At 68.8% G+C, this 57,208-nt stretch carries 49 protein-coding genes and 1 pseudogene (2 of these 50 only partly in view); 26 read left to right on the forward strand and 24 right to left on the reverse strand.

The window, feature by feature from the left end:
* Positions 1-152, forward strand: partial view of a hypothetical protein gene (locus KL771_RS15115; RefSeq protein ID WP_261969385.1) — the end only. 343 nt of this gene lie to the left of the window's left edge; the window shows 152 of its 495 coding nt (coding positions 344-495); its start codon lies beyond the left edge, outside the window; it ends in the stop codon at positions 150-152.
* 243 nt (positions 153-395) lie between these two features.
* On the opposite strand, the gene KL771_RS15120 is transcribed toward KL771_RS15115, so the two are convergent.
* Positions 396-1,754 carry a multidrug effflux MFS transporter gene (locus KL771_RS15120; RefSeq protein WP_261969386.1) on the reverse strand — a complete coding sequence of 453 codons (1,359 nt, stop codon included), beginning with the start codon at positions 1,752-1,754 and terminating at the stop codon, positions 396-398.
* Positions 1,751-2,281, reverse strand: a complete 531-nt coding sequence (locus tag KL771_RS15125; RefSeq protein WP_261969387.1) for a MarR family winged helix-turn-helix transcriptional regulator — start codon at positions 2,279-2,281, stop codon at positions 1,751-1,753. The genes KL771_RS15120 and KL771_RS15125 overlap by 4 nt, the downstream gene beginning before the upstream one ends.
* Positions 2,282-2,589: 308 nt before the next feature.
* Between KL771_RS15125 and typA the strand changes: the two genes are divergently transcribed.
* The gene (gene typA, locus KL771_RS15130) at positions 2,590-4,413 is read left to right on the forward strand and encodes a translational GTPase TypA (protein WP_261969388.1); all 1,824 of its coding nucleotides are present in this window, start codon (positions 2,590-2,592) and stop codon (positions 4,411-4,413) included.
* A 128-nt stretch (positions 4,414-4,541) separates the two neighbouring features.
* Here typA and KL771_RS15135 read toward each other — a convergent pair whose 3' ends face one another.
* Both KL771_RS15135 and KL771_RS15140 read right to left on the reverse strand, forming a co-directional pair.
* Positions 4,542-4,664, reverse strand: coding sequence for a hypothetical protein (locus tag KL771_RS15135; protein WP_261969389.1), 123 nt, complete (start codon positions 4,662-4,664; stop codon positions 4,542-4,544).
* A gap of 271 nt (positions 4,665-4,935) precedes the next feature.
* Positions 4,936-5,520 (reverse strand): hypothetical protein, encoded by a 585-nt coding sequence (locus tag KL771_RS15140; protein ID WP_261969390.1) that lies wholly within the window; start codon positions 5,518-5,520, stop codon positions 4,936-4,938.
* 131 nt (positions 5,521-5,651) lie between these two features.
* On the opposite strand from KL771_RS15140, the gene KL771_RS15145 reads away from it, so the two are divergent.
* Both KL771_RS15145 and ppa read left to right on the forward strand, forming a co-directional pair.
* Positions 5,652-6,164 (forward strand): GNAT family N-acetyltransferase, encoded by a 513-nt coding sequence (locus KL771_RS15145; RefSeq protein WP_054359231.1) that lies wholly within the window; start codon positions 5,652-5,654, stop codon positions 6,162-6,164.
* A 187-nt stretch (positions 6,165-6,351) separates the two neighbouring features.
* On the forward strand, positions 6,352-6,903 hold the full coding sequence (gene ppa, locus KL771_RS15150) for an inorganic diphosphatase (protein WP_054359232.1): 552 nt from the start codon (positions 6,352-6,354) through the stop codon (positions 6,901-6,903).
* Between the two features lie 123 nt (positions 6,904-7,026).
* Here ppa and KL771_RS15155 read toward each other — a convergent pair whose 3' ends face one another.
* The gene (locus KL771_RS15155; RefSeq protein WP_261969605.1) at positions 7,027-7,572 is read right to left on the reverse strand and encodes a peroxidase-related enzyme; all 546 of its coding nucleotides are present in this window, start codon (positions 7,570-7,572) and stop codon (positions 7,027-7,029) included.
* A gap of 212 nt (positions 7,573-7,784) precedes the next feature.
* Between KL771_RS15155 and KL771_RS15160 the strand changes: the two genes are divergently transcribed.
* Positions 7,785-12,596 carry an NAD-glutamate dehydrogenase gene (locus KL771_RS15160; RefSeq protein ID WP_261969391.1) on the forward strand — a complete coding sequence of 1,604 codons (4,812 nt, stop codon included), beginning with the start codon at positions 7,785-7,787 and terminating at the stop codon, positions 12,594-12,596.
* A 399-nt stretch (positions 12,597-12,995) separates the two neighbouring features.
* Positions 12,996-15,200 (forward strand): glycoside hydrolase family 3 N-terminal domain-containing protein, encoded by a 2,205-nt coding sequence (locus KL771_RS15165; protein ID WP_261969392.1) that lies wholly within the window; start codon positions 12,996-12,998, stop codon positions 15,198-15,200.
* On the opposite strand, the gene KL771_RS15170 is transcribed toward KL771_RS15165, so the two are convergent.
* Positions 15,190-15,612: a DUF6455 family protein gene (locus KL771_RS15170; protein ID WP_261969393.1), complete on the reverse strand. Its 423-nt coding sequence runs from the start codon at positions 15,610-15,612 to the stop codon at positions 15,190-15,192. The genes KL771_RS15165 and KL771_RS15170 overlap by 11 nt on opposite strands.
* Before the next feature lie 144 nt (positions 15,613-15,756).
* Positions 15,757-16,527 carry a trans-aconitate 2-methyltransferase gene (gene tam / locus KL771_RS15175; protein ID WP_261969394.1) on the reverse strand — a complete coding sequence of 257 codons (771 nt, stop codon included), beginning with the start codon at positions 16,525-16,527 and terminating at the stop codon, positions 15,757-15,759.
* Between the two features lie 231 nt (positions 16,528-16,758).
* On the opposite strand from tam, the gene KL771_RS15180 reads away from it, so the two are divergent.
* Together KL771_RS15180 and KL771_RS28295 are read left to right on the forward strand one after the other, a co-directional pair.
* Positions 16,759-17,082, forward strand: a complete 324-nt coding sequence (locus KL771_RS15180; RefSeq protein WP_261969395.1) for a type II toxin-antitoxin system HigB family toxin — start codon at positions 16,759-16,761, stop codon at positions 17,080-17,082.
* Positions 17,072-18,241, forward strand: coding sequence for an ImmA/IrrE family metallo-endopeptidase (locus KL771_RS28295; RefSeq protein ID WP_315901502.1), 1,170 nt, complete (start codon positions 17,072-17,074; stop codon positions 18,239-18,241). The genes KL771_RS15180 and KL771_RS28295 overlap by 11 nt, the downstream gene beginning before the upstream one ends.
* A 4-nt stretch (positions 18,242-18,245) precedes the next feature.
* Here KL771_RS28295 and KL771_RS15195 read toward each other — a convergent pair whose 3' ends face one another.
* Positions 18,246-20,528: a heavy metal translocating P-type ATPase gene (locus KL771_RS15195; protein ID WP_261969396.1), complete on the reverse strand. Its 2,283-nt coding sequence runs from the start codon at positions 20,526-20,528 to the stop codon at positions 18,246-18,248.
* Between the two features lie 178 nt (positions 20,529-20,706).
* Here KL771_RS15195 and KL771_RS15200 point away from each other — a divergent pair, with 178 nt between their 5' ends.
* The 4 genes from KL771_RS15200 (at position 20,707) to KL771_RS15215 (ending at position 25,203) form a co-directional block, all read left to right on the forward strand.
* On the forward strand, positions 20,707-21,804 hold the full coding sequence (locus KL771_RS15200; RefSeq protein WP_261969397.1) for an acyltransferase family protein: 1,098 nt from the start codon (positions 20,707-20,709) through the stop codon (positions 21,802-21,804).
* Positions 21,805-21,875: 71 nt separating this feature from the next.
* Positions 21,876-22,004, forward strand: a complete 129-nt coding sequence (locus tag KL771_RS15205; RefSeq protein WP_261969398.1) for a hypothetical protein — start codon at positions 21,876-21,878, stop codon at positions 22,002-22,004.
* A 115-nt stretch (positions 22,005-22,119) separates the two neighbouring features.
* Positions 22,120-23,157, forward strand: coding sequence for an aspartate-semialdehyde dehydrogenase (locus tag KL771_RS15210; RefSeq protein WP_261969399.1), 1,038 nt, complete (start codon positions 22,120-22,122; stop codon positions 23,155-23,157).
* Between the two features lie 162 nt (positions 23,158-23,319).
* Positions 23,320-25,203, forward strand: coding sequence for an ABC transporter ATP-binding protein (locus KL771_RS15215; protein WP_261969400.1), 1,884 nt, complete (start codon positions 23,320-23,322; stop codon positions 25,201-25,203).
* A gap of 153 nt (positions 25,204-25,356) precedes the next feature.
* Here the strand turns inward: KL771_RS15215 and KL771_RS15220 are convergent, their stop codons facing one another.
* Positions 25,357-27,417, reverse strand: a complete 2,061-nt coding sequence (locus tag KL771_RS15220; RefSeq protein WP_261969401.1) for a sensor histidine kinase — start codon at positions 27,415-27,417, stop codon at positions 25,357-25,359.
* A gap of 222 nt (positions 27,418-27,639) precedes the next feature.
* Positions 27,640-28,131: an Lrp/AsnC family transcriptional regulator gene (locus KL771_RS15225; protein ID WP_261969402.1), complete on the reverse strand. Its 492-nt coding sequence runs from the start codon at positions 28,129-28,131 to the stop codon at positions 27,640-27,642.
* A gap of 123 nt (positions 28,132-28,254) precedes the next feature.
* Between KL771_RS15225 and KL771_RS15230 the strand changes: the two are divergent.
* Positions 28,255-30,699, forward strand: a pseudogene (locus KL771_RS15230) (transketolase).
* Positions 30,700-30,751: 52 nt separating this feature from the next.
* Here KL771_RS15230 and KL771_RS15235 read toward each other — a convergent pair.
* From KL771_RS15235 to KL771_RS15245, 3 genes are all read right to left on the reverse strand, one after another.
* Positions 30,752-30,958, reverse strand: coding sequence for a DUF1737 domain-containing protein (locus KL771_RS15235; protein WP_261969403.1), 207 nt, complete (start codon positions 30,956-30,958; stop codon positions 30,752-30,754).
* 43 nt (positions 30,959-31,001) lie between these two features.
* Positions 31,002-31,892, reverse strand: a complete 891-nt coding sequence (locus KL771_RS15240) for an HpcH/HpaI aldolase/citrate lyase family protein (protein WP_261969404.1) — start codon at positions 31,890-31,892, stop codon at positions 31,002-31,004.
* 131 nt (positions 31,893-32,023) lie between these two features.
* Positions 32,024-33,574 carry a methyl-accepting chemotaxis protein gene (locus KL771_RS15245; protein WP_261969405.1) on the reverse strand — a complete coding sequence of 517 codons (1,551 nt, stop codon included), beginning with the start codon at positions 33,572-33,574 and terminating at the stop codon, positions 32,024-32,026.
* A gap of 339 nt (positions 33,575-33,913) precedes the next feature.
* On the opposite strand from KL771_RS15245, the gene KL771_RS15250 reads away from it, so the two are divergent.
* On the forward strand, positions 33,914-34,300 hold the full coding sequence (locus tag KL771_RS15250) for a RidA family protein (protein WP_261969607.1): 387 nt from the start codon (positions 33,914-33,916) through the stop codon (positions 34,298-34,300).
* 173 nt (positions 34,301-34,473) lie between these two features.
* On the opposite strand, the gene leuC is transcribed toward KL771_RS15250, so the two are convergent.
* Positions 34,474-35,880, reverse strand: coding sequence for a 3-isopropylmalate dehydratase large subunit (gene leuC, locus KL771_RS15255; protein ID WP_261969406.1), 1,407 nt, complete (start codon positions 35,878-35,880; stop codon positions 34,474-34,476).
* A gap of 299 nt (positions 35,881-36,179) precedes the next feature.
* On the opposite strand from leuC, the gene KL771_RS15260 reads away from it, so the two are divergent.
* Together KL771_RS15260 and KL771_RS15265 are read left to right on the forward strand one after the other, a co-directional pair.
* Positions 36,180-36,692 carry a L,D-transpeptidase gene (locus tag KL771_RS15260; RefSeq protein WP_261969407.1) on the forward strand — a complete coding sequence of 171 codons (513 nt, stop codon included), beginning with the start codon at positions 36,180-36,182 and terminating at the stop codon, positions 36,690-36,692.
* Between the two features lie 111 nt (positions 36,693-36,803).
* Positions 36,804-37,130, forward strand: a complete 327-nt coding sequence (locus tag KL771_RS15265) for a c-type cytochrome (protein WP_261969408.1) — start codon at positions 36,804-36,806, stop codon at positions 37,128-37,130.
* Here the strand turns inward: KL771_RS15265 and KL771_RS15270 are convergent.
* Together KL771_RS15270 and KL771_RS15275 are read right to left on the reverse strand one after the other, a co-directional pair.
* Positions 37,111-37,593, reverse strand: coding sequence for an HPP family protein (locus tag KL771_RS15270; RefSeq protein ID WP_261969409.1), 483 nt, complete (start codon positions 37,591-37,593; stop codon positions 37,111-37,113). The genes KL771_RS15265 and KL771_RS15270 overlap by 20 nt on opposite strands.
* Positions 37,594-37,725: 132 nt before the next feature.
* Positions 37,726-39,024 (reverse strand): ubiquinone biosynthesis hydroxylase, encoded by a 1,299-nt coding sequence (locus tag KL771_RS15275; protein ID WP_261969410.1) that lies wholly within the window; start codon positions 39,022-39,024, stop codon positions 37,726-37,728.
* Between the two features lie 85 nt (positions 39,025-39,109).
* Here KL771_RS15275 and KL771_RS15280 point away from each other — a divergent pair, with 85 nt between their 5' ends.
* The 6 genes from KL771_RS15280 to KL771_RS15305 all read left to right on the forward strand — a co-directional run bounded on the left by KL771_RS15280 (position 39,110) and on the right by KL771_RS15305 (position 45,287).
* Entirely contained in the window at positions 39,110-39,973 is an 864-nt protein-coding gene (locus KL771_RS15280) for an acyl-CoA thioesterase (RefSeq protein ID WP_261969411.1), read from the forward strand.
* 400 nt (positions 39,974-40,373) lie between these two features.
* Positions 40,374-40,712: a P-II family nitrogen regulator gene (locus KL771_RS15285; protein ID WP_054359252.1), complete on the forward strand. Its 339-nt coding sequence runs from the start codon at positions 40,374-40,376 to the stop codon at positions 40,710-40,712.
* A gap of 19 nt (positions 40,713-40,731) precedes the next feature.
* Positions 40,732-42,306: an ammonium transporter gene (locus KL771_RS15290; protein ID WP_261969412.1), complete on the forward strand. Its 1,575-nt coding sequence runs from the start codon at positions 40,732-40,734 to the stop codon at positions 42,304-42,306.
* Between the two features lie 218 nt (positions 42,307-42,524).
* Positions 42,525-43,055, forward strand: coding sequence for a dihydrofolate reductase family protein (locus KL771_RS15295; RefSeq protein WP_261969413.1), 531 nt, complete (start codon positions 42,525-42,527; stop codon positions 43,053-43,055).
* A gap of 287 nt (positions 43,056-43,342) precedes the next feature.
* Complete coding sequence (locus tag KL771_RS15300) at positions 43,343-44,338, forward strand: NAD(P)H-quinone oxidoreductase (RefSeq protein ID WP_261969414.1); 996 nt, start codon at positions 43,343-43,345, stop codon at positions 44,336-44,338.
* A 244-nt stretch (positions 44,339-44,582) separates the two neighbouring features.
* On the forward strand, positions 44,583-45,287 hold the full coding sequence (locus KL771_RS15305) for a DUF1013 domain-containing protein (RefSeq protein WP_261969415.1): 705 nt from the start codon (positions 44,583-44,585) through the stop codon (positions 45,285-45,287).
* A 394-nt stretch (positions 45,288-45,681) separates the two neighbouring features.
* Here KL771_RS15305 and KL771_RS15310 read toward each other — a convergent pair whose 3' ends face one another.
* The 5 genes from KL771_RS15310 to rsmI all read right to left on the reverse strand — a co-directional run bounded on the left by KL771_RS15310 (position 45,682) and on the right by rsmI (position 50,697).
* Positions 45,682-47,211, reverse strand: a complete 1,530-nt coding sequence (locus KL771_RS15310) for a YifB family Mg chelatase-like AAA ATPase (RefSeq protein WP_261969416.1) — start codon at positions 47,209-47,211, stop codon at positions 45,682-45,684.
* Between the two features lie 201 nt (positions 47,212-47,412).
* Positions 47,413-48,354, reverse strand: a complete 942-nt coding sequence (locus KL771_RS15315) for a substrate-binding domain-containing protein (RefSeq protein WP_261969417.1) — start codon at positions 48,352-48,354, stop codon at positions 47,413-47,415.
* Positions 48,355-48,367: 13 nt separating this feature from the next.
* On the reverse strand, positions 48,368-49,318 hold the full coding sequence (gene gshB / locus KL771_RS15320) for a glutathione synthase (RefSeq protein ID WP_261969418.1): 951 nt from the start codon (positions 49,316-49,318) through the stop codon (positions 48,368-48,370).
* Positions 49,319-49,399: 81 nt separating this feature from the next.
* Positions 49,400-49,780, reverse strand: a complete 381-nt coding sequence (locus tag KL771_RS15325; protein ID WP_261969419.1) for a YraN family protein — start codon at positions 49,778-49,780, stop codon at positions 49,400-49,402.
* Positions 49,777-50,697 (reverse strand): 16S rRNA (cytidine(1402)-2'-O)-methyltransferase, encoded by a 921-nt coding sequence (gene rsmI / locus KL771_RS15330; RefSeq protein ID WP_261969420.1) that lies wholly within the window; start codon positions 50,695-50,697, stop codon positions 49,777-49,779. The genes KL771_RS15325 and rsmI overlap by 4 nt, the downstream gene beginning before the upstream one ends.
* 164 nt (positions 50,698-50,861) lie before the next feature.
* Between rsmI and KL771_RS15335 the strand changes: the two genes are divergently transcribed.
* Positions 50,862-52,070 carry a penicillin-binding protein activator gene (locus KL771_RS15335; RefSeq protein ID WP_261969421.1) on the forward strand — a complete coding sequence of 403 codons (1,209 nt, stop codon included), beginning with the start codon at positions 50,862-50,864 and terminating at the stop codon, positions 52,068-52,070.
* Positions 52,071-52,143: 73 nt separating this feature from the next.
* On the opposite strand, the gene hemW is transcribed toward KL771_RS15335, so the two are convergent.
* The 3 genes from hemW to rph are packed head-to-tail and all read right to left on the reverse strand — an operon-like array spanning position 52,144 to position 54,656.
* A complete protein-coding gene (gene hemW, locus KL771_RS15340; protein WP_261969422.1) occupies positions 52,144-53,298 on the reverse strand; it encodes a radical SAM family heme chaperone HemW in 1,155 nt (384 codons plus the stop codon).
* 9 nt (positions 53,299-53,307) lie between these two features.
* Positions 53,308-53,946 (reverse strand): RdgB/HAM1 family non-canonical purine NTP pyrophosphatase, encoded by a 639-nt coding sequence (gene rdgB / locus KL771_RS15345; RefSeq protein ID WP_261969423.1) that lies wholly within the window; start codon positions 53,944-53,946, stop codon positions 53,308-53,310.
* A complete protein-coding gene (gene rph / locus KL771_RS15350; protein ID WP_261969424.1) occupies positions 53,943-54,656 on the reverse strand; it encodes a ribonuclease PH in 714 nt (237 codons plus the stop codon). The genes rdgB and rph overlap by 4 nt, the downstream gene beginning before the upstream one ends.
* Before the next feature lie 167 nt (positions 54,657-54,823).
* Here rph and hrcA point away from each other — a divergent pair, with 167 nt between their 5' ends.
* The 3 genes from hrcA to hslU all read left to right on the forward strand — a co-directional run.
* Entirely contained in the window at positions 54,824-55,903 is a 1,080-nt protein-coding gene (gene hrcA / locus KL771_RS15355) for a heat-inducible transcriptional repressor HrcA (RefSeq protein ID WP_261969425.1), read from the forward strand.
* Positions 55,904-56,068: 165 nt separating this feature from the next.
* A complete protein-coding gene (hslV, locus tag KL771_RS15360; RefSeq protein WP_261969426.1) occupies positions 56,069-56,632 on the forward strand; it encodes an ATP-dependent protease subunit HslV in 564 nt (187 codons plus the stop codon).
* Between the two features lie 88 nt (positions 56,633-56,720).
* On the forward strand, positions 56,721-57,208 hold the beginning of the coding sequence (gene hslU / locus KL771_RS15365) for an ATP-dependent protease ATPase subunit HslU (protein ID WP_261969427.1). Its footprint extends 829 nt past the window's final position; the window shows 488 of its 1,317 coding nt (coding positions 1-488); it begins with the start codon at positions 56,721-56,723; its stop codon lies beyond the right edge, outside the window.

Below are 57,208 nucleotides of genomic sequence, written 5' to 3' on the forward strand. Positions count from 1 at the left end.
TCTGGAATGAAGAAATAAACAAATCAAAGCCCGGACAGTATCTTACAATTGTTCTGCAATCCACCGCGCTTCTATCCTTTCTAGCGTCGCTGATTTTTGTGTTTCTCCTGATGCGAAAGCCGGTCCTGTATGTCCTTGGCTTGGCCGGTTGAATCGAGTGGATTCCTGTCCCGTCAGACGCTCGGCCAAGAAGCGCCCGATCTCTTCGCCAGCGATTTCGGCGCGCCGGACGAGCCGGTCTGCTTCTTGGTCTGAATGACGAGCGGTCATGACGGCGTCTCCGGCTTCACGGTTCCACACAAGTGAAACACGATGGCCGCCCCGCGACTACAGACCCTGCGTGCAAAAGGAATCGCCATGGTTGCAATTCCTTACCGCAGCTGCACACAATCACTCTAGCTCTGGGTCCTCTGACCCGCCTTCGGCGCCAGCAGGGCGGCGGCCAGCGCGATGGCCATCATGGCGGGCAGGATGGTGCCGATGGCGGTGACGGGATCGCCGAACAGGGCGGCCGCGAGGCTGCCGAGGAGGCCGCCGCCCATCTGCATGAAGCCGAGTAGCGCCGCGGCGGCGCCGGCCATGTGCGGGAAGGGCGCCAGCGCGCCGGTCGACGGGCCGGGCATGATCAGGGCGAGCGAGAAGGCGTAGACGCCGATCGGCAGCATCACGGTGACGAAGGTCGGCGGCACGCTGCGCATCAGCACGGCGAGCACCAGCGCGGCGGCGAGGCCGAGCAGGATGCCGGGCATGACCAGCCGGTTGGCGTCGAAGCGGATCAGGAGCTTGCGCATGATCAGGCCGCCGGCCGCGAAGGACAGCGACTGCGCCATCATGCCGAAGCCGAACTGGGTCGGCGTCAGGCCGGCGCGGTCGATCAGCACGAAGGGCAGCATGGTGCCGAGCGCGTAGAGTGCACCGATGCCGGCGCCGAGCACCGTCGACGGCACGATGAAACGCGGATCGACGATCAGCCGGCCATAGACGGCGATCAGCCGGAACGGATGGACCAGGGCGGGATCGGGCCGGCGGTTGGTCTCCGGCATGGCGAACATGACGAGGCCGATGACCACGGCGCCGTAGAGCACCATCAGGCCGAAGATGGCGTGCCAGCCGAGCAGTTCGAGCGTGATGCCGCCGATCGTCGGCGACAGGGCCGGGCCGATCGCCAGCATGATGCCGATCGTGTTCATGATGCGGGCGGCATCCTGGCCGGTGAACAGGTCGCGCACGATGGCCCGCGCGATGGCGACGCCGGCGGCAGCGCCGATCCCCTGCAAGAGGCGAGCGGCGAGCAGGATGTCGACCGTCGGCGCCCACAGGGCGAGCGCCGAGGCGACGAGATAGAGCAGCATGAAGGCGAGCGTCACCGGCCGCCGGCCATAGGCGTCCGAGAGCGGGCCGCAGACCAGCTGGGCCAGCGCGAAGCCGGTGAAATAGGCGGTCAGGGTCAGCTTGACGGTGGCGATCGTGGTGCCGAAGGCGGCGACCAGCGTCGGCATGGCCGGGGTATAGAGCGCCATCGAGATCGGGCCGAGCGCGACCAGGATGGCGCCGAGAACCGCCGTGCGGCTCGCCGACATGGCCGGAGGGGCCGCGGCGGCGTCTGCCGCGATCGGATCGAGCGAGGGCGTCAGGGCCGCGTCGGCCTCCGCCATGCCGGCCGCGGCGAGCGGCTCGGCGGAGACCGGGTCGGGCGTCGCGGGTTCGGCTTCGGGGATCGAGGCGGCGGCGGCAGGCTTGAAAGGCATGTTCATGCGGCGGAGGCTCCCCGGTCGCTTCCCAGACCGTCGAGATTGGTACGGATGCGGCGCAGGAGGTCGCGCAGCGCGTCGACCTCGCTCTCGGCGAAACCGGCGGTGACCTCGGCCTTGACGGCCGCGCCGATCTCGATCAGCCGCGCCACGGTCGGGGCGGCTTCCGGCGTGGTGCGGATCAGCTTGGCGCGGCGGTCGGCCGGATCGGGCAGGCGCCGGATCAGGCCGCGCGCCTCGAGGCGATCGAGAAAGCCGACCAGCGTCATCGGCTCGATGCGCATGGTCTCGGCCAGCGCCGCCTGTCGTGCGCCTTCGAGGCGGGCGATGCTGACCAGGGTGCGGGCCTCCGCGGCGGTGAAGTCGTAGCCGGCCGCCTTCAGGGCGCATTCGAGCCGCCGCCAGAACAGGCGCGTCACGTCGGACAGGATGACGGCGATGGATTCCTCGGCCGAGCCGGGAGCGGGAAGGCCGCATATGGGCTGCGGTGGGGCGCCGATCGAGGGATCGGCGGGCATTTCGGATATCATGACGGTTTCCAGATGATCAGGCTGCCTTAATATATGGACCCAAGACGACCTGTCGATCCCGCACCGCCGCATGGCTCGACTGCGTGCCGGTGCGGGATCCCGGGGTTCGGATCGGAAGCCGGGAGAGATCGATCGGAGCGGCCGTCATCGCCGCGTCACGCGGAGCGGGCCTCACTGTCGCGGCGGTTCGCCTTGCGGCGCAGCATGGAAAAGGTTATGCACAGCGCCAAATTCCCAGATCGACCGACGACCTCGAAGGAACGCGGTACGGGCCCGGAGCAACGGGCGTGCCGCGGCGAAGGATTTCCATGAAGCTGCGCAACATCGCCATCATCGCCCATGTCGACCACGGCAAGACCACACTGGTCGACGAACTGCTCAAGCAGTCCGGCTCCTACCGCGAGAACCAGCGGGTGGCCGAGCGCGTGATGGATTCCAACGAGCTCGAAAAGGAGCGCGGCATCACCATCCTGGCCAAGGCGACTTCGGTCGTCTGGAAGGACACCCGGATCAACATCGTCGACACCCCCGGCCACGCCGATTTCGGCGGCGAGGTGGAGCGCATCCTGAACATGGTCGACGGCGCCATCGTGCTGGTCGACGCCGCCGAAGGCCCGATGCCGCAGACCAAGTTCGTGGTCGGCAAGGCCCTCAAGGTCGGCCTGCGCCCGATCGTGGCGATCAACAAGGTCGACCGCTCGGATGCCCGCATCCAGGAGGTCGTCAACGAGGTGTTCGACCTGTTCGCCGCGCTCGACGCGACCGACGAGCAGCTCGACTTCCCGATCCTCTACGGCTCCGGCCGCAACGGCTGGATGGCGCTGAGCCCCGACGGCGATCAGGGCAACGGCATGGCGCCGCTGTTCGACCTGGTGCTGCAGCACGTTCCCGAGCCGACCGTCGAAGAGGGTCCGTTCCGGATGATCGGCACCATCCTGGAGGCCAACCCCTTCCTCGGCCGCATCATAACCGGCCGCATCTCGTCCGGCACCATCAAGCCGAACCAGTCGATCAAGGTGCTGACCCGCGACGGCCAGATGCTGGAGCAGGGCCGCATCTCGAAGATCCTGGCCTTCCGCGGCATCGAGCGCACCCCGATCGAGCTCGGCGAGGCCGGCGACATCGTCGCCATCGCGGGCCTGACCAAGGGCACCGTCGCCGACACCTTCTGCGACCTCTCGGTCGACACTCCGCTGCCGGCGCAGCCGATCGACCCGCCGACCGTGACCATGTCGTTCATCGTCAACGACAGCCCGCTCGCCGGCACCGAGGGCGACAAGGTCACCAGCCGCGTCATCCGCGACCGTCTCCTCAAGGAGGCCGAGGGCAACGTCGCGCTGAAGATCGAGGAATCCGAGGACAAGGACTCGTTCTTCGTTTCCGGCCGCGGCGAGCTGCAACTCGCCGTGCTGATCGAGACCATGCGCCGCGAGGGCTTCGAACTGGCCGTCTCCCGTCCGCGCGTGGTGATGAAGCGCGACGAGGCGACCGACGAACTGCTCGAGCCGATCGAGGAAGTGCTGATCGACGTGGACGAGGAGCATGCCGGCGTCGTCGTTCAGAAGATGAGCGAGCGCAAGGCCGACATGATCGAGATGCGGCCCTCGGGCGGCAACCGCCAGCGTCTCGTGTTCTATGCGCCGACCCGCGGCCTGATCGGCTACCAGTCGGAACTGATGACCGACACGCGCGGCACGGCGATCATGAACCGCCTGTTCCACGCCTATGCGCCGTTCAAGGGCGACCTGCCCGGCCGCCGCAACGGCGTGCTGATCTCCAACGATGCCGGCGAGGCGGTCGCCTACGCGATGTGGAACCTCGAGGATCGCGGCCCGATGATGATCGAGCCCGGCTGGAAGGTCTATCAGGGCATGATCGTCGGCGAACACACCCGCGAGAACGATCTTGAGGTCAACGTGCTCAAGGGCAAGAAGCTGACCAACATCCGCGCCGCCGGCAAGGACGAAGCCGTGCGCCTGACCCCGCCGATCCGGATGACGCTCGAGCGCTCGCTCGCCTGGATCCAGGACGACGAGCTGGTCGAGGTCACGCCGAAGTCGATCCGCCTGCGCAAGACCCATCTCGACCCGAACGACCGCAAGCGCCAGGAGCGCCTGCGCGAAGCCGGCTGAGCCTGCCAGTCATCGCCCTGCCCGGCTCCTCGGCCGGGCTTGATCGGCGCGCGAATCCTGAAAACACGAAGGCCGCGGGTCGGATCGACGCCGCGGCCTTTTCGTGTGGACTTCAGGTCCGGACCCGATCAGGTCTCGTCGGCCAGACGGCCATAACGACGGCGGGCTTCCCGGCGCATCTGCTGGGCATCGGCCAGAACGTCGTTGATTTCGGACAGGGTACGGCGGATCGACTTCCAGACGGGACGCATGACGGCCTCCATGGTGAGTGGCGAGCCCTCGGGTCCTGCAGCGCTTCCGTTCGATCTTGGTGTCGATGACGATCCCAATATAGGGTCTTCGCAAACGCATCGTTACAGGCGCGACTTGACGTCAGACCTGCGCGATACGCAGAGCTTACTTCAATCGTTTCAGTCATTTCGGAGACGAATGAAACGATTTAAGCGTTCCTGAGCATCGGCATCTTCCGCAGGACGCAAGGGGCCAGACCGGCGACGCGCGATCAGGCCCGCAGAGGGGCGGTTACCGGAAATCCTCGCCGACCTTGCCGTACCATTTCGGGGAATTGCCGTAGCAGACCCAGCGGGCAGCCTCCTCGTCGGCGACGCGCGCAGCCAAAGCGTTGGCGTCCGGATTGGCGACCGCGTCGACATAGCCGAACACGCAGGTATCGGTCGCGTCGCGGCCGAGGCGGACGATCGCCAGGACCGAGCCCTTGCGACCGTCGACACCCCAGATATACCGGAAAATGGCCGATTCCGGCACGATCGCGTTGCCGCGGCGCGGGCCGCGCCACTCGACCTTCGGGCCGGTCACCGAGAATTTCGGAAAGTAGTGGTAGTCGTCCTCGAAGCGGCGCGCGCGGCTGAAGGCCACGCCGGCCCGCAGGTCGCCTTCGGCAACGAACACGTTCCAGCTGCCGTAGCCCTTGCAGCGCCAGGCATAGGGCTCTGGCTTGCCGTTCTCGTCGCCGTCGGGCGGAGCGCTGTCGGTGACCGCGCAGCCCTTCAGATCGAGATCCGTGAAGGCGTTCTCGGCCGCTGTGACCGTGCCGGCCGCCAGGACGAGCGTGCAGGCCGCGATTGCGACGGCAAGGTGTTTCGGCATCGGATCCTCTCCTCCGGCGACAGGCGATCAATCTAGCGAAGGTCCGGCCGGCCAGCCACAATGCAGGCGCGGCCCAGGTCCCGACATGTTCCCTCTTCCGCCGCGGCGCGGACACGGATACGCTTCGTTCCATGAGACTTGGACAGATCGGTGTCCGGCGGGCGACCGCGAAAGATGCGGAAGCCATCGCCGGCATTCACGACGAGGCCTGGCGCCTCGCCTATGGCGGCATCATTCCGGGCGGCAACCTGGAACGCATGGTTGCGCGCCGCGGACCGGCCTGGTGGGCGAAGGCGGTAGAACGCCGGGCCGCCATCCTGGTGATCGAGGTCGGCGGACGCATCTGCGGCTACGCGACCATCGGGCCGAGCCGGATGCGCATGCTGCCCTTCGCCGGCGAGGTCTACGAGATCTACATGAAGCCGGAATATCAGGGCCTGGGATTCGGCCGGCCACTGTTCGAGGCCGCACGCGACGAACTGAAGCGCTACGGGTTCAAGAGCTTCGCGGTGCGGGTCCTGCGCGACAACGAGATGGCGCAAGGCTTCTACCGGCGCCTGGGCGGCGTGCAGGCAGCCGAGACGTCGGAACGGATCGGCGACCGCTCGCTGCCCGTCGTCGTGTTCGGCTGGCCGGCCCCCTGACGGGATCGGGCGCACGGATGGCCGTCCGGATGTCGCCACGACGTGACGGGTTGCCGGCCCGATCATCATGCCAAGGTCGCCTTTCGTTTCATGCTGCAATGCAGTAGGAACGGCCGACTGCGGCCGCGACGGATGCGGCCGGCGCCAAGCGAACCGGGCGGACAGCCGCCCGCGAGGAGACGACGACATGCGTATCGACGCCATCCCGGTCGGCAAGAACCCGCCGCACGACATCAACGTGATCATCGAGGTTCCGATCGGCGGCGAGCCCATCAAATACGAGATGGACAAGGCCTCCGGCACCCTGTTCGTCGATCGCTTCCTCTACACCTCGATGCGCTATCCCGGGAACTACGGCTTCGTCCCCCACACCCTGTCGGACGACGGCGACCCGATCGACGTGATCGTCTGCAACACGCGCGAGATCGTGCCCGGCGCGGTGATCAACTGCCGCCCGATCGGCGTGCTGCACATGCAGGACGAGGCCGGCGGCGACGAGAAGATCCTGGCGGTGCCCTCGTCTAAGCTGACCAAGCGCTACGACAAGGTGAAGTCCTATGCGGACCTGCCCTCGATCACGATCGAGCAGATCCAGCACTTCTTCGAGCACTACAAGGATCTGGAGCCCGGCAAGTGGGTCAAGGTCGTCTCCTGGGGTGACGAGCAGGAAGCCGGCCGCCTGATCCAGGAGGCGATCGACCGCGCGGCCGCCGCCAAGAAGACCGAAGCGGCGGAATGAGACCGGCGGGCCGACGGACGGCGTCGGACCGCGCCCTTCCTTGACGACGACCATCCGACGGATGCGACCGGCATCCGTCGGATGGCGCCCCTGCTGCCGCTCGGGCGCGGAAGTTTCAACCCGTCAACGCGCCTGGGCGTGATATTCGGCATTCGGACGCATGTCGGTGCCGATGCCGATCCGGTTCGACATGTTGAAGAAGCCGGTCACCGCGACGATGTCCCAGATGTCGCGATCGGAGAAGCCCGCCGCCGTCAGGGCGGCGCGGTCGGCGTCGACGACTGCATGGGGCATCTCGGTCAGCTTCCAGGCGAAATCGAGCATGGCGACATGGCGCGCCGGCAGCCGCGCCGCGCGATAGTTCATGACCATCAGTTCGCCAAGCACCGGATCGCCGGACAGTTGCCGCACGGCGGCGCCATGCGCGGCCAGGCAGTAGTAGCAGCGGTTCGCGCTCGACACGACCACGGCGATCATTTCCCGTTCAAGCTTGCTGAGCCCCGAGGGCGCCAGCATCAGGTCGTTATACATCGCCGCGAAGGCCTTCAGCTTGGCGAGATCGTGCGCATAGGCGGCCAGCACGTTCGGGATGAAGCCGAGCTTCTCCATGCATTTCTGGAAATAGGCGGCCGTCTCGGCATCGAGATCGGCGGCCGGCAGGTCGAGCATGACCGGGCCCTCGGGCTTGCCGTCGGCGGCGCGATCCTGCCGCGGCAGCGCTCCCGAAGCCGGCACGGTCGCCTTCTCGGGCTTCGGGACCGACTTTTTCGCAGGCTTTGACATCGAACGGTCTCCATCAGGCTGCCAGACTAGGCGCGGCGGTTCATTCGTGCACACCATGGGCGCAGAAGGAACCGACCCGAAGGTCGGGGGAGGACAGCATGCAGGATCGCGTGGCGGTGGCGAAAGACGGGCCGGCAAGGCTCGCGGTGGAGCATCTGGCGCGGGACGGCCAGGACGACCTCGCCCGCTTCGCCGATCTCCTTTTCGGCCGCGGCCCGGCCGAGGATCTCGCCCCCTACGACCCGGTCGATCTCGCCGTCTTGGCGAGCGGCAGCTGGGAGCGGCTGGGCGAACGCCGCCTCGGCCGCCCGCGCATCACCGTCGCCAATCCGGACGCGGCGTCCGGGGCCGCCTTCTCGGCGATCACGATCATCGAGATCCTGAACGACAACATGCCGTTCCTGGTCGATTCCGTGATGGGCGAGCTGACCGATTCGAGCCTCGGCATCCGCCTCGTGCTGCATCCGATCGTCACGGTCCGGCGCGACTCGACCGGCCGGCTCGAAGCCTTCAAGGGCGCCGAGGTGCCCTTCGAGGGCGAAAGCCGGGAAAGCCTGATCCATATCCATGTCGACCGGATCGCATCGGAGGCCGAGCGCGCGGCGCTCGCCGAGCGGCTCGATGCCACGCTCGCCGACGTGCGCGCCGCCGTCACCGACTGGCGCGTGATGCTGGCCCGGGTCGACGCCGCCATCGCGGCCTACCGCACCAGCCCGCCGCCGCTCCCCGTCGAGGAGACCGCCGAGGCGCTGCAGTTCCTGCAATGGCTGCGCGACGACAACTTCACCTTCCTGGGCCTGCGCGAGTATGCCAACCGGCCGGTCGACGGCACGGCCCGCATCGAGCGGCTGGAGGGCTCCGGCCTCGGCGTCCTGCGCAACGAGGCGCTGAAGGTGTTCCGCCGCGGCGAGGCGGCGCTGAACAGTTCGGTGGAACTGCGCGACTTCCTGCGCTCCACCCGCGCGCTCCTGGTCACCAAGGCCAACCTGCGCTCGCGCATCCATCGCCGCGTCCACATGGATGCGATCAGCCTCAAGCTCTATGGCGAGGACGGCGCGCTGTCGGGCGAACTGCGCCTGGTCGGCCTGTTCACCTCGACCGCCTATACGCGCTCGACCCGGACCATCCCGTATGTCCGGCGCAAGGTCGACCGGACGCTCGCCCAGGCCGGCTTCGACCCAACCGGGCATTCCGGCAAGGCTCTGACCAACGTCCTGGAATCCTATCCGCGCGACGAGCTGTTCCAGATCGACGAGCGCTCGCTCTACGACTTCGCGCTACAGATCATGGCGCTGGACGAGCACCCGCGCGTGCGCGTGCTCGCCCGACGCGACACGCTCGACCGCTTCGTGTCGGTGCTCGTCTACGTGCCGCGCGAGCGCTACTCGACCGACATCCGCGTGCGCATTGGCGAGTATCTGGAACGGGCCTTCGCCGGCCGGGTCGTCAACTGGCAGCCGGCCTTCCCGGAGGGCTCGCTCGCCCGGGTCCATTTCATCGTCGGCCGCTACGAGGGCGCCACGCCGGAGATTGGCCAGGAGGCGCTCGAACAGGCGGTCGCGGCGATCGTGCGTACCTGGGCCGACGGCCTGGCGGCGGCGCTGCACGGCCGCAACGCCGCCGAGCCGGCCGAGCGGCTGGCGCTGCGCTATCGCACCGCCTTCGGCGCCGCCTACCGGGAGGCGACCGAGCCGGCCGCGGCGGTGGACGACATCGGCATGCTGGAGCGGCTGACGCCGGAGCGCCGCGTCGCCATCGCGTTCCACCGCCGGCCTGACGACGGCACCGGGCCGATCGGCCTCAAGCTCTACAGCCTGGAGGCGCCGGTGCCGCTGTCCGACCGGGTGCCGGTCCTGGAGAATATGGGCCTGCGCGTCATCGACGAACGCACCTACCGGATCGAGCCGGCCGGCGCGGCGGCGGCCTATTTGCACGACATGACGCTGGCCCGCGCCGCCGGCGGCGGCGACGGCATCGACCCGGCCGACGAGGACCGCATCGAGGCGCTGTTCCTGGCGGTCTGGTACGGGGCGGTCGAGAATGACGGCTTCAACGCGCTCGGGCTCGCCGCCGGCCTCGGCTGGCGCGAGATCGCGGTCCTGCGGGCGCTCGCCCGCTACCTGCGCCAGATCGGCATCCCCTACCCGCTCGACTACATGTCCGGCGCGCTGGTGCGCGAACCGACCATCGCGGCCGGGCTGGCGCGCCTGATCGCCGTACGCTTCGGGCTCGAGGCCGGCGGCGACCGGGCGATCGCCGAGGCGACCGTGCAGCGCGAGATCGAGGAGCGGCTGGAGGCGGTCTCCAGCCTCGACGACGACACCATCCTGCGCCGCCTGCTCAATCTGGTGGGGGCCGTGGTGCGCACCAACCTCTACCAGCTCGGCGCCGACGGCCTGCCGCGCGACACCTTCGCGTTCAAGATCGACAGCCGCTCCGTCACCGCCATGCCGGAGCCGAAGCCGTTCCGCGAGATCTGGGTCTACGGGCCGCGCGTCGAGGGCGTCCACCTGCGCTTCGGCAAGGTGGCGCGCGGCGGCCTGCGCTGGTCGGACCGGCCGCAGGATTTCCGCACCGAGGTGCTCGGCCTGGTCAAGGCGCAGCAGGTCAAGAATGCCGTCATCGTGCCGGTCGGCGCCAAGGGCGGTTTCGTGCCCAAGGCCTTGAAGCCCGGCATGGCGCGCGACGCCTGGCTCGCCGAGGGCACCGCCGCCTACAAGACCTTCGTGGCAACGCTCCTCACCGTCACCGACAATCTGGACCCGGACGGCACCGTCGAGCCCCCCGCCATGGTGGTGCGTCACGAGGGCGATGACCCCTATCTGGTGGTCGCCGCCGACAAGGGTACGGCGACCTTCTCGGACACCGCCAACGGCATCGCCGAGGCGCACGGCTTCTGGCTCGGCGACGCCTTCGCGTCCGGCGGGTCGGCCGGCTACGACCACAAGAAGATGGGCATCACCGCGCGCGGCGCGTTCGAAGCCGTGAAGCGGCATTTCCGCGAGATGAACGTCGACATCATGACGACGCCCTTCACGGTCGCCGGCGTCGGCGACATGTCGGGCGACGTGTTCGGCAACGGCATGCTGCTCGCCCCGACCATCCGACTGGTCGCCGCCTTCGACCATCGCGACATCTTCATCGATCCCGATCCGGATCCGGCGACGAGCTTCGCCGAACGCAAGCGGTTGTTCGAAATGCCGCGGTCGAGCTGGCAGGACTACGACCATGCGCTGCTGTCGCCCGGCGGCGGCATCCATCCGCGCAACGCCAAGGCGGTCGAGCTGTCGCCGGAGGCGCGCGCCCTGCTCGGCATCACGGACCTCCGCCCGACGCCGCAGACCGTGATGCGCGCCATCCTGACCCTGCCGGTCGACCTGTTGTGGTTCGGCGGCATCGGCACGTACATCCGCGCCGCCGACGAGAGCGACGCGGCGGCCGGCGACAAGGCCAACGACGCCATCCGGGTCACGGCCGGCGAGGTCCGCGCCCGGGTGATCGGCGAGGGTGCCAATCTGGGTGTCACGCAGCGCGCCCGCATCGCCTATGCGCTGAAGGGCGGGCACTGCAATTCCGACGCGATCGACAACTCGGCCGGCGTCAATTCCTCCGACGTGGAGGTGAACATCAAGATCGCACTCGGCCAGGCCGTGCGCCGCGGCCGGCTCGACCTCGCCAGCCGGAACGCGCTGCTCGCCTCGATGACCGACGAAGTGGCCGGGCTGGTGCTCGCCAACAACTACCGGCAGACGCTCTCGATCAGCCTGTCCGAGCGGCGCGGCTTCGAGGATTTCGGCTACCAGCGCCGGCTGATGCAGTCGCTGGAGCGTGCCGGACGGCTCAACCGCGCGGTCGAGTTCCTGCCCGACGACGCCGAACTGGCGCGGCGCGAGAAGGCCGGCCAACCGCTGACGCGGGCCGAAATCGGCGTGCTGCTCGCCTATGCCAAGCTGGCGTTGAAGGAAGACCTGCTCGACAGCACCATGCCGGACGATCCGGCAGTGGCGGGCGAGCTCGCCGCCTATTTCCCGAGCCGGATGCGCGAGGCCTATGGCAGCGAGATCGCCGGGCACCGGCTGCATCGCGAGATCGTCGCGACCCGGCTCGCCAATGCGATGATCGACGGCGGCGGCGCCAGCCTGATCACCCGCATCGCCGACCAGACCGGCGCCGAGCCGGCGGCGATCGCGCGCGTCTTCGTCGCCGCACGCAGCATCTTCGGCCTGGACGCACTCGACCGCGCCATCGACGCCCTGGACGGACGGATCGCCGGGTCAGTGCAGCTCGATCTCTATGGCGCCGTGCAGGACAGCCTGATCGGCGCCATGGTCTGGCTCTTGCGCAACACCGCGCCGGGCTCCGATCCGGGCGCGTTGATCGCCCGCTTCCGGCCCGGCATCGAGGCGTTCGGCAGCGATCCGACCGCCCGCATGCCGGCGAGCCTGGCGGATTCGGCACGCCAGCGCGCGGCCGCCTTCGTGGCTGCAGGCGTGCCGGAGGGCCTCGCCGCGTCGATCGCCGCCCTGCCGCTGGTCGCCGCGGTGCCGGACGTGGTGCTGGTCGCCGAGCGGACGCGCGCCAGCCTCGACGAGGCGGCGTCCGCCTTCATCGGGGTCGCCGAACGGTTCCGCATCCTGCGGCTGTTCGAACTGTCGCGCCGCATCCCGGTCGCCGACTATTACGACGCCCTCGCGCTCGACCGCGCGCGCGGCCTGCTCGCGGATGCCCATCGCGGCATCGCCGCGGCGGCCCTGGCGGGCGACGGCGGCCTCGACGGATGGCTCGCCCGCCACGGCCAGGAGGTCGCGCGCACGCTGGGCGCGGTCGCCGAGATCACCGGCGCCGACGCCACCAGCGTCAGCCGATTCGCCGTCGCCGCCGGCCTGATCGGAGACCTCGCCGCGGCCTAGCCGCGGCCCGGATGGCATCGCAACACGCGCCGGCCGTCTCGGCCAGCCCCGAAACCGCAATCCCGGACAAGGCCCGTCAGGGCCGCCGATCCGGGACCTACTCGCGCCGCGGCAGCCTCACACTCGCCCATGGATTTGACGCGGTGCGGCACGTTGAGACGCGAGGAGGCCCCGGCACTTCGCTCCGCTGCGGCCGGGGATCCGTCGAGAGATCGATGCCGATCGCGGCAACCGGACCCGTCGCACACTGACGGCCGCCCCATGGCATTCGACGCGTTCCGACATGGCGGGGCGAACCAGCGGATCTTGGCCCCCGGTCTCAAGCCGCATCGGGCGCTTGATTTTCCGGCCGCCATGGGGTCTTCGTCCGACCGCGAGGGACGGACGGAGGATCGGTGCATGGCGGCCTGGCGGCGGATCGGAACGGCGTGTTGCGTGGCGCTCGGCATCCTGGCGGCCGGCCGGCCCGCCGTGGCGGCCGAGGTGGCGCGCCCGTTCGGGATCGATCCGGCCGTGGAGCGGCGCATCGACGATCTCCTGGCGCGGATGACGCTCGCCGAAAAGATCGGCCAGCTGCGCCAGGGCGGCTGGTCGCCGGATTTCGATCTCGGCCAGGCCAGCCGGGGCGAGATCGGCTCGCTGACCAATGCCGAGGACCCGCACGAGACCGCACGCATCCAGCAGGCGGCGCGGTCGTCACGGCTCGGCATCCCCATCCTGCTCGCCGACAACGTCATCCACGGCTTCCGCACCCTGTTCCCGGTGCCGATCGCGCTGGCCGCCAGCTTCGAGCCCGACCTCGTCGAAGAGGCCTCGGCCTGGGCCGGCCGCGAGGCCCATGCGGCGGGTCTGCACTGGACGCTCGCCCCGATGGTCGATCTCACGCGCGATCCGCGCTGGGGCCGGGTGGTCGAGGGACCGGGCGAGGACCCGGTGCTCGGCGCTGCCATGGCGGCCGCCCAGGTGCGCGGCTTCCTGAAGGGCGGCATCATGGCCTCGCTCAAGCACTATGCCGGCTATGGCGCCGCCGAAGCCGGGCGCGACTACAACACCACCGAGATCTCGCCCGGCACGATGCGCGACATCTACCTGCCGGCCTTCCGGGCCGGGGTCGAGGCCGGCAGCCAGAGCATCATGGCCGCCTTCAACGCCCTCAACGGCACGCCGGCGACCGCCAATCCCTGGACGCTGCAGACCATCCTCAAGGGCGAATGGGGCTTTGACGGCTTCGTCATCTCCGACTGGGATTCGGTCTGGGAGCTGATGAACCACGGCCATGCCGGCTCGCCCGCCGAGGCCGCCCGGCGCGCCATCCTGGCCGGTCTCGATGTCGAGATGGCCGGCGACATGTTCAAGGAGAATCTCGCCGACGAGGTCGCGGCCGGCCGGGTGCCGCAGGCGCGGATCGACGACGCGGTCCGCCGCGTGCTGCGGGTGAAGGTCCGCATGGGCCTGTTCGACCGGCCGGACCCCGACCCGGCGGCGGCCGAGGCGCAGATGCTGACGCCCGCCGCGCGCGAGGCCGCCAAGGCGGCCGCAATCGCCTCCTTCGTGCTCCTGAAGAACGACCGCGACCTGCTGCCGCTCGCCCCGCGCGGCCGGCGCATCGCGCTGATCGGCGGCATCGCCGCCTCGCCGGCCGACCATATGGGTTCCTGGGGCGCCAACGGCCGCCAGGACGATGCCGTCACGCTCGCCGCCGCCCTGAAGGCCAAGGCGGCGGCCGGTGCTTTCGAGCTCACCTATGCGGCCGGCTGCGACCCGGCCTGCCGCTCCGAGGAAGGCTTCGCGGAAGCGGTCGCGGCCGCGCGCGCGGCCGACACGGTGGTGGTTGCGCTCGGCGAGCCGTGGTGGATGACGGCGGAGGGCACGTCGCGCACGCAGCTCGGCCTGCCCAACCGGCAGCAGGCGCTGCTGGAGGCGATCGCGGCGACCGGCAAGCCGGTCGTGCTGGTGGTGTTCGGCGGCCGGCCGATGACCATCGGCTGGGCGGCGGAGCATGTGCCGGCGATCCTCTATGCCTGGTCGCCGGGCACCATGGGCGGCGCGGCGTTGGCGGAGGTGCTGCTCGGCGAGGCCGCCCCGACCGGGCGCCTGCCGATGACCATGCCGCGCGCGGTCGGCCAGATCCCCCTCTATTACAATCACCTGCCGACCGGACGGCCGCCGACCGGCGACCACTATTCGTCGAAATATATCGACGAGGAGGTCACGCCGCTGTTCCCCTTCGGCTACGGCCTGACCTACACGCGCTTCGCCTATGCGGATCTGAGGCTCGCCGAGCATGTCCTGAAGCCCGGCGATACCGTGGAGGCCTCGGTCTCGGTGACCAATACCGGGCCGCGTGCCGGCCGCGAGGTGGTGCAGCTCTATATGCGCGATCCGGTCGCCTCGAAGAGCCGGCCAGTGCGTGAACTGAAGGCCTTCCGCAAGGTCGCGATCGCGGCCGGCGCGACCGAGCGGGTCACCTTCCGGGTCCCGGTCGAGGCCTTCGGCTTCCATCAAGACGACGGCCGCCACATCGTCGAACCGGGCCGCTTCGAGATCCATGTCGGCGGATCGGCCGTCGACACGATCGGGACAGGGTTCGAAGTCAGGAATTGAGCCCCTGGACGGCCAGATTGCGGATCATGTCCGCGTTGGGGCAGAAGTCCGGGGCATGGGCGGCGGCCGTGCCGGCATCGAGTTCGTGCCGGCAGCGATCCTTCTCGCGGCATTCGGCGCAATGCAGCGCCATGCGGTCGTAGAGCTGCGGGCGCGCGGTCGCCAGATCGAGCGCCGAAATGTGATGCGAGGCGAGCATTCGCTGCATCAGGCCGCCGGCGAATTCGCCCTGCGCGGCCAGGATCTCGAGATCGCCGCGGCTCAACCCGGTTTCGGCGGCCAGCCGCAACAGTTCGACCTCGTCGGCCTCACCGAGCGCGCCGGGCCGGCCGTCCAGCCGCCGCTGGCGCCACCAGCCGATCACCGTGGCCAGGAAGGCGTTTCGTCGCACGGCATCGTTGACACTGGGCATTTCCACTCCTCCCCGCAGGACCGGCCGGATGCGAGGGCCACGTGCGACCGTTCGGAATCGGTCGCAACGACCGGCCGTTGCGCCACTGTGCCGGAGCCGCGGCGCTGAGGATTTGAGAAAGATCAACGAAGCCGTCGCGGCGCGTCAGCGCCGGGCGACCAGGAACAGGCGCGGGAAGCGGAACAGGACGCGGCCGTCGGCGCGCGGCGGGTAGGCCTCGGCGACGGCCGCCGTGTAGCGCGCGCGGTAGTCGGCGGCGAGCGGCGGCGGCAGCGCGTCGAGATAGGGCTTCAGGCCGGTCGAGGAGACCATCTCGACGATCGCGGCGGCGTCGGCGAGCGGATGGTGGTAGGTCGTCAGCCAGACCTGGACATCCGCCGCATGGGGGCAGAGCCAGTCGTAGAAGGTCTCGGCCGGCGGCAGGCCGGGGCGGCTCGCCGACGCCTTCGCCAGCCGATCGGCAAAGGCCGGTTCGGCCGCGATCCTGCGCATCAGCGCGTGGCTCGGCTCCTCCAGATTGCGCGGCATCTGCACGGCGAGCACCCCGCCCGACGCCAGGAGGCCCATCAGCCGCGGCAGCACGCGCTCGAGATCCGGCACCCATTGCAGCACCGCATTGGCGAAGATCAGGTCGACCGGCGCCTCCGGCTCCCAGACGGCGAGATCGGCTTCGACGAAGGCGACGCCGGGCAGCTTCTTCCGCGCCGCCGCCAGCATGGCCGGCGAGGTGTCGAGGCCGAGCACTTCGGCCTCCGGCCAGCGCCGCACCAGCGGCTCGGTCGAGGCGCCGGCCCCGCAACCGAGATCGACGATCCGAGCCGGCCGATCGAGCGGCACCCGCGCCAGCAGATCGAGCACCGGCTGCAGACGCTCGTCGCCATAGCGCGCATAGAGTTCCGGCTGCCAGTCCGTCATGGCCTCGTCTCCGATTGAACGTTGGGCGCCGTGACTATCCCGCCTCGGCAGCACCCGTGCCAGACGTCCGCCTGCACAGGACCGTTGCAGGATCAACCGCGCTCGCTTGAGATGACGATCGCGGAACGCGACGTGCCAGGGTGTGGTGCGCCTGGCGTTGCTCGACAGGATGCATGATTGCTCCCATATTGGGAACATTCACTTGACAGATCGATTCGGACCGACCATTTCATGCGTGTCATTGCCAAGCGCACGTTGCAGGAATTCTGGGAGCGGCCCGGCCGGTCGGATGCGGAACAGCCGCTCAAGGCATGGTTCCATGAAGCCGCAAAGGCTTCTTGGCACGGTCCGGCCGAGATCAAGCGAACATTCGCATCGGCCAGCATCGTTGCCGATAACCGCGTTGTATTCAATATCGCCGGCAACAAGTATCGCCTCGTCGTTCACGTCAATTACGGCCTGCAGATCGTTCTGGTAAAATTTGTTGGAACTCACGCAGAGTATGACGACATCGACGTTCGGACCGTAGGCGGAGGAGGCAGGAATGAACATTAGGCCGATCCGCAGCGAGATCGACTACGATACGGCGCTCGCTCGGGTCGCCGCCCTGATGGATGCAGCGCCGGAAAGCCCGGATGCCGACGAGCTCGACGTGCTGACAACCTTGATCGAGCGCTACGAGGCGGACCATCACCGCATCGATGCCCCGTCCCCCGCCGAGGCGATCCGCTTCCGGATGGAGCAGGGCGGTTTGAAACCGAAGGATCTCGAACCGATCCTCGGCGGTCGCTCGCGCGTATCGGAGATCCTTCACGGCCTGCGCCCGCTGACCATGGATATGGTCCGCGGCCTCAACCGACATCTCGGCATCCCGCTTGAAAGCCTGATCGCCTCCTCCGCGCCGCCATCCCGGACCGGGTCGGGCCGGCGCTCCGGGAAGACGGTGCGCTGGCTGGTCGAGCGCGGGCTGATGCGGGATGGCGACGCGCTGGATCAGTTTATCGCGCGCGCCTTCGGCGGCAGCGCAAGTCCTGTCCTGTTCCGACGCGGCGCGGCATCCCGGACCAATCCGCAGAGCGATCCACTCGCCCTACAGGCCTGGTGTGCGGCCGTGATCCATCAGGCCGGACGGACCGGTTGGGCACCGCTCACAGCCCCCCGCCCGACCGAGCGGAACCTGCGCGAGATCGCTCGGCTCAGCCGCCACGACGATGGCCCTGCCCGCGTCGGAACCGCGCTGGCCGGACTTGGCATCGCACTGGTCGTTCTGCCCCATCTGCCGGCAACCCGCCTGGATGGCGCGGCACTGCTCGGGCCGGCCGAAGCCCCCATCGTCGGTCTGACGCTCCGATATGACCGGATCGACAATTTCTGGTTCACCCTGATGCACGAGCTCGCCCATATCCGGCTGCATCTCTCGCCGAATCGCCGGATGATCCTGGACGATCTTTCGCTGCCCGATGCTGATGCGATCGAGCGGGAGGCCGACGAGCTCGCCACGAACAGCTTGATTCCTCCTGACATATGGACTGCCGGCAAAATCGGCCCCACCGCCAAGGCCCGGGACATGATCGCCATCGCGGCCGCCGCCGGCGTGCATCCGGCCATAGCGGCAGGGCGGTGGCAGCGCCAGCACGGCGACTATCGGACCTTCTCGAAACTGGTCGGCCGCGGCGAGGTCCGCCGCCAGTTCGCAGATTTCCCGATGCGGTAACGGTTTACGCCGCGTGGTCGTAGATGTCCTCTTCCTGGGCGGAGTGGATGCGGACCAGGGCTTCGATGGCTTCGATGGCGCGCTGGGCGTCGCGCAGGACCCAGTGGTCGGTGATGCCTGGATCCAGGCTGCCGGCGAGGCGCTCTAGCAGGCGGGCGAGATGCAGGATCTCGCGATGGGCGCGGCTCATGGCGGCGAGGCCGGGGCCGTCGGGGAGCACGCCGCGCAGCATCGGATAGACCCGGGTCTCGTCGTCGCGTTCGTGGGCCACGACCTTGGTGGCGACCAGCGCACTGGCCTCGCGGACCAGGGTCGCACCATCGGCCGGGCTCGCCTCGTCGAGCGCATCGGCGATGTCGCGCAGTCGGTCGAGGGCGCCGGCGAGCGCGGCATGATCGCGGTGCAGCGTCTCGCGGGCCGACTCGGCGAGCCGGCGCCGGCCGCTGCCGAACGGAGCGCCGAGCGCCCGCAGCGCATTCAGGATCACCGCCAGGTCGATCGCCTCCTGGACCAGCGCGCCGGCGACCGGGGTCAGCCAGCCCAGCGCCGCCGCCAGCATGGCGACGACCGACAGACCCATGCCGACCAGGATGCTTTCGAGCGCGATGCGGCGCGTGCGACGGGCGATCGCTACCGCCTCGGCGACCCGATCGAGCCGGTCGACCAGAACCACCACGTCGGCGGCCTCCGAGGAGGCCGAGGCGCCGCGCGCCCCCATGGCGATGCCGACATCGGCGGCGGCGAGCGCGGGCGCATCGTTGATGCCGTCGCCGACCATCAGGGTCGGGGCGATGCGCTGCTCGGTCTTGACAGCGTCGACCTTGTCGGCCGGAACCCGGTCGGCCAGCACGGCATCGATATCGAGCGCGGCCCCGATGGTCTCGGCGGCATCGGCGCGGTCGCCGGTGACCATGACGATACGGGCGACACCGGCTTCGCGCAGCGCACGGATCGCATGCGGGGCATCGGATTTCAGTTCGTCGGCGAGCAGGATCGCGCCGATCGGCACATCGTCGACAGCGACGAAGACCGACAGGGCCGACCGCCATGAGGCGCGCCGCTGGGCGCGCGCCGCCCAATCGGGAGACGTACGGCCGGCGAAGACCAGGCTGGCCGCCCCGGCACGCACGCGCCGGTCGCCGACGAGCCCTTCGAGGCCCGCGCCTTGCGACTCGCGGACATCGGTCGGCATGTCGAGGGCGAGCCCGCGCATTCGCGCGGCATCGACGATGGCGCCGGCGACGACATGATGGGAGGCCTGTTCGAGCGAAGCTGCGGCGCGCAGAACGGTATCGGCGTCCGCTCCGGATGCCGTCTCGATGCCGATCAGGCGGGCGCCGCCGACGGTCAGCGTTCCGGTCTTGTCGAACATCACCGTGCGCGTGCGTGCGAGCCGCTCCAGCGGTCCGCCACCCTTGACCAGGATGCCGCGGCCGGCGGCCCGGCTGACGCCGGAGACGAAAGCGACCGGCGCGGCGAGGATCAGCGGACAGGGCGTCGCGGCGACCAGCACGGCCAGCGCACGGACAGGGTCGCCGGACAGGAACCAGGCGCCGCCGGCGAGCAGCACCGTGAAGGGCAGGAAGGCCAGGGCGTAGCGGTCGGCCATGCGCACGAAGGGGGCCTTGGCCGATTGAGCCGCCGAGACCATGCGCAGGATGCCGGCATAGGTCGAGGCGCCGGCGGTCGCGCCCGCCACCATCTCGAAGCTGTCGCCGGCATTGACGGTGCCGCTGTGCAACTTTTCGCCGGGCTCGCGCCGGTTCGGGATCGGCTCGCCGGTCAGCGCGGCCTCGTCGACGATCACGGCACCGTCCGGCGCGATCCCGTCGACCGGCAGGACCTCGCCGGCCCTGACCATCAGGCGATCCCCGACCGCCACCTCGCCGACCGGAATGTCGACCACCTCGTCGCCCTGCCGGCGATGGGCGAAGCGCGGCGCGCGGTCGGCGAGCGCGGACAGTTCGCGCTCGGCCCGCCCGATGGCGAAGTCCTCGAGGAGGTTGCCGCCGGCATACATCAGCGCCACGACGGCGCCGGCCAGGGTTTCGCCCATCGCGACCGCCGTGCTCATGGACAGGAGCGCGACCGCGTCGACGCCGACGCGGCCGTCCAGGAAGTCGCGCAGGATCGAGTAGGCGAGCCCGGCAATGACCGGCACGGTGCCGACGCCCCACAGGATGCGCGCCCAGCCGGACGCACCGGCCAGAGCCGCGATCGATCCGGCGACGAGCCCGATGAGGGCGATGACCAGCAAGGCGCGCTTGAGAAGACGGTCGATCGGCATGATGGCTTCCTTGTCCGGCAAGACCCCGTTGAGGATCCGCAGGACCCGGGAGGTAGCATTGAATTGCATCAACATTTCCAGAAATATTCGAATGATGATGTAACAGGCATCTTAGCGTGAAAGATAGGAATCCGAGACCACTATGACTCACGACGCGATCGTATATGGAATTCGACGTATGCCATACCGAAAACGAATTCGTTTCGAAGTTCTGGATGCTCTTCGTGGTGTTGCCGCAATCTCAGTTGTCTTGCTTCACATGAACAACTATCTGGTCGGCGGGCCGCTGATGGAAAGCGGCTATCTGGCGGTCGACCTGTTCTTCATCATATCGGGCTTCGTGAATTCGCACGCCTTGAGCCGCATGATCGAGGCGACCGGTTCGACACGGGGATTTCTGCGCGCCCGGCTGCGGCGACTCTATCCGCTCTTCGCGCTCGGCCTGGCGCTCGGTTTCTCGATCGAACTCGCCAAGGCACTCGCTGCGGCGGAGCCCGGCCGGGCGGCGACCAAGGCCGTCTCGGAACTGGCCGTCTCGATGCTGGGGGTACCGGACGTCCGCGAGACGATGGTGGTCCCGCTCAATCCGGTCTTCTGGTCGCTGATCCTCGAAGCTCTGGCCTATTGGCTGCACGGCCACGTGCTCTGGTCGATCCCGGCGACGCGGCTTCGGATCGGGCTCGGGATCGGCCTCGCCGGTCTCGTCGGGATTGCGTTCGGGATGGGGTCGCTCGATCTCGGAGCCAACCGCGAGACCTTCGCGCTTGCCACCTATCGAATCGCCTTCGGCTATGCCGCCGGCATGCTGCTCTACCGGTTGTTTCAGGCCGGCCGTCTGCCGCGCCTTGAAACCGGCGGCGCGCTGATCGCCCTGTCCGCGCTGGCCGTCTTCGCCAGTCCGGTGGCACCGGGACTGCGGCCGGTCTACGACCTGATCGCGGTCGCGCTGATCTTTCCGGTATTGGTCGCGGGGGCGGCTGAAACCGACCTCGACGGCGCATTGCGCGGCCCGGTCCTGTGGGCCGGGCGCCTGTCCTACGCGCTCTACGCCCTGCATGTGCCGATCCTGTTCCTGGTCGTGTTCGTCGTCCGGATCACGATCGGTCGCGCCGTCGCGATCGCTCCCGACGCGATGCTGGGCCTCGCCTTCATGGCGACGCTGACGCTGGTCACCATCCTGGCTTCCGGTTTCAATCGGCGGCTCGCCGCGGGAAGCGCCGGAATCGAGCCCGCCCTGGCCTCAAGTCGGGGGGTCGGCGGGGCCGGGCGGTCTTGACTTTTTCTGGAAATTCGGGCTTTTCGGCCGCGCGCGGACGACCGCTCCGCGTCGTGGGATTTCATTTCGCCATGCCGTCCGTCGACACCATCCTCGCCATGACCCTCCGCCCGGCCCGTTCCGGCGCGGCGTCGGCGCGCGTCGCGGGCATGCCCAAAACCACGACCGGCACGATGACCACGGCGAAAGCCGTCGGCTAGACGCGTCCTTTCCCCCCGATGCCCTTCCCCGGCGGGGTGACAGGGCACCTCAAGAGGTCCGCGCTGTCGGACCGGGAGGACCGGGGGAGCCAAACCGAAATCCGAGGTTCAAGTCATGGGCTACAAGGTCGCTGTCGTCGGCGCCACGGGCAATGTGGGTCGGGAAATGCTGGACATCCTCGCCGAGCGCGGCTTCCCGGCCGACGAGGTCGTGGCGCTCGCCTCCCCGCGTTCGCTCGGCACCGAGGTCTCCTTCGGCGACAAGACGCTCAAGACCAAGGTGCTCGACAACTACGACTTCTCCGACACCGACATCTGCCTGATGTCGGCCGGCGGCTCGGTCTCCAAGGAATGGTCGCCGCGGATCGGCCAGCAGGGCTGCGTCGTGATCGACAATTCCTCGGCCTGGCGCTACGACGCCGAGGTGCCGCTGATCGTGCCGGAGGTGAATGCGGACGCCATCGTCGGCTTCACCAAGAAGAACATCATCGCCAACCCGAACTGCTCGACCGCCCAGCTGGTCGTCGCGCTGAAGCCGCTGCATGACGTGGCGCGGATCAAGCGCGTGGTGGTCGCCACCTACCAGTCCGTCTCCGGCGCCGGCAAGGACGCCATGGACGAGCTGTTCACCCAGACCCGCGCCGTCTTCGTCACCGACCCGATCGAACCGCAAAAGTTCCCGAAGCGGATCGCCTTCAACCTGATCCCCCATATCGACGTGTTCATGGAGGACGGGTACACGAAGGAAGAGTGGAAGATGATGGTCGAGACCAAGAAGATCCTCGACCCGCGCATCAAGCTGACCGCGACCTGCGTGCGCGTGCCGGTGTTCATCTCCCATGCCGAGGCGGTCAACATCGAGTTCGAACAGCCGATCTCGGCCGAAGAGGCGACCGACATCCTGCGCGAGGCGCCGGGTTGCCTGGTCATCGACAAGCGCGAGCCGGGTGGCTACATCACGCCCTACGAGGCGGCCGGCGAGGACGCGACCTATATCAGCCGCATCCGCGAGGACGCGACCGTCGAGAACGGCCTGTCGATGTGGATCGTCTCCGACAACCTGCGCAAGGGCGCCGCGCTCAACGCGGTCCAGATCGCCGAAGTCCTGATCAACCGCAAGCTGATCAAGCCGAAGGCGCGCAAGGCGGCCTGACCGTCCGGAATTGCAGACGGGCCGCGCCCCCACCGGGAGGCTCCCGCCACAGGACGGTCATGGTCGGCGACTAGCTGGACGGTTCGCTTCAGAACTGTCCAATCCAGCACCGTCCAATCCAGCACCGAGGATCCGCTCGGCGCGCCCGTCCGGGATCCGGCCATGTTCCGTCTGTTCGAATCGATCGTCCGGCCCACCGGGGCCGGCGCCGCCGGGGCGCCGCCGCGCGGGCTGCTGCCCTTCTACTGGTTCTTCATCCGCCAGGTGCGCGGGCTGTTCGCAGCCCTGATCGTGACCGGCCTCGCCCAGGCCGCCGTCGACGCAGCCGTGCCGGTGTTCATCGGCCGCACCGTCCACATGATCTCGACGCTGGAGCGCGAGCAGATGTTCGGCGCCATGCTGCCGACGCTCATCGGCATGGCGGCCGTCATCCTGGTCGTCCGGCCGCTCGTGCTGCTGCTGCAGGGCCTGATCCAGCATCAGGCGATCTTTCCGGGCCTGACCAACCTGGTGCGCTGGCAGAGCCATTGGCATGTGGTCCGGCAGAATCTGAGCTTCTTCCAGAACGACTTCGCCGGCCGCATCGGCAGCCGCGTGATGGAGACCGGCTACGCGCTGCGCGCCAGCGCCGTGTCGATGATCTCGGTGGTCTGGTATCTGGTCGCGCTCGGGCTCGCCGCCGGCGTGATCATGGGGGCGGCGGATCCGTGGCTCTTGATCCCGATCGGGCTGTGGACCGCCGGCTATGTCGGCATGCTCGCCTATCTGGTGCCGCGCGTGCGCGAGGCCTCCAAGGCGATCGCCTTCGCGCGCTCCGGCCTGGTCGGCCGCATCGTCGACAGCTACACCAACATCGCCACCGTCAAGCTGTTCGCGCGCGCCGCCCACGAGGACGCCTATGTGCGCGAATCGGTCGACTGGCACACCGAACGCATGCTGATCCAGATGCGCTGGTTCACGGTGCTGTCGGGTTCGCTCGCCGTGCTGTCCGGCTTCCTGATCGTGGCCACCGGCGCGCTGGCGCTGTGGCTGTGGTCGAAGGGCACGGTCGGGATCGAGACGATCGCCACCGTGCTGCCGCTGACCCTGCAGATCTCCGGCATCTCCGGTCGCGTCGCCTACGAGGTCACGCAGATCTTCGAGCAGTTCGGCACCGTCCACGAGGGCATGGAGACCATCGCGGTGCCGCACGGCCTGACCGACCGGCCCGATGCGCGCCCGATCACGGTGCCGGCCGGTGCGATCCGGTTCGACCGGATCGCGTTCCACTACGGCCGCACCGGCGGCGTGATCGAGGAACTGAGCCTCTCGGTGAAGCCGGGCGAGAAGATCGGCCTGGTCGGCCGGTCGGGCGCCGGCAAGTCGACCCTCGTCAACCTGCTCTTGCGCTTCTACGACGTCGAAGCCGGTCGCATCCTGATCGACGGCCAGGATATCGCACTCGCGACGCAGGATTCGTTGCGCGAGCAGATCTCGGTGGTGACGCAGGACACCTCGCTGCTGCACCGCTCGATCCTCGACAATATCCGCTACGGAAGGCCGGATGCGACCGTCGACGAGGTGATGGCGGCCGCCCGGCTTGCCCATGCGCACGAGTTCATCCTCGGCCTGGAGGACTGGCGCGGGCGCAAGGGCTACGACGCCCATGTCGGCGAGCGCGGCGTGAAGCTGTCCGGCGGCCAGCGCCAGCGCATCGCCATCGCGCGCGTCATCCTCAAGAACGCGCCGATCCTGATCCTCGACGAGGCGACCTCGGCGCTCGATTCGGAAGTCGAGGCGGCGATCCAGTCGAGCCTGGAGGATCTGATGCGTGGCAAGACCGTGATCGCCATCGCGCATCGGCTTTCGACCATCGCCCGCATGGACAGGCTGGTCATCCTGGAGAAGGGGCAGATCGTCGAGCAGGGTTCGCATGCCGAACTGATCGCGCTCGGCGGCCACTATGCCCGGCTGTGGGAACGCCAGTCGGGCGGCTTCCTGCAGGAAGAGGCCGGCGACGAGGCCGCCGGTGCGGCCGAAGCACGGCCCCCTGCCGCGGTCGCCTGACCGGCTGGACCGCATCCGACCGCGAGGCATTCGGGCGGCGAAAAAACAGGATTCCACCGGGAACGTTTCGGACGCCGGTGCGTTGCTGCAATGTTGAAGTGACTCTACCCCTCCTTGGCTGCGGGCGTCTTCGCGTCCGCAGCCATTTTCATGTCAGATCGGAACGGATTCCGCCGCATCCGCGCCGTCCGGCAGGTCGATGCGCAGCCGGAAGACCACACCGCCCGGCTCGAACCGGGCCTCGCCGGTACCGAGCGACCGCGCCAGTTGCGCGATCAGACGCGAACCGAAGCCGGACCGGACCGGCGGTTCGACGGCCGGGCCACCCGATTCCACCCAATCGAGCTGCATCGACCGGCCCTCGCCGTCATGGATCGGCGCCGACCATCCGATGAAGAGACGGCCGTCGCCCTGCGACAGCGCGCCGTATTTGACCGCATTGGTGGTCAGTTCGTGCAGGATCAGCCCGAGCGGAACCGCCATGCCGGCCGGCAGCGTGCAATCCTCGCCGCGAACCGCGATCCGCTCCGGATTGGGAACATGGGCAAGTTCCGAGGCGACCATGCCGGCGAGCGAGACGCCGCGCCACTGGCCCCGCGTCAGCATGTCGTGGGTGCGGGCCAGGGCGCCGAGGCGTTCGGAGAACTTCTGCCGGAAGGCCTCCGGGTCGGGGGTCGACCGAAAGGTCTGCGACGCGATCGCCTGGACATTGGCCAGCGTGTTCTTGACCCGATGATCGAGTTCGCGCAGCAGCAGGGACTGCTGCTCGGCCGCGTGGTAGCGATCCGTCACGTCGACCGCGGTGGTCAGGCACAGGCTGCGCCCGTCGGCCAGCGGCTCCAGGGGGACGATCGAAAAGTCCCAGATGCGCGTCTCGCCGCTGACGGTGACGACCTCTCGCTCCATGCCGCCGACGACGGCGTTCTGCCCGAACGGGCTCTGTACCGGATCGTCCGGGCCGTCGCGGCGAACATGATCGCGCAGCCAATCGAGACTGGATGTCAGCGCGGTCCGCGGCAGTCCGGACTGGGCGATCCAGCTGTCGCTGACCGCCAACACGGTACCGTCCTCAGCATGCAGCATGAAGGGATGCGGCGCCGCCAGGATGGTCCGGCGCAGGCGCGCCTCGCTCTGCACGGCGTCTTCCTCGCGCCGGCCCAACTCCGCGCCCATGCGATCGAGCGCCTCGGCGATCACGCCGAATTCGTCGCCACCGGGCATGTCCGATACCTGATTGCGACGACCCAGGCGCCAGGCTTCGGCCAATGCCAGCAGGCTGGCGACCGGATGGCGCACGAAGCGGCGCCCGGCCCACAGCCCTCCGAGAAGGGTTAGCACCGCGCTGGCCAGAATGATCGCGATGCCCTGCCGGCGCGCGGCATCGATGGCCGCAAAGGCCGACTGCTCGGCGATGCCGGTACTGAGATAGAGCCCGGCCGGAGCGAGGGCGGCCGGCTTGTAGGCGATGATGCGGACCGTCCCGTCCTGGCTGCGGGCGCGCTCGACACCGATCTCGGTGCCGCGCACCCAATGCTGAAACGCCTCCGGCACTCGTGTGCCGATGAAGCGCTCCGGATAGGGCGACCGGGCGAGAATCACGCCGTCGGCGTCCGCCACCGTCAATGCGCCTTCCTGCGCCAGCGTCCAGCGGCTCGCCAGTTCGGCCAGATGGCGGATCTCCACCGTGGCCACCACGCCGATCGTCTCGCCCGTCTGCAGGCGCACCGACATGGCGACCGGCAGGCCGGCTTCGTAGGGTTCCGTCCCGAAGCGGGTGAAGCGGCCAATCCTGAAGCCCGGCCCGGCGACCGCCTCGACCAGGAACATCGGATCGATCTTCTCGACCTCCTCGATCTGACCGGTCCGGCAATGCAGGCCGCGGTCCGGGCCGACGACCACCATGGAGCGGATGCTGGCGAGATTTTCGGTGACCCCGGCCAGAAACATGCTGCAATTGGCCTCGTCGAACCGGCGCACACCGCGCGCGGTCGAGACGGCGGTCAGCATCATCCGGGTGCCCTCGAGGAATCGGTCGAGTTCCGATGTCGCCCGTTGGGTCTGGCGCCGGGCCGCTTCGAGCACCTCGGCTTCGCGCGCCGATCGCAACTCGCTTTCCAGATAGCCGATCACCGCCAGAGCCGGCAGCCACGCCGCCAGGCCCAACAGAACCAGCCGGGTCGTCAGGCTCAGCCCCGTGCGACGGACCTGCGTCATTCCGGACGGCCACCGCGGAGGCCACAGGCCATCCCCTCCCAACGACCGATCGCCACATCGTGCCCGGCGCCGCCGGGCACCTGCTTGTTGTTCGGTCCGAAAGGGAACGGCAGGTCATGCATCTGGGCGGCTGTCCTCGGCGTAGCGCTCCCTTTCACAATCATGCCAAACCGAAAGAAAATCCAGCACTGTACGATACGCCCGAACCATGCATGCCTCTCCCTACGGCAGGTCGGCCGACAGACCGTCCAGCGGCAGGGCGGTCTTGTACTTGACCTGCTTCAACGCAAAACTCGATCTGATATTGGCAACACCGGGCAGCTTGGACAGTTGATTGACGATAAATCGTTCCAGTGCTTCGATATCGGGAACGACGACACGGATCAGATAGTCCGCATCACCTGTCATCAGGTAGCATTCCATGACCTCCTCATAGGCCGATATGGCGCGCTCGAAGCGCTCCAAGGCCTCCTCGACCTGTCGCTCGAGCGTGATCTGCACGAAGACGCTGACGCCGAGGCCGATCCGCCGAGGATCCAACAGGGTGACATAGCGGCTGATCAGACCCTCCCGTTCGAGGTTGCGGACGCGCACCAGACAGGGCGAGGCCGACAGATGCACCCGGGCGGCGAGTTCCGCGTTGGTCAGGCGGGCGTCGGCCTGCAGTTCGCGCAGGATCTTCACGTCGACCGCATCGATGCGTCCGCGCGGCATAGGCAGTGGCCCTTTCATCGTTTGACAGCAGACTATGCGGCATCAGAACGCCGGGCCAGCCGAATTCGGCAATCCATGCGGGTCGATTCCGGCTATCCTGCGGAGATCACCGGGGAGCCCGCCATGCCTGCCGCCGTCGATCCGCGCCTGCCCTTTCTCGCCGCCCTGGAGACCAAGACCCTGTGGCTGGCGACCTGGATGATCCATCACGCCAATCACCTCCGGGATCATGCGGATGGGCTCAAGGTCGGCGGCCACCAGGCCTCCTCGGCGTCGCTGACCACGATCATGACGGCGCTCTACGGCGCCGTGCTGCGCCCGGAAGACCGCGTTGCGGTGAAACCGCATGCCTCGCCGGCCTATCACGCCCTGCACTATCTGTTCGGCCGCCAGACTGTCGAAAAGATGAGGAATTTCCGAGGCTTCAAAGGCGCGCAATCCTATCCCTCGCGGACCAAGGACACCGACGACGTCGACTTCTCGACCGGCTCGGTCGGCCTCGGCGTGGCGCAGACGCTGTTCTCGTCGCTGGTGCAGGACTACATCCGCGCCAAGGGCTGGGGCGGCCAAAGGCCGGGCGGCGCAGAACCGGGCGATCGCGAGCCGGAAGGCAAGATGGTCGCCCTGATCGGCGATGCCGAAATGGACGAGGGCAACATCTACGAGGCCCTGATCGAGGGCTGGAAGCACGGCCTGCGCAACACCTGGTGGGTGGTCGACTACAACCGCCAGAGCCTCGACGCGGTCGTACGCGAGGGGCTGTGGGAGAAGCTCGACGCCATGTTCCGCAATTTCGGCTGGGACGTGGTCATCGTGAAATACGGCCGCCTGCAGGAGGCCGCCTTTGCGGAACCCGGCGGTGCCGCGCTGAAAGCCTGGATCGACGCCTGTCCGAACCAGGACTATTCGGCGCTGTGTTTCCAGGGCGGCCCGGCCTGGCGCAAGCGGCTGACCGACGATCTCGGCGACCAGGGCGAGGTTTCGGCGCTGATCGACCGGCGCAGCGACGCCGAACTCGCCGCCCTGATGACCAATCTCGGCGGCCACGACCTGGACAGCCTGGTCGAAGCCTTCGAGGCGGCGCGCGGCCACGACCGGCCGACCTGCTTCATCTGCTACACCGTGAAGGGCATGCACCTGCCCCTGCAGGGCCACAAGGACAACCATGCCGGCCTGATGACGCCGGCCCAGATGGATGTCTTCCGGTCGGCCCACAAGGTCCGCCCCGGGCACGAATGGGACCGCTTCGAGGGATTGGACATCGAGCCGGCCGCGCTGGAGCGGTTCATGGCCCGCGTGCCCTTCTTTGCCTCCGGGCCGCGTCGCCGCAAGGCACCGGTCTACGCCGCTCCGGAAACGCTCAGCTTCACGGCCCAGCCGGTGATGGCGACCCAGCAGGCCTTCGGGTTGATCATGCACGATCTCGCCCGCTCCGACCTGCCGATCGTCCGGCGCATCGTGACCACCTCGCCGGACGTGACCGTCTCGACCAATCTCGGCGCCTGGGTCAACCGGCGCGGCCTGTTCGCGCGCGAAAGCATGGCCGACGTGTTCCGCAAGGAACGGATTCCGTCGACTTTTGCCTGGGATTTCTCGCCGGACGGCCAGCATATGGAACTCGGCATCGCCGAGATGAACCTGTTCATCATGCTGGCCGCGCTCGGGCTCGCCCATTCGATCCACGGCGAGCGGCTGATCCCGATCGGCACGCTCTACGATCCGTTCATCTATCGCGGCGCCGATGCGCTCAACTATGCCTGCTACCAGGATGCGCGCTTCCTGCTGGTCGCGACACCGTCCGGCATCACGCTGGCCCCGGAGGGCGGCGCGCACCAGTCGATCGGCACGCCGCTGATCGGCATGGCGCAGGACGGATTGGCTGCCTTCGAGCCGGCCTTCGCCGACGAGCTCGCCGCCATCATGGCCTGGAGCCTCGACTATCTGCAGCGCGACGGTGCCGACGGCGACAACGAGCCGGATCCGGCCACCTGGCTGCGCGACCGGACCGGCGGCTCGGTCTATCTGCGCCTGTCCACCCGCCCGCTTTAACAGCCGGTGCGCGCGGCCGACGCGGCCTTCCGGCGCGGCGTCGTCGACGGGGCCTACTGGCTGCGCAAGCCGGGACCGAACTGTCAGGTGGTGGTCGCCTACCAGGGCGCGATTGCCCCGGAGGCGATCGAGGCGATCGGGTTGATGGCGGAAGATCGCCGCGACGTCGGCCTGCTCGCGGTCACCTCAGCCGACCGGCTCAATGCGGGTTGGACCGCGGCGAGCCGGGCGCGCGAACGCGGCCTCGGCCATGCGCGCTCGCATGTCGAGACCCTGCTCGCCGAGCTTCCGCGCGAAGCCGGCATCGTCACCGTGCTCGACGGCCACCCGGCCACGCTCGGCTGGCTCGGCTCGGTGCATGGCCACCGGACGCGGGCGCTCGGGGTGGAGCATTTCGGCCAGACCGGGACCCTCGCCGATCTCTACCGCCATCACGGCATCGATGCGAACGCGATCCTGGCGGCCGCCAACGGCCTCGCGCCGGGCCGCCCGATCCGCCACCTGCGCGCGATCGGCTGAGATCGTGAAGGGCGGCGGGGCGGGGAAGCCCGGCCGCCGTCGCCGAATCCGCTCAGTAGTCCGACAGCACCACGTCGTCGGAATAGTCGACGTCCGGGACGTCCTTGACGATTGCCTGGCCGCAGATGACGCGGCCCTTGACGGAATCGTAGGTCAGGGTCGGGTCGCCGGCGAGCTGCCAGCCCCTGTTGAGCGCGGCGGTGACACGCTTGCAGAAGGCGACATCGTCGGGGCCGGTCAGGTAGCGGTAGAGTTTCATGTGAAACCTTGGTTAACGCCGTTCTTTGAGAAGCCGGCCGGCCTCAGGCCGCCGCCGAGGTTGCGGTCAGGCCGCGCACCATCGCGACAGTGCGCTGCGCCATCTCGGCATGCAGCAGTTCGACCATCCGGCCCTCGACGGTGATCACGCCCTTGCCGGCATTTTCCGGCAGCGCGAAGGCGGCGATGATCTTCTCGGCCCATTCGACCTCGGTCGCGGTCGGCGAGAAGACCTCGTTGGCGACCGCGATCTGCTTGGGATGGATCAGCGTCTTGCCGTCCATGCCGAGATCGCGGCCCTGGGCACATTCCTCGCGGAAGGCGGCCATGTCCTCGAAGTCGTTGAAGACACCGTCGATCACGTCGAGGCCGTGGGCGCGGGCGGCCTGCACGGTCTGCGACAGCCAGGTGATCATCGGCAGCCGGCCGCGCACGATCCGCGCCCGCGTCTCCTTGGCCAGATCGTTGGTGCCGAGCACCATGGCGGCGAAGCGCCGGCCGGCCGGGAAGCCGACCGAGGCCGCGATCGCCGCCGCATTCAGGATGCCCATCGGGGTTTCCATCATGGCCCAGATGCGGGTCCCGGCCGCCGCCCCGTTCATGTCGAGAAAGTCGCCGATCTGATAGATGTCGTCGGCGAAGGAGACCTTGGGCACCAGGATCGCATCGGGACCCGCGGCCGCCGCGGCTTTCAGATCGGCCTTGCCCCAGGGCGTGTCGAGACCGTTGATCCGGATCACGAGTTCGCGGTTGCCGTAGCCGCCTTCCTGGACGGCGCGGCAGACCTGCCCGCGGGCGATCTCCTTGGCGTCGGGTGCGACGGCATCCTCGAGATCGAGGATCAACGCGTCGGCCTCGAGCGTCTTGGCCTTTTCAAGCGCACGGGCATTGGAACCCGGCATGTAGAGCACGCTGCGGCGCGGGCGGAAGGTCATCGACGGCGCTCCCGGACTGGATCATCCGGCCAAACCTAGAGCCGGCGGCCCGTTCCCGCAATGCACCATTGGGATGCCAGACTGGGTCTGGGCGCGGCCTGCCGCCGATCGGGGCAGCAGGCCGCGGCTGGTCAGCCGGCGCGCCGCTGGTTGAGGGCCGCGACATTGTCGCGAATCTGGGCGGTGTAGTCGTCGATGGTCCGGGCCATGACGTGGGTCTGCTGCGAGACGCTGTTGACCCGGCTGGCAATCTCCTGGGTCGCGCCGTTCTGCTGGGCGATGGCCGCGGCGATGCCGGCGGCGATTTCCCGGGCGGCGCCGGTCACCAGGGTGATCTCCTTGATCGCCGCAGCGGCGCGCTGCGCCTCCTGTTCGAAGCCGGCCAGCTGGGTGGCGATCTCCTGGGTGGCGCGGCCGGACTGGGTGGCGAGCGCCTTGACCTCGTTGGCGACGACCGCGAAGCCGCGACCGAACTCGCCGGCGCGCGCAGCTTCGATGGTGGCATTCAGCGCGAGCAGATTGGTCTGCCCGGCGATGCCTTCGATCAGCTTGAGGACATCGGTGATCCGCGCGACCGAAGCCACCAGGGTCTCGACGATCTGGGCGGTGACGCCGGCATGCTCCGACGCCTTGGTGGAGGCGATGGCGGAATCGTTGACCTTCGCCGATATCTCGCCGATCGACGCGGCCAGTTGCTCGGTCGCCGAGGCGATCGTCTGCACGTTGCCGGCCGCTTCCGCCGCCGCGCCGCCGATCGCCTGGCTCATCGTACCGGCCAGATCGGACACCTTGCTCTGCAGGGCGACCTGCTCGCGGGCGCGCAATTCGCCGACCTTCTGTTCGTGAATGTCGATCAGCGACCCGCAGGCCCGCAGCGGGATGCCGTTGGCGTCGCGCGTGACGCCGCCGACCGCGCGGAACCAGCGATAGCTGCCGTCCTTGACCTTGAGCCGATAGGCCACGTCATAGCCGGTGCGGCCGCTGCGGTCGTTCATGCAGGCCATGAAGGCATTGAAGGTGGCCTGCGCATCCTCGGGATGCAGGCGGTCGGCCCAGGATCCGACGACATCGGGGAAGCCGTAGGTGTCGTCGGGCGCGAAGCCGCACAGACGACGGAAGTCCGGCGACCAGCGCCAGGAACTGGCCCGGCTCATGGCGTCGCCGCCGACGATGATCGCATCCCACAGGCCGACGCCGGCCGCGCGGTCGAGCAGATTGGCACGTTCCATGGCATTGGTCTGCTCATGCACGTCGATCAGCGCACCGCAGGCGCGCTCGGCCATGCCGGTCGACGACCGCTTGACGCCGCCGACGGCGCGGAACCAGCGGAAGCTGCCGTCCTTCACCTTCAGCCGGTAGGTCACGTCGTAGCCGGTCTTGCCGCTGCGGTCGCCGAGGCAGGCCATGAAGGCCGCGAAGGTGGCTGCGGAATCGTCGGGATGCAGGCGGTCCGCCCAGGAGCCGACCAGATCCGGGAAGCCGGTCATGTCGCCCGGCGCGAAGCCGCACAGCCGGCGGAACTCCTCCGACCAGCGCCACTTGCTGTCGCGGCTCATCGGATCGCCATTGACCAGGACCACATCCCACAGGCCGATGCCCGCATGGCGGCTCAGAAGCGACCAGAGTTCCTGATAGTCGTTCTCGATCGACTGGTCCTTCTTCGCAAAAAAGAGCAGTGCCATGTTTCCTCCGGGGGCGGCTTTTGCATTCCGCCTGTTGTCGGTCCGATCGATTGGATCGCGTCCAAGTCTCCCTCGGCTCCGATACCCGCACGATGCGTCGATCGCCGGCGCGCTAAGCCGGGGCGCAGACCGCTGCCGATGCGGTGCACTGCCATTCGGGTTGGGGAGAGATCCGATACGTTTCAGATAGTTGTCGATATTGTTTAAGGTGTCGTAAAATTTCAAAAGATTGCACTTTTCCGATCGGCACAGCCGGTCGATCCTGAACGACATCACCGGCCCGGAAGACGAGCGACCGGCCGGCGCTCCGGATTTCTTCAGAGGGACACCCGCATGCCCATCGCCTTCCACATGATCGCCGGAGCGCCGGAGCCGGTCGCAACCTTCAGCCACGCCACGGAAATCGACGGCTGGGTCTTCGTCACCGGCCAGATGCCGACCGTACCGGGCCGCCCCGACGACCCGCTCGCCGAGGGCATTGCGGCGCAGACCGTGCAGGTGATGGAAAACCTGAAGGCGGTCTTGGGCGGCCTCGGCCTGACGCTAGCCGACGTGACCATGGCGCGCGCCTATCTCCTGCATTTCGACCGCGACTACGCGGCCTTCAATGCGGTCTACAAGGGCTTCTTTGCGGAGGGAAAACTGCCGGCCCGCACCTGCGTCGGCGTCTCCGGGCTGGCCAAGGGTGCGCTGGTCGAGGTCGACCTGATCGCTCGGCGGGGGTAACGCGCAAGGTCCTCGCCGGCCCGACGGCATTGTGCGGCGCGCGGCGGCGAGGCCCGCATGCCCCCGGCCGGCGGCGCGGGCCGCGGATGCTCGGCCCCTCTCCCGGGGCCACACATGAAAAGAGCGCCCGGACGGATCCGGACGCTCTCCAATCGATCGGCGATCGGTGACGCTCAGCCGAGCGTGCGGATGTCCACGAAGCGGCCGGCGATCGCGGCGGCGGCGGCCATAGCAGGCGAGACCAGGTGGGTGCGGCCCTTGAAGCCCTGGCGGCCTTCGAAATTGCGGTTCGAAGTCGAGGCACAGCGCTCGCCCGGATCGAGCCGGTCGGCATTCATGGCCAGACACATGGAACAGCCCGGCTCGCGCCATTCGAAGCCGGCGGCCTTGAAGATCGCGTCCAGGCCCTCGGCCTCGGCCTGCGCCTTCACCAGGCCGGAGCCGGGCACGATCATGGCAAGCTTGATCGACGGGGCGACGGTCTTGCCGGCGACCATGGTGGCGACGGTGCGCAGATCCTCGATGCGGCCGTTGGTGCAGGAGCCGATGAAGATCTTGTCGAGCGGGATATCGGTGATCGGGGTGCCGGGCTTCAGGCCCATATAGTCGAGCGCGCGACGCTTGGAGCTGCGCTTGTTCTCGTCGGCGATCTCTTCGGGGTCCGGCACCGTGCCGGTCACCGCGACCACGTCCTCGGGGCTGGTGCCCCAGGAGACGATCGGCGGCAGGTTGGCGGCGTCGAGGCGGATTTCCTTGTCGAAATGCGCGCCCTCGTCGGAGAATAGCGTCTTCCAATAGGCGAGCGCCTTCTCGAGCTGCTCGCCCTTCGGCGCCTTCGGCTTGCCGAGGATATAGGCGAAGGTCTTCTCGTCCGGCGCGATCAGGCCCGCCCGCGCGCCGCCCTCGATCGACATGTTGCAGACCGTCATGCGGCCTTCCATCGACAGCGCGCGGATCGCCTCGCCGGCATACTCGATGACGTGGCCGGTGCCGCCTGCGGTGCCGATCTCGCCGATGATGGCCAGGATGATGTCCTTCGCGCCGACGCCTTCGGGCAGTTGCCCGTCGACGATGACGCGCATGTTCTTGGCCTTGTTCTGCACCAGCGTCTGAGTGGCGAGCACGTGCTCGACCTCGGAGGTGCCGATGCCGTGGGCAAGCGCCCCGAAGGCGCCGTGGGTCGAGGTGTGGCTGTCGCCGCACACGATAGTCATGCCCGGCAGGGTGAAGCCCTGTTCGGGCCCGACGACGTGGACGATGCCCTGCCGGCTATCGAGCTCGTTGTAGTACTCGACGCCGAACTCCTCGGCATTGCGCGCCAGGGTCGCCACCTGCAGGGCGCTCTCCGGATCGTCGATACCGTGGCTGCGGTCGGTGGTCGGGACGTTGTGGTCGACGACCGCCAGCGTCTTCTGCGGCGCATGGACCTTGCGATGGGCGACGCGCAGACCCTCGAAGGCCTGCGGGCTGGTGACCTCGTGCACCAGATGGCGGTCGATATAGAGAAGGCAGGTTCCGTCCGGCTGGGTGTCGACGACGTGATCGTCCCAGATCTTGTCGTAGAGGGTGCGCGGGGCCATGCCTTCGTCTCCGTACGGTCGCTCGCCCGGCCGGCTCTGATGTCGCTCGGGCGTCATAGGGGTCGGGCGTGAATACCTGAAACCGGCCGCGGACGGAAGTCAAAGTCGCGCCTTCCATGCGCATGACGCGCCTGCATCCGATGGCGGCGCCCCCGTCCGCCGGCCGGCCGGCGCCGCCCCGGACCCGCAAAATCCCGCATGAACCGTTCGTGAACCACGTCTCCTAGGCAATATTCAAGTTCTGTCGTTTACTGAATGTGCCGGAAGGTCTTTTGACCGGGACGCTTTCGGAGGGAGTCATGCGTATTTCACATCTTCGCAAGGTCTTGGCCGGTGCCGTGCTGCTGGCCGCTTTCGCCTTTGCACCGGCGGCCGTCGCGGGCGAAACGGTCGCATTCGATTCGAGCTATGCCGCCGGCACCATCGTCATCAAGACGGGCGAGCGGAAGCTCTATTATGTCACCGGACAGGGTCAGGCGATCCGCTACCCGATCGCGGTCGGCATGCCGGGCCGCGAATGGACCGGCACCAACACGGTGGCGCGCAAGGAGGTCAACCCGACCTGGCAGCCGCCGGCCGCGGTCCGGGCCGACAAACCCGGCCTGCCGAGCCTGATCCCGCCGGGACCGTCGAACCCGCTCGGACCGCGCGCGATGGTGCTGGCCTGGGGCGAATACGCCATTCACGGTACGAACAAGCGCAGCTCGATCGGGACCCGCGCCTCCTACGGCTGCATCCGCATGTACAATGAGCATGTCGTCGAGCTGTTCGACCGCGTCTCGGTCGGAACGCCGGTCGTGGTCCTGCGCTGACCGGACCAACCGCGCGACCCCCGTATTAATTCAGATGACCGCCCGCGGGTCGGTGGCTAGGCTGGCAGGCCAAGCTCCGGAGCGGGCGGTTCGATTTCGAGGAGGAAGCGCATGCGTCGATGGGGTCTTGCGGGTCTGACGGCCGTTCTCGCGCTGGCGGCCATCCCGGCCGGCGCCGCCGGGCCGGACGCCGCCAACGGCGCGCGGCTGGCCAAGCGCTGGTGCGCGGAATGCCATGTCGTCGCGCCCGGCCAGGCCCAGGCCAGCGCCGACGTGCCGGCCTTCTCGGCCATCGCCGCCGACCCGACCAAGACCGTCGACCTGCTGACGACCGTGCTGACCGTTCCCGAGAAGGCGCATACACGCATGCAGAACCTCAATCTGTCGCGCGTCGAGATCGCCGACCTGATCGCCTATATCAGGACCCAGAAGCCCTGACGGACCTGCGGCTCAAGCGATAGAGCCAGGCCGCAGCGGCGACCACGATGGCGCCGATCGCCACCGAGGCGACCGCCATGGCCGGATCCGCGCCGACAATCAGGATCGGATCGCCGCCGGCGGGCGGCTGCATGCAATGCAGCGCCTGCATCACGACGATCGCAAGGCCGACCGCCAGCGCCGCGGCCCAGGGCGACGGGCCGAGCAGAATGGCGACGGCCCAGCCGGTCAGGCTCGAAACGGCGTGGCCGGCCAAAATGATCCGCGGCCGGGCGAAGGCGCTGTCGGGCAGCAGGAAGGCGACGATCACGGTCGAACCGAGCGAAGAGGCCAGGTGGCCGATGCCGGTTGCGCTCTGCAGCGCGACGATCGCGGTCAGGCACAAGCCGGCCAGGACCGCAGCCCGAGCCGCCTCGCCGACTCCGGTCGGAACGGCGAGCAGATCACCTAGCCGGAAGAGCATTCTCGTCGTCCGGGACGACCTCTGGGTCCTGGTCATGGCGCCGATGATGCACGATCCCTGCCACGATCGTCACCGGTCCGGCTGCCCGATCGACGCATGGCCGCCCTGTCGGGCGACACCGACGCGGTTTGGTCAGATGGCCTCGCCGCGCATCAGCCGCGGCATGTCGCCGCCGATGCCGGCGGCCTCGCGGATGAAGCGGCGCTTCAGGCCCGGCAGCCGGTCGACCAGGCCGAGCCCGATGTCGCGGATCAGCCGGATCGGCGTCAGGTCGTTGGAGAAGAGCCGGTTCAGCACGTCGGTGACCATGCCCATCTCGAAGGCGTCGTAGCGCCGCCAGAGCTGGTAGCGCTCCAGCACGTCGAGCGCGCCGACATCCTGGCCGAGGCGGCGCGCCTCGATCAGCACCTCGGCCAGCGCGGCCGCGTCGCGGAAGCCGATATTCAGGCCCTGGCCGGCGATCGGATGGATGCCGTGGGCGGCGTCGCCGCACAGCGCGAAGCGCGGGCGGACCCAGTCGCGCGCCAGCGTCAGGCCGAGCGGATAGGCGTGGCGCGGGCCGGCCTGGCGGATCGCGCCGAGATGGCGGCCGAAGCGGCGCTCCAGTTCGAGCGCGAAGGTGAAATCGTCGCCCTCGACCAGCCGGCGGGCCTCGTCGGAACGCTCGGACCAGACCAGCGACGAGCGGTGGCGGCCCTCGGGGTCGTCGGCGAGCGGCAGGATGGCGAAGGGTCCGGACGGCAGGAAATGCTCCTCGGCGCGGCCTTCGTGCGGCCGCTCGTGCGCGATGGTGGTGACGATGCCGGACTGGCCGTAGTCCCAGCGCACCGTCCGGATGCCGGCGAGATCGCGCAGCCGGGAGCGGGCGCCGTCGCAGGCGACCAGCAGGCCGGCCTCGATCCGGCGGCCCGAAGTCAACGTGAGCCGGGTCGCGCCAGGGCCGGTCTCGAAGCCGGAGACGCTGTCCGGTGCGATCAGGGCGATGCCGGTCGCGGTGGCGGCATCGAGCAGCGCCCCGACCATGGCCGCGTTGAGCACCATATGGGCGAAAGGCGTGCCGTCCTCCAGCGCCCCGCCGAAGGTCAGGAAGACCGGCCGGACCGCATCGCCGACACGGCTGTCGGTCACCACCATCTCGGTGATCGGCTGGGCGGCCGGCGCGATCGACGACCACACGCCGAGTCGGTCGAGCATCGCGCGGGCGGCCGACGCCACGGCGGAGGCCCGGCCGTCCCGACGCAGCGCCGCGGGCGGCTTCGGCTCGACGACGGCGACCGCGAGGCCCGGATCGGCCGCCTTGAGCGCGAGGGCAAGGGAGAGCCCGACATAGCCGCCGCCGGCGACCACGACATCCTGACGCTCGGACATGTCCTTCGAACTCCTGCTGCGCTGCCGCCGGACGGCCGGCGATCCTGCACAACGAAATAGCACCGCGACGCGATTTCGCCAGACCGGCGGGTCGACATTGGGGTTCGCCCGCCTGTAACTCTGTGGCAACCGCCGACCGGAGTCCCGCATGAAAAGCGCCGTGGAACAGCTTCTGGACTCGCTCGATCTGGAGCCGCTGGAGGTCAACCTGTTCCGCGGCCGTTCGCTGCAGGTCGGCTGGCAGCGCATCTTCGGCGGCCAGGTGATCGGCCAGGCGGTCGCCGCGGCCGCGCGCACCGTCCCCGACCGGGCGATCCACTCGCTGCACGCCTATTTCCTGCGTCCGGGCGATCCGTCGCACCCGATCGTCTACGAGGTCGACCGCATCCGCGACGGCGGCAGCTTCACCACCCGCCGGGTGCTCGCCATCCAGAAGGGCGAGGCGATCTTCTCGATGGCGGCGTCCTACCACAAGGCCGAGACGGGCCTCGCCCACCAGATCGCCATGCCGGACGTACCTGGCCCGGACGACCTGCCGAGCGAGGCGGAACTGCGCGAACGCTATTTGGCCGAAGCCCCCGAGAATGTCCGCCGCTACTGGATGCGGCCGCGACCGATCGAGATGCGCCCGGTCGACTTCCGCCATTATGTCAGTCGCGAGCCGCTCGAACCGACGCAGTTTGTCTGGTTGCGCGCCACCGGCCCCCTCCCCGACGACCCGTCGGTGCATGCCGCCGTGCTCGCCTATGCGTCTGACACAACCTTGCTCGACACGTCGCTCTTCGCACACGGCCGGTCGGTCTTCGACCACGACCTGCGGCTGGCCAGCCTCGACCACGCCATGTGGTTCCATGCACCGTTTCGCATCGACGACTGGCTGCTCTACGCCCAGGACAGCCCGGTGACTGGCGCCGGCCGCGGCTTCAACCGCGGCACCCTGTTCGATCGCACCGGGCGCCTGGTCGCCTCTGCGGTCCAGGAGGGCATCATCCGTCAGGTGAGGCAGAGCTGACCTGCCTTAGAATCAGGCAGGATTTGCGGCGGATTTTCGGCGTATCCCGCGCTGCAGCAGAGGTCCGAACCGCGTCGGCGGAACCGCACCGGCGATGTTTGATCGATTATTAGGCAGTATCGCCCCCTGCTCCGCGCCGGCACCCCCGTCGGATTCCGGCAATCTGCCTATTCTGTGGTCACATCTCTGCCGACCAGGATGGCCGACTCCCCGGTGGCCGCGATTCCTATCGTGATCCCAACATGTTGCGACGCTGCCCGGAGTTGGCACGGAGATTGATTCCCATCTGGGCACCGGGGGCCGAGCCGCGCCAATACGCTACTCGTCACCGAATTCGTTCGACGGCCCGACCGGGCCGAACAGGCCCGCGAGCGGGTACAGGAGAAACGGGAAAGCGTTCATGAAAATCGTGATGGCCATCATCAAGCCGTTCAAGCTGGACGAGGTGCGCGATGCCCTCACGGCGATCGGCGTGCAGGGTCTCACCGTGACCGAGGTCAAGGGCTACGGCCGCCAGAAGGGTCACACCGAGATCTATCGCGGCACTGAATACGCGGTCAGCTTCCTGCCCAAGATCAAGATCGAAGTTGCGGTCGCCACCGACCAGGTCGAAAAGGTCGTCTCTGCGATCTCGTCCGCGGCGAAGACCGGCCAGATCGGCGACGGCAAGATATTCGTCTACGGTATCGATCAGGCCGTCCGTATCCGCACGGGCGAAACCGACGTCGAAGCGCTCTGAACTTAGGAGTTCCTGTAAAATGTCGATCTCAACGATGCTTTCCGGGCACTCCCGGACCGCCCGGACGGCGGCCACGGCGCTCGGCATCCTGGCTCTCACGACGCTCTCCGCCGCGGCGGCCGGTCCCGAACCGAACAAGGGCGATACGACCTGGATGCTGATCTCGACCATCCTGGTCATCCTGATGACGCTGCCGGGCCTGGCCCTGTTCTACGGCGGCCTGGTCCGCTCCAAGAACATCCTGTCGGTCCTGATGCAGGTCCTGTGCGGCTTCTCGCTTATCTCGATCCTGTGGGTCGTCTACGGCTATTCGGTCGCCTTCTCGAGCAACCCGAACGAGGCGATGAACCCCTATTTCGGCGGTCTGTCGAAGATGTTCCTGTCGGGCGTGCTGACCGCCGATCCGACCGCCGGCCTGAGCTTCGCCAACACGGGCACCTTCTCGAAGGGCGTCGTGCTGCCGGAGATCGTGTTCGTCATCTTCCAGCTGACCTTCGCGGCCATCACCCCGGCCCTGATCATCGGCGCCTTCGCCGAGCGCATCAAGTTCTCGGCCGTGATGGTCTTCCTGGTCCTGTGGTTCACCTTCGCCTATCTGCCGATGGCCCACATGGTCTGGTTCTGGGCCGGCCCGGACGCCTACACGCTCGCCGCCTCCAATGCCGACGCCATCAAGACCGCGCTCGGTGAGGAATCCGCCAAGAAGTTCCTCGACATGCTGGCCGCGGCCGGCGAAGACAAGGCCAAGGTCGCCGAAGTGCTCACCGCCTATGGCGATGCGCTCGGTGCGACCGCCGGCTTCCTGTTCCAGAAGGGCGCGATCGACTTCGCCGGCGGCACCGTGGTGCATATCAATGCCGGCGTCGCGGGTCTCGTCTGCGCCATCATGGCCGGCCGCCGCGTCGGCTTCGGCAAGGAGAACATGGCGCCGCACAACCTCGTCCTGACCATGATCGGCGCTTCGCTGCTCTGGGTCGGCTGGTTCGGCTTCAACGCCGGTTCCAACCTCGAGGCCAACGGCCTGACGGCTCTCGCGGTCCTGAACACCATCGTCGCCACCGCCGCCGCCGCGCTCGCCTGGAGCCTCGCGGAAGGCATCACCCGCGGCCATGCCTCGATGCTCGGCGGCGCCTCGGGCGCGGTTGCCGGCCTCGTCGCTGTGACCCCGGCCGCCGGCTTCGCCGGCCCGATGGGAGCGATCGTGATCGGCCTCGTCGCCGGCATCGTCTGCTTCTGGGCGGTGACCTCGCTGAAGTCGATCTTCAAGTATGACGACAGCCTGGACGTCTTCGGCGTGCACGGCATCGGCGGCATCGTCGGCGCCATCCTGACCGGCATCTTCGTCGATCCGGCCCTCGGCGGCGCCGGCGTCACCAACTACCTGGCGACCGAGGCCACCGCCGTGGTCGGCTACGACCGCGCCGCGCAGATCACCTCCCAGCTCTGGGGCGTCGGCGTCTCGGTGGTGTGGACCGCGGTGGTCTCCGTCGTCGCGTTGCTCCTGATCAAGGTCACGATCGGCCTGCGCGTCTCCGAGCCCGCAGAACGCGAGGGTCTCGACATCACGAGCCACGGCGAGCGCGCCTACAACTAAGCCGTCTTCCACCCGGGCGGGTCGGTCTCCTCCCGACGACCCGCACGCGACGGCCACTTCGCCCCGGACGGCTTCCGTCCGGGGCTTTTCTTTGCCTGGAGAGCTCCGCCGACCCGCAAGGTCCAGCCGACGCTCAGATTTTCCCGCCGCCTGCGGGACACCGAGTTGCCCGCTCCGGCACCGTTCCGCGGCCGCGTCCGGTTGGGTAGGCTGGCACAATGACCGAGGTGATTCTCTACATCGCGCATTCGATCGACGGCTTCATCGCCGACCGAAACGGCGGAATCGGCTGGCTGAAGCCCTATGACGGCACCGATTTCGGCTATGACGGATTCATCCGGCGGGTCGACGCGGTGGTGATGGGCCGCAGGACCTATCAGGACTGCCGCGGCTTCGGGACCTGGCCCTATCCGGGCAAGTCGACCGTGGTGATGACCAAAGGGGCACCGGTCGACGGCGACGGTCTGGCGGTTTTCGACGGGCGCAGCCCGCAGGAGATCCTGATCGATCTCGAACATGCCGGCCGCAAGACCGCCTGGATCGTTGGCGGCGGCGGACCGATTCGGGCCTTCCTCGATGCGGGTCTCCTCAAGCGCCTGATCCTGTTCCAGATGCCGGTGCTGCTCGGCGCAGGAACCCCGCTCTGGCCGCCCGGCCGCAAGAGCTACACGGCCACCTTGCGCCGGACCGTGGCCTACGAGATCGGCGTGGTCGAAACGGAGTACGAGATCGGCCGGACCTTCGTCTGAAGCGCCGGTGCAGACGGGGCAGGCGCGACGCCGACGCTTCGGCCGCCATGAGCCGGCGTCATGGCCGACGGCTCGATCGCAGGGGCCGGGGCCGGTTCATTTCGTGGGAGCGGAACACCAGCATATTGACGGTGCTGTCAATTCGGCCGGAGACCGGGTAAGTCGCGATGTCCCTGTTGGGGATCGGCTTCCAAGGGTCGATGCAGCAATTCCGATTCGAGGGAAGTTGGGCTAGTGTCCCGAGCCTTGGCGGGCGCAGCGCCCGCGCGTCCTCTCGGAGATGTTCGATGCCGCTGCCCGAATCCATGACCGCGATCGGCTATGAGGCGCCCGGCGGGCCGGAAGTGCTGATGCCGGTGTCGCGGCCGGTGCCTGCGCCGGGACCGGGCGAAATCCTGGTCAGACTGTCGGCGGCCGGCGTCAACCGGCCTGATGTCCTGCAGCGCCAGGGTGGCTATCCGCCCCCGAAGGGCGCCTCCGACATTCCGGGCCTGGAGATCGCCGGCGAGGTGGTGGCGCAGGGTCACGGCGCGGGCCGCTTCGGCCTCGGCGCGAAGGTCGTCGGCCTGGTCGCCGGCGGCGGCTATGCCGAATATGCGGTGGTGCACGAGACCAACGCGCTGCCGGTGCCGGGCGGGCTCGATCCCGTCGCCGCAGCCGGCATCCCGGAGACGTTCTTTACCGTCTGGTCGAACGTGTTCGACCGCGCCGGCCTGAAGCCGGGCGAAACCTTCATGGTTCATGGCGGGACCTCGGGCATCGGCACGACCGCGATCCAGCTCGCCAAGGCCTTCGGCGCGACCGTGATCGCGACCGCCGGCTCGGCCGCCAAATGCCAGGTCTGCCGCGATCTGGGGGCGGATCTCGCCGTTGACTATCGCGAGCAGGATTTCGTCACCGCCGCCAAAGACTTCACCGGCGGACGCGGCATCGACGTGATCCTCGACATGGTCGGCGGCGACTATATCGAGAAGAACCACGAGGCGGCGGCCATCGAGGGCCGGATCGTGCAGATCGCCTTCCTGAAAGGGCCGAAGGCGACGGTGAACTTCACCCGCCTGATGCTGAAGCGGCTGGTCCATACCGGATCGACGCTGCGGGCGCGCGAAGTGCCTTTCAAGGCGGCGATCGCCACCGCCCTGCAGGCGAAGGTTTGGCCGTTGATCGAGGCCGGCACGGTGCGGGTCGTGATGGACTCGACCTTCCCGCTTGCCGAGGCGGCCGCCGCCCATGCGCGCATGGAGACGAACGCCCATATCGGAAAGATCGTGCTGACGGTCTGAGACAGCCACCGGATCGGCGCCTCCGCTGACAGCGGGCGCCGGGCTGGACCCGGCCGGCGGCCTGCCGGCGCGAACGGCTGTCGATGGTCCGAAGGTCTCCGGCCGACCGGCGCCGCGCCGCAGCACAATTCGTTGCACAATGGCGGGGCAGCGCGTATATAGTCGGCAATCCCGTCAATCGACGAAAGATTTCAAGCCTCCCCCCGAAGGCCACCGGGAGAGGCCACGAGGAGGGTCCGCCCCGATGTCCAACGCGCCGAATACGCCGCTGATGCCGAAGGCGACCGCCGTCTGGCTGGTCGAGAATACCGGGCTCAGCTTCGAGCAGATCGCTTCCTTCTGCCGGCTGCACCCGCTCGAAGTGAAGGCGATCGCCGACGGCGAGGCCGCCCAGGGGATCAAGGGCCTCGACCCGATCATGTCCGGTCAGCTGACCCGCGACGAGATCGAGCGCGCCCAGCGCGACATTCGCTATCGGCTGAAGCTGGCCGAGCGGAAGGTGCGGGTGCCGGAGGCCAAGCGCCGCGGTCCGCGCTATACCCCGGTCTCGCGCCGCCAGGATCGGCCCAACGCCATCCTATGGCTGCTGCGCAACCACGCGGAGCTGAAGGACGCGGCGATCATGCGCCTCGTCGGCACCACCAAGACCACGATCCAGCAGATCCGCGAGCGGACGCACTGGAACGCCGCCAACCTGCAGCCGATGGACCCGGTCACGCTCGGCCTGTGTTCCCAGCTCGAACTCGACCTCGAAGTCGAACGCGGCTCCAAGGGCGCGCCGAAGCGCGAGGAAGGCGATCCGAATGCGCAGGTGCTGCTCTCGGTCGAGCAGACCACGTCCGCCGCGGCGCTGGCCGAGCAGGACGAGGAGAAGGAGCTCGACGCCGAGAAGATCTTCGCCAAGCTCAAGAGCCTCAAGGGTCCGGTCGAGCCCGACGAAGAGATCTGACCGCGCGCGGATCGCGAATCCCGGTATCCGGCGGCCATCAGGCCGCCGGTTTCGTATCGGCCCCGGCACCGGCCACTGCACCGACCTCAAGATCGCCTACCGCCGACCGGAAGACCGCCCCGGTCGGCCTTGCGCCGCGACGACAGCGAGGCGCGCCGGCGACTGCCGTCCCGGCGCGCCAATCGTCCCGGTCGACCGACGCCGCCCCTCCCGGCCACAAATGGCTCCGACGGTTGGACCCGCAAGCGGCATGGGCCTGTCCGTCGGCGACGCGCGTCCGTACGGGCCGCCATTCCGGTACCGCGACATCACTCCGACAACGTGCGGGCCGATATGGCGCCGCCCATGTCCGAGGGCTCCCGCAGCCCCGTCGGCCCGCAGGCCTGCCAGGCGGTCAGGCCGCCAGCAATCGCTCTCCGGCGCCGCGATAGCCGATCGCCTCGGCGATATGGATCCGGCCGACCCGTTCCTCGCCCTCCAGATCGGCCAGAGTCCGCGCCACGCGCAGGACGCGATGATAGCCGCGCGCCGACAGTTTCAGCGCCTCGGCCGCCTGGGCGAGAAGCCGCGCGCCGGTCGCATCGGGCCGGGCGATCTCGTCGATCACGGAGGCGCTGCAGGTGGCATTGGTGGTGCCGGCGGGAAGTCCAAGCGCGGAGAAGCGTGCGGCCTGTACCGACCGGGCGGCGGCGACGCGCCGGGCCACGGTGGCGGAATCCTCCGACGGTGCCGGCATGACAAGATCGGCGGCGGTAACCGCTGCGACCTCGACCCGGAGATCGACCCGGTCGAGCAGCGGGCCGGACAGCCGTTCCTGGTACTCCGCCGCGCAGCGCTCGCCGCGGCGGCAGACGAAGCCCGGCTCGCCGGCCCGTCCGCAGCGGCACGGATTCATCGCGGCAACCAGTTGCATCCGGGCCGGATAGGAGACCCGGTGGTTGGCGCGCGCGATCATCACGCTGCCGGTCTCCAGCGGCTGGCGCAGGCTGTCGAGCACCTGCGGGTGAAACTCCGGCAGTTCGTCCAGGAACAGGACGCCGTGATGGGCGAGCGAGACCTCTCCCGGCCGGGCACGGAAGCCGCCGCCGACCAGGGCTGCCATCGAAGCCGAATGATGCGGGGCCCGGAACGGCCGCCGATTGGACAGCCGGCCTTCGGCCAATTCGCCGGCGATCGAGGCGATCATCGAGACCTCGAGCAGTTCCTTCGGATCGAGTGGCGGCAGGATCGAGGGCAGCCGCGCGGCAAGCATCGACTTCCCGGACCCGGGCGGGCCGATCATCAGGAGGTTGTGCGAACCGGCCGCCGCGATCTCGAGCGCCCGCTTGGCGGTCTCCTGCCCCTTCACGTCCTTCAGGTCGGGCATCGCCGCCGGGTTCTCGCGCATGCGCGGCTCCGGCCGGGCGATCACCTGGGTGCCCTTGAAGTGGTTGGCGAGCTGCACGAGGCTGCGGCCGGCGACGATGTCGATATCGGGGCTGGCCCAGGCCGCCTCCGAACCGCAATCGGCCGGGCAGATCAGTCCGCGCCCCATGGCATTGGCGCCGATCGCCGCCGGCAGAACGCCGGCGACCGGCGCGATCGTGCCGTCGAGCGCCAGTTCGCCGACCGCCACGAAATCCGCCAGTTGGTCGCCCGGCAGGGCCCCGATCGCCGCCATGATGCCGAGCGCGATCGGCAGGTCGTAGTGGCTGCCCTCCTTCGGCAGATCGGCGGGTGCCAGATTGACCGTGATATGCTTCAGGGGCAGGCCGAGCCCGGTCGCATAGAGGGCGGCGCGAATGCGCTCGCGACTCTCCGCCACGGTCTTGTCGGGCAGACCGACGATGGCGAAGGTCGGCTTGCCGCTGGTCAGCTGCACCTGGACATCGACCGGAACAGCCTCGATGCCTTGAAACGAGACCGTCGCGACATGTGCAACCATCGGCACCAAGCCCCTCTACGAAATCGCCCCATTCATAGAACGTTCCAGGAACTTATGCAACCACAATTCGGCGCCATACAAGAGATGCGAGCAATCCAGCGTCGATCCGCAATCAGCGACAGGGGCGAACGAAATCCGAACAACCGAAGGAAACGGCACCCTCTGGGTTGTCGGCGGTTGTACGATGCGAACACACCGTGATCAGTTCGGCGCCTTGATCAGGTCCAGCCGGGTGAAGGTGTCGAAGCCGACATAGACCACCTCGGGCACCTTGCGGCCCTGCTTCAGATCGACCAGCAGGTCGACCGCCTTGACGCCCATGTCGCCGGGTCTTTGCCCGACCAGGACATGGCCCAATCCTTCCCGCACCAGCGCCTTCTGGGCCGGCAGGGCATCGGCGACGACCAGAACGGTCTGCGCCTGATCGATGCGCTGCTTGTACTTGGCGACCAGCGCCCGCCACTCGTCGGCGGCCAGCATCGGCCAGGCGCCGACCGAAATGATCAGGTCGATGTCGTTGCCGCCGGCAAGCGCGCGGTCGACCATGCGCACGGCATCGGTGAAGGTGCCGTCGGTGACCAGCGGCGAGGTCTTCGCCTCCGTCCACCCGGTCGAGAGCGCGTCGCGCACGCCGGCGATGCGCTCGGCCAGATTGGGCAGGGTCGGGTCGGCGGTGACGATCAGGAAGCGGCCGCCCTTCGGTTTCCAGCGCCGCGCGGAGGCACCGAGCGTGCGGCCGAAATCCTTCGCATTGGTGCCGATGAAGGCCTGCCGACGGCTGCGCGGCTGGTCGCCGTCGAAGGTCACCACCGGGATGCCGGCCGCCACCGCTTCGTCGATCGCGGCGGTCACGTCCGGCATCGTCTCGGGCGAGACCGCGATGCCGTCGATCCCCTCCTTGACCAGATCGCGGATCAACTGCGCCTGACTGCGCGCCTCCGCGCCGCCGGGCGCGGCATAGACACAGGTGATCGACTTCAATTCGCGTGCGCGCTCGCCGCATCCGTCACGGATGGCCTGAAAGAACGGGCTTTCGCCGGTCGGCGGCACGATGGCGAACTGGTAGGCCTGCGCCGACACGGCGGCGCTCCCCGCCAACAGGAGCAGGAATGCAGCCGCAACCGACTTCGTGATCCCGGCCATGCCGCCCTCCCGTTCAGGCCCGCCCTGCCCGTCGCGCTTCGATCCGGTCCCAGAGCATCGAGGCGATATCCGGGCCGCCAAGCCGCTTCACCGCCCGGATGCCGGTCGGCGAGGTGACGTTGATCTCGGTCAGAAAGCCGCCGATCACGTCGATGCCGACGAAGATCAGGCCGCGCTCCCGTAGCGCCGGTCCGAGCCGCGCACAGATTTCGCGCTCGCGCGCCGTGAGGTCGGTCGCAACCGCCTGGCCGCCGCGAACCATGTTGGAGCGCAGGTCGTCCGCCGCCGGGACACGATTGATGGCGCCGGCGAATTCGCCGTCGACCAGGATGATGCGCTTGTCGCCGTCACGCACCTCCGCCCGGTATTGCTGGGTTACCCAGGGTTCGCGGAAGGTGGTCGAGAACATGTCCATCAGCGAGCCGAAATTCTCGTCCTCGGCCTTGACCCGAAACACCGCCGCGCCGCCGTTGCCGTAGAGCGGCTTCATCACCACGTCGCGATACTCCGCCCGGAAGGCGCGGATCTCGTCGGCGTCGCGCGAGATCAGGGTCGGCGGCATCAGATCGGGGAATTCGGTCACGAAGACCTTTTCGGGCGCGTTGCGCACATGAGCAGGGTCGTTGACCACCAGCGTCTTCGGATGGATGCGCTCGAGCAGATGTGTCGCGGTGACGTAGTGCATGTCGAAGGGCGGGTCCTGGCGCATGTGGACCACGTCGAATTTCGAGAGGTCGACCCGCTCCTTGTCGCCGAGGGTGAAGTGATCGCCCTCCTGGTCGCGGACTTCCACCGGCTCGACCACCGCGAACACCTTGCCGTCGCGCATCGCCAGGCGGTCGGCGGTGTAGTGCCAGAGCCGGTGCCCGCGGGCCTGGGCTTCGAGCATCAGGGCGAAGGTGGAATCGCCGCGGATGCGGATGCCCGCGATGTGGTCCATCTGTACGGCAACGTCGAGCGGCATCGGCAACTCCGGTCCTGCGATCCTGTTTCGTGTACCGCCCCCCGGGGCGGCCGACAATCCGGCGCGACACTCGGCAGGATGTCACGCGCCGGGCCGGAAGGCATCCGGCATGTGGTGCGGCCAGCGCCGCGGCACCACCGCAACGAGGTCGAATCGCTGGTCGAAATCCTGCAGGGCAGGCCGGCGCATGATCCATATCTCGGCAGCCGCCGCGATGCGCCCGGCGGTGCGATCATCGAGCGCCTCCAGGGCCGCGTCGAGCGTGGCGCGCGCCTTGACCTCGACGAAGACGACCGTGCGGCCCTTGCGGGCGACCAGATCGATCTCGCCGCCCGCCGCCCGGAAGCGGCGGTCGAGGATGGCATAGCCCTTCAGCCGCAGAGCCCAAGCCGCGCGCGTCTCCGCCGACAGGCCCCAGCGATAGGCCAAGACGCGCGACGGATCGGCGGCCGGCCGTTTCATTCCTCGGCGTCCGCGGTGGATTTCAGCTGCAGGGCGCGTTCGTAGAGCGCCTTGCGGTCGGCGCCGAGCAGGCGGGCAACCTCGGCCGCCGCCTTGCCGGGCGGCAGGCGGCCGAGCGCGGCGGTCAGCATGCCGTCGATATCGGCCGCGCTCGCCTCTTCGTCGGCCGGGGGTCCGACCACGATGACGATCTCGCCGCGCGGGTCGCGTTCGGTCCACCGTGTCGAGAGTGTGGCGAGGTCGCCGCGCACGACCTCCTCGAAGGCCTTGGTCAGTTCCCGGCCGACCGCGCCGGGCCGGCTTGGGCCGAGCACGGCGGCCAGCTCGACGAGGGTCTCGGCGAGGCGGTGTGGCGATTCGTAGAAGACCAGCGTCGCCTTGACGGGGGCCAGCTCCTCGATGCGGCGCCGGCGCGCCTCGGTGCGGCTCGGCAGGAAGCCGGCGAACAGGATCGTATCGCTCGGCAGCCCGGAGGCGACCATCGCGGCGAGCAGCGCCGAGGCGCCGGGGATCGGGATCACCTTGCGCCCCTCCCCGATCGCCGCCTCGACCAGCTTGTAGCCGGGGTCCGACAGCAGGGGCGTGCCGGCATCCGAGACCAGCGCAACCGACCGGCCTTCCGCGAGCAGCGCCAGCAGGCGCGGGCGCTCGGCGGCGGCATTATGCTCGTGATAGGCGGTCATGCGCGTGCGGATGCCGTAGCGGTCGAGCAGCACGCGCGTGACACGGGTATCCTCGCAGGCGATCAGATCGGCGCCGGCCAAAGTCTCCAGTGCCCGGACGGTCACATCGCCCAGATTGCCGATCGGGGTCGAGACGATGTAGAGAGCCGGCTCGGGACGTGCCGCCTCGAAACGCGCCGGCCCGATGTGGTAGGCTGTGCGGCTCGGGGGTCTGGTGGCATCGTCCTGCTGCATCGTCGGCTCTCCGGATCGGACAAGCTCTATCCGACCCGTGTCGGCCGGGCCACAGCCGATCGATCGGTATCCGTGTTTTGACCTGCAGTCATCCTGAGGCCACAATCCCGCACCCTGTTCGACCTGCTACCTGTTCGAACCGTCAGCTTTCCGGAGATCCGCCCGTGCCGTTCGCTGCCCGCCGCCCCACCGGATCGTCGCGTCTGGCGCAGGCCGTCGTGATCGCGTCGGTCCTGGCGCTCGGCGCCTGCAATACCGGCGGCGGTGGTCCGACCGCCGGCCTGTTCGGCGGCGAGAAGCAGACCACCGCGGCACCGCCGCCGAACAATCCGCCGGTGATCGGCGCCGGCGGCGTCAAGATCGCCATGATCCTGCCGACCACGGCCGGCGGCCAGTCCGGGCAGCTCGCCCAGCAGCTGAAGAACGCCGCCGATCTCGCCGTGCAGGAATTTCCCGGCGCGAACATCCAGATCGTCGTCAAGGACGACGGCGGCACGACCGAGGGCGGCCAGGCCGCCGCCAGCCAGGCGGTCGGCGAGGGCGCCCAGCTGATCATCGGCCCGCTCAATGCGGTCGCCGCACGCGGCGTCGCCGGCCCGGCCCGCCAGGCGGGCGTGCCGGTCGTCACCTTCACCACCGACACCAGCGTGGCCAGTCGCGGCGTCTATCTGATCGGCTTCCTGCCCTCGACCGACGTGGAGCGCATCGTCGCCTTCGCGGCCTCGCAGAACCGGCGCAGCTTTGCCGCGCTGGTGCCTGACGACGCCTACGGCTCGGTCACCGAGGCCGCCTTCCGGCAGGCCGCCGCCCAGGCCAATGTGCGCATTCTCGGCATCGAGCGCTATCGCGATGCCACCGAGATGACCGCCAAGGCGCAGACCATCGCCAAGCTCGGCGGCCAGATCGATGCCGTCTTCGTGCCCGACGTGGCGCAGAATGCAGCCATGGCGGTGCAGGCCATGACGGGGGCCGGGCTCGACCCGCGCAAGGTGAAATTCCTCGGCACCGGCCGCTGGAACGATCCGGCCGCCCTCGCCTCCCCGGCGCTCGTCGGCGCCTGGTATCCGGCGGTCGACCCGGCCAAGGTCGACGGCTTCAAGGCGCGCTACCGGCAGACCTATGGCGGCGAAGCGAGCCCGCTGGCGGTGCTCGGCTACGAGGCCGTGTTCCTCGCCGCCGGCCTCGTCCGCAATGCCGGCCCGAACCCGTTCCGCGAGGACGTACTCCTGTCGCGCAACGGCTTCCTCGGCGCCACCGGCGTGTTTCGCTTCCGCCCCGACGGCATCAGCGAGCGCGGCCTCGCCGTGTTCGAGATCACGCAGGGCGGCTCAAAGATGGTCGGCCCGGCCGAGAAGGCGTTCAACGGGACCTGAGCGCCGTCGGGCGGCGGCGCTGTTCGCAGCATTTTGATCACTTCGCGCGGCCTGCCGACCTCCGATAGTGCACTCACGCCGCCAGATCGGCGACAATCGCGTCCAGAATCGCAAAGCCGGCCGGGGTGGCGCGCAGGCGGCCATCGGGGGTGGTCTCGACCAGGCCGTGGCCGGTCAGATCGGCGAGCCGGCTCGGATCGAGCGCGCGGCCGGAGATGGTCTCGAAGCGGGCGAGATCGAGCCCCTCGGCGAGGCGCAGGCCCATCAGCAGATACTCGTCGCCCTGCTCGTCGAGGGTCAGGAGATCGTCGACAATGCGGCCGTGGCCTTGCGTCTCGACCCGCTGCAGCCAGCGCTCCGGCACCTTCTCGTCGGCGGTGGCATGGCGGCCGTCGCCCAGCACGAGCCGGCCATGGGCGCCGGGGCCGATGCCGACATATTCGCCATAGCGCCAGTAGACCAGATTGTGCCGGCATTCCGCGCCCGGCACGGCATGGTTGGAGACTTCGTAGGCCGGCATGCCGGCGGCCTCAAGCAGGCCGCGCGTCGCCTCGTAGAGATCGGCGGCGGTGTCCTCGTCGGGCGTGATCAGCTTGCCGAGTCGGTGCAGGTCGGCGAAGCGCGTGCCCTCCTCGATGGTCAGCTGATAGACCGACAGATGATCGGCGGCGAAATCGAGCGCATGGCGCAGTTCCGCCGTCCAGGCCTCCACGGTCTGTTTCGGCCGGGCATAGATCAGGTCGAAGGACAGCCGCGGGAAAGTCGCGCGGGCGAGCCCGATCGCCTTCAGGGCCTCTTCGACATTGTGCAGCCGGCCGAGGCTCTTCAGGTCCGCGTCGTTCAGCGCCTGCACGCCGAGCGAGACGCGGTTGACGCCGGCCGCCCGGTAGCCGCGGAAGCGCTCGGCCTCGACGCTGGACGGGTTGGCCTCCAGGGTGATCTCGACATCGCTCGCCAGCCGCCAATGCCCGGCGATGGCGTCGATCACGGCGCCGACGGTCGTCGGCGCCATCAGGGACGGCGTGCCGCCGCCGAGAAAGACCGAGGTGACGGTCCGCCCGGGCACCAGCGCGGCGTCATGGGCGATCGCCGCCGTCAGGGCCCGCGCCCAGCGCGCCTGGTCGGGCGGATCGTGGCGGACATGGCTGTTGAAGTCGCAATAGGGGCACTTGGCCGCGCAGAAGGGCCAGTGCAGGTAGATGCCGAAACCGGGCTCGGTGGCGCTCATCGGCTCCGCTCAAGCCTCCAGGCAGGCGCGGGCGAACAGCGAGAAGGCGCGAGCCCGATGCGAAAGGCCGTCGCGGCCGGGACCGCGGCCGTGCTTCTCCTCGCGCGTCATCTCGCCGAAGGTGCGCGTCTCGCCCTCGGGCAGGAACATCGGATCGTAGCCGAAGCCGAGGTCGCCGCGCGGCGGCCAGACCAGCGTGCCGTGGACTTCGCCGCGGAAGGTTTCGATATGGCCGTCCGGCCAGGCGAGGCAGAGCGCGGCGACGAAATAGGCGTGCCGGGCCTCGGGCGCGACCGCGCCCTTCTGCTGCAGGAGTTCCTCGACATTGCGCATGGCGCGGCCGAAATCCTTGTCCGGCCCCGCCCAGCGCGCGGAATAGATGCCCGGATCGCCACCGAGCGCGGTGACGGCAAGACCGGAATCGTCGGCGAGCGCCGGCAGGCCGGAGGCTTCCGCCGCCGCGCGCGCCTTCAGCTCGGCATTGGCCTCGAAGGTCGTGCCGGTCTCCTCGGGCTCCGGCAGGCCGAGGCTGCCGGCCGAGACGGCGTCGAAGCCGTAGGGCCGGACCAGATCCTCGATCTCGATCAGCTTGCCCTTGTTGTGGGTGGCGACGACCAGCCGGCCGCCGGCGAGGCGGCGCGCCGTCACAGGATGGCCATGCGCTGGAGGTCGACCAGGCGGGCGATGCCGCCGCGGGCGAGATCGAGCAGGGCGTTGAGCTCCTCGGGCGTGAACGGCTTGCCCTCGGCGGTGCCCTGGATCTCGACGATGCCGCCGGAGCCGGTCATAACGAAATTGGCGTCGGTCTCGGCGGCGGAATCCTCCGCATAGTCGAGATCGAGCACCGGCGTGCCGCGATAGATGCCGCACGAGATGGCGGCGACATGATCCTTCAGCACCTTGCCGTCGACCATCTTGCGCACGCGCATCCATTCCAGGCAGTCGCGCAGCGCCAGCCAGGCGCCGGTGATCGCCGCCGTGCGGGTGCCGCCGTCGGCCTGGATCACGTCGCAGTCGATCGAGATCTGCCGCTCGCCGAGCGCCTCCAGGTCGACCACGGCCCGGAGCGAGCGGCCGATCAGGCGCTGGATCTCCTGGGTGCGGCCGGACGGCTTGCCGGAATTGACCTCGCGCCGGGTCCGGTCATGGGTCGCGCGCGGCAGCATGCCGTATTCGGCCGTGACCCAGCCGCGCCGCTGGCCGCGCAGCCAGGACGGCACGCCGTCCTCGAGGCTCGCGGTGCAGAAGACGTGGGTATCGCCGAACTTGACGAGGCACGAGCCTTCCGCATGCTTGGACACCCCGCGCTCCAGCGTGACGGGGCGCAATTCGTCGGGGGCGCGTTTGGACGGACGCATGGGAGCCTCGGTCGGTTCGAAGGAGCGATGTCGGGTGGGTCGGGACGGTTCCGTAGCCGAGGCAGCCGGACGCATGCAAGCAAAATGGCCCGATCCCGGGAACGAGAATTGCACGGTCGGCGCCGCCGTGGTTCCATCTTCCTCCCTCCAACCTGTCAGAAAGTCCGATGATCCAGCCCCCGAAGGTCCCGCAAGCCGGCTCGCTCGCCCAGATCGACGAGCGCTCGCGGGAGATCTTCCGCCGCATCGTCGAATCCTATCTTGAGACCGGCGAACCGGTCGGTTCGCGCAATGTCTCGAAGGTGCTGCCGATCGCGCTGTCGCCGGCCTCGGTGCGCAACGTGATGCAGGATCTGGAGCATCTCGGCCTGATCTACGCCCCGCACACCTCCGCCGGGCGGCTGCCGACCGAGATCGGGCTGCGCTTCTTCGTCGATGCCTTGATGGAGATCGGCGATCTCAGCCTGGAGGAACGCACGCGCATCGAGGCCGAGGTCAAGGCCGGCGGGGCGCCGCGCTCGTCCGAGCAGGTGCTGACCGAGGCGAGCCAGCTCCTGTCCGGCCTGTCGCGCGGCGCCGGCATCGTGCTGACCAACAAGTCCGACCTGCGCCTGAAGCATATCGAGTTCGTTCGGCTGGAGCCCGGCAAAGGCCTCGTTGTGCTGGTCGGCGAGGACGGCAATGTCGAGAACCGGATCGTCGACCTGCCTGCCGGCCTGCCCTCCTCCGCCCTGGTCGAAGCCGCCAATTTCATCAATGCCAATATCCGCGGCCGGACGCTCAACGAGGCGCGCGCCGAAATCGAGCGGCTGCAGATCGAGCGCCAGGCGCAGCTCGACGAACTGACCGCGCGCGTGGTCGAGGCCGGGCTGGTCAGCTGGGCGGGCGCCGCGGAGGGTCGGCCGCAGCAATTGATCGTGCGCGGCCGCTCGAACCTGCTCGAGGACGTGAAGGCGGCCGAGGACCTGGAGCGGCTGCGGCTGCTGTTCGACGATCTCGAACGCAACCGCGACCTGATTCAGCTGCTCGGCTCGGCCGAGCGCGGCGACGGCGTGCGCATCTTCATCGGCTCGGAGAACAAGCTGTTCTCGCTGTCCGGCTCGTCGCTGGTCGTCTCGCCCTATCGCGACAAGGAGAACCGCATCGTCGGCGCCCTCGGCGTGATCGGCCCGACCCGGCTCAACTACGGCCGCATCATCCCGATGGTCGACTTCACCGCCAAGGTCGTCGGCCACCTGCTGGGCTAAGGCACACGGCGGCGCGGACGGCGGGTGCTGGCAATTCCGCAAAGCCATGCCTACATGCCGGTCCGACCACCCCTGCCCCAGCGTTCCCGTCCCGGCGGACCGGCGATCTTCCTGCTGCCGTCCGTCCGCTCCGCCGTTCCGGAACCGCTCCCGGAGTATCCTTTCATGGACGATACCCGTTCCTCCGCCCCCGTCTGGCACGGCACCACCATCCTGGCGGTGCGCAAGAACGGGCGCGTCGTGCTGGCCGGCGACGGCCAGGTCAGCGTCGGCCAGACGGTGATGAAATCGACCGCCCGCAAGGTCCGCTCGATCGCCAAGGGCGAGGTCATCACCGGCTTCGCCGGCGCGACCGCCGATGCCTTCACGCTGTTCGAGCGGCTGGAAGCCAAGCTCGAACAGTATCCGCGCCAGCTGACCCGCGCCTGCGTCGAACTCGCCAAGGACTGGCGCCAGGACCGCTACCTGCGCCGGCTGGAGGCGATGATGCTGGTCGCCGACAAGGGCGTCACCCTGGTTCTGACCGGCACCGGCGACGTGCTCGAGCCCGAGGGCCATGTCATGGGCATCGGCTCCGGCGGCAACTATGCGCTCGCCGCCGCCAAGGCGCTGATGGATACCGACCACGACGCCGAGACCATCGCCCGCAAGGCCATGGCGATCGCCGCCGAGATCTGCGTCTACACCAACACCAATCTGACGATCGAATCGCTGGCGAGCGAGCTCTGATGGCGGCTTCGCCGCTGGCGGCCCTGCCACTCGCCCGCCGCTCCCGCCGTCACACCACTTTGCGGCTCCGCCGCCCGGACACGCCCCGATGACCAGTTTCTCCCCGCGCGAAATCGTCTCCGAACTCGACCGCTACATCGTCGGCCAGAAGGACGCCAAGCGCGCCGTCGCGGTCGCGCTCCGGAACCGCTGGCGCCGCCAGCAGCTCCAGGGCGCCATGCGCGACGAGGTGCTGCCGAAGAACATCCTGATGATCGGCCCGACCGGCGTCGGCAAGACCGAGATCTCGCGCCGGCTGGCCAAGCTCGCCAACGCGCCCTTCCTGAAGATCGAGGCGACCAAGTTCACCGAGGTCGGCTATGTCGGCCGCGACGTGGAGAGCATCGTGCGCGACCTGGTCGAGGTCGGCATCGGCCTCGTCAAGGCCGCCAAGCGCGAGCAGGTGCAGGCCAAGGCGCATCTCTCCGCCGAGGAGCGCGTGCTCGACGCGCTGGTCGGCAAGGGCGCCAGCCCGGCCACCCGGGAGGCCTTCCGGGCCAAGCTGCGCGCCGGCGAGCTCGACGACAAGGAGATCGA

It is taken from the genome of Prosthecodimorpha staleyi (assembly GCF_018729455.1).
Classification (GTDB): Bacteria; Pseudomonadota; Alphaproteobacteria; order Rhizobiales; family Ancalomicrobiaceae; genus Prosthecodimorpha; species Prosthecodimorpha staleyi.

Coding starts and splice junctions, on each gene's coding strand:
- KL771_RS15120 (WP_261969386.1), bottom strand. CDS start 1,754: ATGAACATGCCTTTCAAGCCTGCCGCCGCCGCCTCGATCCCCGAAGCC.
- KL771_RS15125 (WP_261969387.1), bottom strand. CDS start 2,281: ATGATATCCGAAATGCCCGCCGATCCCTCGATCGGCGCCCCACCGCAG.
- typA (WP_261969388.1), top strand. CDS start 2,590: ATGAAGCTGCGCAACATCGCCATCATCGCCCATGTCGACCACGGCAAG.
- KL771_RS15135 (WP_261969389.1), bottom strand. CDS start 4,664: ATGCGTCCCGTCTGGAAGTCGATCCGCCGTACCCTGTCCGAAATCAAC.
- KL771_RS15140 (WP_261969390.1), bottom strand. CDS start 5,520: ATGCCGAAACACCTTGCCGTCGCAATCGCGGCCTGCACGCTCGTCCTG.
- KL771_RS15145 (WP_054359231.1), top strand. CDS start 5,652: ATGAGACTTGGACAGATCGGTGTCCGGCGGGCGACCGCGAAAGATGCG.
- ppa (WP_054359232.1), top strand. CDS start 6,352: ATGCGTATCGACGCCATCCCGGTCGGCAAGAACCCGCCGCACGACATC.
- KL771_RS15155 (WP_261969605.1), bottom strand. CDS start 7,572: ATGCTCGACCTGCCGGCCGCCGATCTCGATGCCGAGACGGCCGCCTAT.
- KL771_RS15160 (WP_261969391.1), top strand. CDS start 7,785: ATGCAGGATCGCGTGGCGGTGGCGAAAGACGGGCCGGCAAGGCTCGCG.
- KL771_RS15165 (WP_261969392.1), top strand. CDS start 12,996: ATGGCGGCCTGGCGGCGGATCGGAACGGCGTGTTGCGTGGCGCTCGGC.
- KL771_RS15170 (WP_261969393.1), bottom strand. CDS start 15,612: ATGCCCAGTGTCAACGATGCCGTGCGACGAAACGCCTTCCTGGCCACG.
- tam (WP_261969394.1), bottom strand. CDS start 16,527: ATGACGGACTGGCAGCCGGAACTCTATGCGCGCTATGGCGACGAGCGT.
- KL771_RS15180 (WP_261969395.1), top strand. CDS start 16,759: ATGCGTGTCATTGCCAAGCGCACGTTGCAGGAATTCTGGGAGCGGCCC.
- KL771_RS28295 (WP_315901502.1), top strand. CDS start 17,072: ATGAACATTAGGCCGATCCGCAGCGAGATCGACTACGATACGGCGCTC.
- KL771_RS15195 (WP_261969396.1), bottom strand. CDS start 20,528: ATGCCGATCGACCGTCTTCTCAAGCGCGCCTTGCTGGTCATCGCCCTC.
- KL771_RS15200 (WP_261969397.1), top strand. CDS start 20,707: ATGCCATACCGAAAACGAATTCGTTTCGAAGTTCTGGATGCTCTTCGT.
- KL771_RS15205 (WP_261969398.1), top strand. CDS start 21,876: ATGCCGTCCGTCGACACCATCCTCGCCATGACCCTCCGCCCGGCCCGT.
- KL771_RS15210 (WP_261969399.1), top strand. CDS start 22,120: ATGGGCTACAAGGTCGCTGTCGTCGGCGCCACGGGCAATGTGGGTCGG.
- KL771_RS15215 (WP_261969400.1), top strand. CDS start 23,320: ATGTTCCGTCTGTTCGAATCGATCGTCCGGCCCACCGGGGCCGGCGCC.
- KL771_RS15220 (WP_261969401.1), bottom strand. CDS start 27,417: ATGACGCAGGTCCGTCGCACGGGGCTGAGCCTGACGACCCGGCTGGTT.
- KL771_RS15225 (WP_261969402.1), bottom strand. CDS start 28,131: ATGCCGCGCGGACGCATCGATGCGGTCGACGTGAAGATCCTGCGCGAA.
- KL771_RS15235 (WP_261969403.1), bottom strand. CDS start 30,958: ATGAAACTCTACCGCTACCTGACCGGCCCCGACGATGTCGCCTTCTGC.
- KL771_RS15240 (WP_261969404.1), bottom strand. CDS start 31,892: ATGACCTTCCGCCCGCGCCGCAGCGTGCTCTACATGCCGGGTTCCAAT.
- KL771_RS15245 (WP_261969405.1), bottom strand. CDS start 33,574: ATGGCACTGCTCTTTTTTGCGAAGAAGGACCAGTCGATCGAGAACGAC.
- leuC (WP_261969406.1), bottom strand. CDS start 35,880: ATGGCCCCGCGCACCCTCTACGACAAGATCTGGGACGATCACGTCGTC.
- KL771_RS15260 (WP_261969407.1), top strand. CDS start 36,180: ATGCGTATTTCACATCTTCGCAAGGTCTTGGCCGGTGCCGTGCTGCTG.
- KL771_RS15265 (WP_261969408.1), top strand. CDS start 36,804: ATGCGTCGATGGGGTCTTGCGGGTCTGACGGCCGTTCTCGCGCTGGCG.
- KL771_RS15270 (WP_261969409.1), bottom strand. CDS start 37,593: ATGCTCTTCCGGCTAGGTGATCTGCTCGCCGTTCCGACCGGAGTCGGC.
- KL771_RS15280 (WP_261969411.1), top strand. CDS start 39,110: ATGAAAAGCGCCGTGGAACAGCTTCTGGACTCGCTCGATCTGGAGCCG.
- KL771_RS15285 (WP_054359252.1), top strand. CDS start 40,374: ATGAAAATCGTGATGGCCATCATCAAGCCGTTCAAGCTGGACGAGGTG.
- KL771_RS15290 (WP_261969412.1), top strand. CDS start 40,732: ATGTCGATCTCAACGATGCTTTCCGGGCACTCCCGGACCGCCCGGACG.
- KL771_RS15295 (WP_261969413.1), top strand. CDS start 42,525: ATGACCGAGGTGATTCTCTACATCGCGCATTCGATCGACGGCTTCATC.
- KL771_RS15300 (WP_261969414.1), top strand. CDS start 43,343: ATGCCGCTGCCCGAATCCATGACCGCGATCGGCTATGAGGCGCCCGGC.
- KL771_RS15305 (WP_261969415.1), top strand. CDS start 44,583: ATGTCCAACGCGCCGAATACGCCGCTGATGCCGAAGGCGACCGCCGTC.
- KL771_RS15310 (WP_261969416.1), bottom strand. CDS start 47,211: ATGGTTGCACATGTCGCGACGGTCTCGTTTCAAGGCATCGAGGCTGTT.
- KL771_RS15315 (WP_261969417.1), bottom strand. CDS start 48,354: ATGGCCGGGATCACGAAGTCGGTTGCGGCTGCATTCCTGCTCCTGTTG.
- gshB (WP_261969418.1), bottom strand. CDS start 49,318: ATGCCGCTCGACGTTGCCGTACAGATGGACCACATCGCGGGCATCCGC.
- KL771_RS15325 (WP_261969419.1), bottom strand. CDS start 49,780: ATGAAACGGCCGGCCGCCGATCCGTCGCGCGTCTTGGCCTATCGCTGG.
- rsmI (WP_261969420.1), bottom strand. CDS start 50,697: ATGCAGCAGGACGATGCCACCAGACCCCCGAGCCGCACAGCCTACCAC.
- hemW (WP_261969422.1), bottom strand. CDS start 53,298: ATGAGCGCCACCGAGCCCGGTTTCGGCATCTACCTGCACTGGCCCTTC.
- rph (WP_261969424.1), bottom strand. CDS start 54,656: ATGCGTCCGTCCAAACGCGCCCCCGACGAATTGCGCCCCGTCACGCTG.
- hrcA (WP_261969425.1), top strand. CDS start 54,824: ATGATCCAGCCCCCGAAGGTCCCGCAAGCCGGCTCGCTCGCCCAGATC.
- hslV (WP_261969426.1), top strand. CDS start 56,069: ATGGACGATACCCGTTCCTCCGCCCCCGTCTGGCACGGCACCACCATC.